A 55,054-nucleotide genomic window follows, 5' to 3' on the forward strand; every position below is an offset into this window, starting at 1 on the left:
GATATTTTGGTCTCCGCCCTTCAATCAGCCTTGCCCCGCCTAGAAGTCCATCAACACGCCAAGTGAAGGGCTGGGGTTTTCGCCGGGCGGTTTTTTTGTTGGGGTGATCGGTTTTTGTCGTGGCGGGGCCCGGCGTTATTGAGCTGCCTCCCGGCAGACAGCCAAGCCCTCGACGAATCTAGCGATCGGCCCCATCCCCGTAGAACTGCTCGATCAGCTCCTGAACCAGATAGCGGTGATGCGGCGACAGCGCTTCGATCTTCGACGCCAGCTCGATCGTCTCCGGCGTCAGCGGATACTTTTCGTCGCGCGGGAGGGGCTTGGGCGTCGTGCGGGCGGCCGCGCTCGGCGGCGGCCCGTAGTGCAGCCAATGGAGATCGACACGCAGCCAATCGGCCAGCGTGGCGAGCTTGTCGGCAGTTGGGATCGTGCGGCCGGTCAGCCACTTGTGCGCGGTCTGCGGGGAAATCGGGTTGTCCCCGTGATGGCGCAGATTGAAGTGCAAGGCAAGCTCAGTCCCGCCCGAGACTTTCTCGGGGCTGCGCAGCAGCGCGAACTTGAGGCGCTCGGAGAACGCCATTTTTTCTTCGACGGTTGGCATCACAAAATTGTGCAGTTCAGCCAGCGCCAAGGAGACAACCAATTAAGCTACATTTAGCTGATATAGGCATATTTTTAGCTGAGATACGCCGCGCAAGACGGTAATCTTCGATAGCCATCGAGGTAGCACAAGTGTCTACTTATCAAGCATATTCGACCGTTTATAGTCTCAACGTGGGCGGCCGATCTTAAGAACAATCTTATCTTATGCAAGATAAATAGCCCATCGCCCGGACGACCGTTTCGCCCCCGCACGGCACGTCGAAGCCGGGCAACCGGCGCGCTACAATGCGCTGCGTTTTCAGCAAGCTCGCAAGCCTTCGCCTGTCACCTTCGCCCACTGCAGTCTTTCTCCACCATGCTCGCTACCGACTCCGATCCGATCGTCGCCATTGCCACCGCCCCCGGACGGGGAGGCATCGGCGTCGTGCGGGTGTCGTTCGGCCGCGCCGGGGAGGCTGCTGCCCAATCGCTGATGCTGGCGCTATGCGGCCAGCCGCTCGCGCCGCGTCACGCGAGCTACGTGCCGTTCGTCGACGGCGGCGGCAACGCGCTCGACCGCGGCATCGCGCTGTACTTCCCGGCGCCGCACTCGTACACAGGCGAATACGTGCTCGAACTGCAGGGTCACGGCGGGCCGATCGTGATGCAGTTGCTCCTGCAACGCTGCGTCGACGCCGGGCGCCGCTTCGATCTGCGGCTCGCCGAGCCCGGCGAATTCACGCGTCGTGCGTTCCTGAACGACAAACTCGACCTGGCGCAAGCCGAAGCCGTCGCCGATCTGATCGAAGCCAGCACGGAGGCCGCCGCACGCTCGGCCGGACGTTCGCTCGAAGGCGCGTTTTCGCGCGATATCCATGCGCTCGTCGAAGACGTCATCACGCTGCGCATGCTCGTCGAAGCGACGCTCGACTTCCCCGAAGAAGAGATCGACTTTCTCGAAGCCGCCGACGCGCGCGGCAAGCTCACGCATATCCGCGGAAGGCTCGAACAGGTGCTCGGCGACGCGCGACAAGGGGCGTTGCTGCGCGAGGGGTTGTCGGTGGTGCTCGCGGGGCAGCCGAACGTCGGCAAATCGTCGCTGTTGAACGCGCTCGCGGGCGCCGAGCTGGCGATCGTCACGCCGATCGCCGGCACGACGCGCGACAAAGTCTCGCAAACCATCCAGATCGAGGGCATCCCCCTGCACGTGGTCGATACGGCGGGCCTGCGCGAAACGGAAGACGAGGTCGAGAAGATCGGCATCGCGCGCACATGGAGCGAGATCGAGCGCGCGGACGTGGTGCTGCATTTGCTCGACGCGCGCGTCGGCTCCACGACCGAGGACGGCGTGATCGCGGCGCGTTTTCCGTCTGGCGTGCCTGTCGTGCGCGTGCTGAACAAGACCGATTTGACGGATCTCGCGCCGACGGTCACGCGTCTTTCCGATGCGAGCGATGACGATGTCTGCGAAGTGCGCCTGTCGGCAAAAAAGGGCGAAGGAATCGAGTTGTTGCGCGAGCAGTTGCTGCGGATCGCCGGATGGCAGGCCGGTGCGGAAAGCGTCTATCTCGCGCGCGAGCGGCACCTGATTGCGCTGCGCGCTGCGCAGGATCACCTCGCGCTCGCGGCTCAGCACGCGAATCAGAACGCACAGGCGCTCGATTTGTTCGCCGAGGAATTACGGCTCGCTCAAGAGCAATTGAATTCGATTACCGGGGAATTCACGTCGGACGATTTGCTCGGGGTGATTTTCAGCCGGTTTTGTATTGGCAAGTAATCTGTTGTCCAGGGTTGTCCACTGATGTCCGGGAATCTCCCGCAAACCCTTGCCAGAATTGGATTTTACTGCTGCTGCTGACCAAGAATGCCTCTTGACTGCCATCTCCTGATGGTACACATTTAGGTACACACGGACGTTGTATCCCAGCTGGTGTGTACCAACATGCCCAAAACTGTCGTCCCGCTGAATGACACTCGCATCAAGGCGCTCAAGGCCAATGCGGCGCGTTACCGTATTTCGGACGGTGGCGGTCTCGTGCTTGAGATCATGACGTCGGGATCGAAGGTCTGGCGCTACCGGTACACGCTGCACGGCGAGCGGCAGCCGATGGTGACGATCGGGGATTATCCGTCGATCACCCTGCAGGAGGCCCGCGAGAAGGCCCGGAGGTATGCCGAGATCGTCGCCAAGGGTGTTTCCCCGGTGACGGATGCCAAGAAAGACCGCGGAGCCGTGAAGCGCTTCGATACGCTCAAGGAGTTCGGCGATGATTGGTACACAAGCCAAGTGCAGCCGATGTCGGCCGAATACGCGCGCACGATCAAGCGGGCACTGGAGAAGGATATCTATCCAGCGGTCGGTAACAAACCCCTGCCCGAAGTGACGCCGGGCGACGTGTTGATGATCTGCGATCGGATCAAGGCACGCGGTGCTCCCAAGATGGCGCTTTCGACCCGCAACGTCATCAAACGGCTGTTCGAATATGCGATCGCGCGCCAGTTTGCCACGACAAACCCGGCGCATGCCGTTGTTGCCCGTTTCGTCGCTACGCATGACAGTCGCACGCGCGTCCTTTCACCTGACGAGATTGGTACGGTGTTGCGTGCCGTCTATGCGTCGGACATCCGCCGCGCGCTGAAACTGGCGATCCACCTGCTGATCCTGACAATGGTTCGAAAGTCCGAGTTAGTCGAGGCGCGGTGGTCAGAGTTCGATCTGGACGTCGGCATCTGGCGCATCCCCGCCGACCGGATGAAGAAGGACAAGGAGCATTGGGTCTACCTGTCCGCGCAGGCCGTTACCATGTTCCGCGAGCTCCACGTGCAGATCGGCAACCACGAATACGTATTCCCATCAACGCGTGGTCTTGACAACAAGCCGATCGCGAAAAGCACGCTCAATCAGGCCGTGCGCTCGCTGAGCCTGGACGTTCAGCACTTCGTTCTGCATGACTTTCGTCGTACCGCGTCGACGCACCTGCACGAAATGGGCATGTCGTCTGATGCGATCGAGAAGGCGATTGCGCACTCGATTAAGGGCATCAAGGGTGTCTATAACCGCGCCGAATACGCCGAGGAGCGCCGGAAGATCCTGCAGCTTTGGGCTGATTTTGTGGAGACACAGGTCGAGGAGGAGCGGAAGGTCGTGATCGGTAACTTTGGAGCGACCGGGTAGCGATGTGGCGAAACGATGCGCTGGACAGCGAGTCACTACCAAACTTTTCGACCCAAAAGTTTAGTAAGCTAAACTTTTACTAATATTTCTTTAGCCCCCCCTAACCCTGTTAAACATTAGCGAGCCAAACCTTAGCTATGACGGATCGAACTGCCGGCACGTACGTCGAGGGTTCTCTGGCAGCGGAGCGCTATAAAGCCTTCGTACCCCACCCGCTGCCACCCGACCCCGCGGTCGCCATTGACTCCGAGATGTTCATGCTCCTCGAGAGCGCAAACCGTGCTCTCGGCAGGCTCGATGGCTTGGCGTCGCTGTTTCCAGACCCGGACTTGTTTATCTACTTCTACGTTCGGAAGGAGGCGCTGCTTTCGAGCCAGATTGAAGGTACGCAATCTTCATTGTCGGATCTGCTGCTGTTCGAGAACGAGGAAGTACCAGGCGTCCCGCTCGATGACGTCCAAGAGGTGTCGTGCTACGTGGCCGCGATGAATTATGGGCTGGAACGCCTCCGCGGAGGTTTTCCCATGTCGCTCCGACTGCTACGGGAAATACACGGGAAACTGCTGGACAACGGGCGAGGTGCTGAAAAGGATCCGGGCGAGTTCAGGCGGCACCAAAACTGGATTGGCGGAAGCCGGCCGAGTCTGGCAATGTTTGTGCCGCCTCCTCCCGACCGTCTCCAGCAATGTTTGGGCGAGTTCGAGCGTTTCCTGCACGAAGATCCACCGTCCGTACCGTTGTTAGTGAAGGCTGCCATGGCGCACGCTCAATTCGAAACGATCCATCCATTCTTGGACGGTAATGGTCGCTTGGGGCGATTGCTCATTGCTCTTCTGCTGTGTGCAGACGATGCGATGTCTCAGCCGATCCTCTATTTCAGCTTGTACTTCAAAGCCAATCGCGACGAGTACTACCAGCGACTCCAACTCGTACGGGAAAAGGCCGACTGGGAAGGTTGGATCAAGTTTTTCCTGCAGGGCGTCAAGGAAACATCCGAACAAGCTGCAGCGGCCGGCCGGCGCATACTCGCCATCTTCGACGAGGACCGAAAGCAGATCGATCAGTTGGGTCGCGCGAGCGGGTCTGCCATGCGCTTGTTTCAAACGCTTCAACGCAAGCCGATGCTGACGATCCCGAGTGCTGCCGACAAGCTGCAACTGTCCCAGCCTGCGGTTACGGCAGCATTCGCGAATCTCGTGCAACTGAATATTGCGAACGAGGTTACTGGGCGCCAGCGCGGCCGCGTGTTTGTGTATGAGAGATATCTCGCAGAACTCGCTCAGGGTACTGAACCGATTGCGAGATGATGCTCGTCGAGTGCGGACTCATCGTCGCGTAACGGTGAGCGGTGGGACTACTACGCCGCCCTTCCAATGCCGCTCTTAGATGATGTGTGATGGCGACTGTCGCTGGGCTGTTGCTTCTGGCGCCCAAAACCGGCGATTGCCTATCCTGCAATCATTCGTTTTTCGTGCCGTTTGCTAGACGTCAGCGAAATCGGTGCGTCACCAGAATCAATTGCGTGCGAATGCGCGCATACAGAATACGCAACGTTCGCAAATGATGTGTGCACGGTGCGCGTACCGAGTACGCGGAGCATGCCCCTCCTGTGCGTGACTTCTACCGCCTCAAGTCGAATGTAGCGCGATAGCGCAGAGTGATCCGTGCGCAGTCTGCTTGAATGGCAGTGAACCACGGTGCACAACCCTGAGCAGCCAAGGAAAAGAATTGCGCGAACCGCAGTTACAAGACGCTCTTGTATGCGATACCAGCACACGACCGCGTACGCGCTTCGGCGTGACGGGAGTGGATCGATCGGGCGCCGAAGCTCGAAGACCTGCCTCAGGCGGCGAAGCGCATTGCAGGAGCAGCAGGCGAACATGTCGAACGCGCTTTCGGCGCTCGGCATTTCGAGCCAGGCCGCCGCAATGACCTCAATCATCGCCGTGATGGTGACCGTGGTGACCACCCTCATACCCGCCGTAGTACCCCCCACCGTAGTAGCCGTCGTATGGCCAGACGACGCAACCGCTCAGAAGCATAGCAGCAGCGATAAGCAACAAAAGGGCTCTCATAGTGTTCATTCCGGTCAGGGCTGATTCGCCGCAAGAATACAGACAGCCTCCAGTGGCGACTGGAAGAAATCGTTTCACAACCTGCGAGGCAAGAGACGCGCGATGAATTGACGAACCGGACATCGTGCCGGCGCGTGGCGGCTGGTGGACAGCAATCAGCCACTCATACGGCTGCGCGTTCGGATCGCGCAGGAAGTGCTACGCGTGGGAGAGATTGACGACGCGCCGAAGGATCGCCAGGATGCGAACGTGCGCTCATACGCCCGAAGTCAGGAGGCTGTCGCATACGAACATGAAGGCCGCCTGAAGCGGCGCATGCGATACACATAGCGGAGGTAGTGATGCTCGTCGACGAACTGGAGGGTGCGCTGCTCGACTACTGGGTAGCGCGCGCAAGCGGCCTGTCCAACCCGAGGATCGAGGATGGCATGTGCTGGGTTGAGTACGCAGGCTGCGAAGGCGAGCCGTCTAGTGCAGTAGACGCGGCTTTTGCCCCATCGACGGATTGGGCTGACGCTGGTCCAATCCTCGAGCGTGAAGATTATTGCCTGCCTCGAGTCAACACAAATGTCGGCGCACTGCACCATGGCGGTTATGCAGCATCCACACCGGCTGGTTTTTGCTTCTATGGCAAAACCCCGCTGATCGCCGCCATGCGGACTTACGTTGCAGACAAGTTCGGCGAGGAAGTGCCTGACGAGGCGAGGGAGGGATGATGAACAGCGACAAATCGCCGTACACCGAGCCTGCTGATCTTGTGGTCGGAGAATTTTATTGGGTGATGCCGGCCTTGGTCCTGACACTGATGCGGAGTGGGAGGGCGAGAAACAGCCCGCTCGCTTCGCCGGGACGTCTGCGAGCGGGGAACTGTTATGGAATTGTCTCGGCATCATCGGCGAATCCGATTGGCCTATGCGCTGGATGGGCGAGCATCATCTGCTTCACTGGACGCATCGCCGGCATTGAGTTCGCGCGGCGCTTGTCACTCGCCCGACGACGCCCCGGACTGGACCGCGCGCGGCGTGCCGGCATGCACCGACGGCCGGACGACGAGCACGGGCACTTTGCTGTGTGTCAGAACCTTCTGCGTTTCGCTGCCGATCAATAGCGCGCGCACCCCTGCGCGACCGTGCGATGCCATGACGATGAGGTCGCAGTTACGTTCGGCGGCTACGCTAACGATGGCTTCGTAGGGATGGGCCTGGGTCGTCGCGATCGTTTCGCATTCGACGCCGGCCTCCGAGGCCGCTTTCGCGATTGCTCCGAGGTAGTCATCGGCATGCTGCTGGGCGATTTCCAGGAAGCGCTCCTCGGTATCCTCGAGCATTTCCGGGCTGTACACGAAGTGCCGATACTCCGGCATGACATGAAGCCCAGTCAGTTTGGCTTTGCACTCGCCGGCAAGCGTCACGGCCATCCGGATGGCAGCGTCGGACAGTGCCGATCCGTCGGTGGGCACCAGCAGATGCTTGAACATGAGCTTCCCCGCGCTTGCACGGCGCTCTTAGGCGCGGCGACGCGTCTGCGAGTCCGGCTTCGACGCGCCGGGCGCTGCAGCGACGTGCATAGAGGAATTTAAGTCCAGAGCGCACGAATTGCCAAGCCGACGGGACTGCGCGTGCCGTGGGCATGCGCTGCTCGGCTTGCTCGCGGACCGCCTGTGACCTAGATTTTTATTCGGGTGCGACAGCCGAGAGAGGGTGCCATGGATCTGCAAGTGGAACGTGTCGACGTCTGGGCTGCGACGATCCCGGACCAGCCGGGGAGCCTTGCCCAAGTGCTGAGCGTCCTGCGCGACGCCGGCGCCGATCTGAAATTCGTCGTCGCCCGGCGAACGCGGGAAGGCGCGGGCGAGGGGATCGTGTTCGTCGCGCCGTTGCAAGGCGACCGCGAAACCCGTGCGGCCGCCCAGGTGGGTTTCAACGTCACGCCGAGCCTTCGCGCTCTGCGAGTGACGGGCAAAGACCGCCCGGGCGTTCTCGCCGAGTTGACCCAGAAGCTTGCCGAAGGAGGGCTCAATCTCCGCGGCGCCACGGCCGCCGTACTCGGGACCGAGTTCGTTGCCTATATGGCACTCGACTCGCTAAGCGACGCCGATCGCGCTATGGAAATACTGCAGAAGGCCTGAATCGGGCCCTCGCTTTACCTGCCTGATTGTTGTGGATAACGGCGCGTCGCGACTATGGCGCAGCGAAGGCTGGTCCCCCGACAGGAGTCACACAACGGACTGAAAGCCAGTACTGTATTGGGTGCTGGCTCAGCACGCCACTCATGTACCCCACCATTTACCCCAACTCGTGAACACAAGGGAATGGGGACAAATCAACAGCTTCAGCAAGGCATCGCGCAGATCCAACAGAATGCGGTGAACGCGGGCCAGGGCACCGACTCGAGCATCGTCGCGCAGTGCTTTCGGAATTTCAGCAGCAAATCAAGACGCAGCTCGAATCGGCTCAGCTTCAACAGCAGCATGCGAACATGTCGAACGCGCTGAATGCGCTCAGCATGGCGAACTCGGCAGCGAGACGCGTCGAAATCCGCTTGATGGCCTCGCACCGATCGGCGCTGAACATTTAGCGGCGCCGACCGTCGAGGTCCATGTAATCGGTCAGGCCATAGCTTGCGGGGATCGTCGCAGCCTCGAGCTTCGGCAGATGCCGCACGACTTTATCGCGCACCTTAGCGCACTCGCCGCAGATTTCGACGTTGGCCATACCCGGGCCGCGTCACACACAAATTGGAAGGTGCGGTAACACACACTTCGCACCACAGAGCCGTCTCAATATTGAAAGTGGATAGCCTAGCGTTTATGGGATATCGGCTTTCGTGGGTTTTGGAAACGTCAGACCCGAAACCCCTTGTTGCCGTGAGGTGTGTAATGAAGCTAACAAAGATGTTTTCACGCTCGAGGGAGGCAGAGGCGAAGTCTGCCGAGGTGCCGAGGTATGCCGTCGGAGACTCGGAATTCTGCAAACAAGTCTATCTTCTACGGGAAATTAGATCTTTCCTTCTCTTTAATGGCATCGCATTTGATTCTTCAGTCTGTCGTACTTTGAAGATCCCGGACCTTTGCGCTTACTACTTTGACGTAAAGTCCAGACGCCCGGAGATGAAAGAATTTGAGGATCTCGATGCAGCATTAAATTATTCATTCTCGCTGCTTAATGAGTCAATGCGCAGGAAGTTCTTGCTAACACAGTTCCCACCGTGGGTCCTACTACTAGCGGTGGCTTGCTTAGGCGGATTGTTGCTCTCGCTAGATGCGTATGCTTCGGGCGGAACACCCTCTCCACTTTCTCGACTTCTCCATTTCCCATTAGATTCCAAAGTGACTGTGGAACCCTATGCTCTCTGGCTTACGTCCATGGGAGCTCTAGGTTCGATCGCCTTTATTTCCATGAATCTGCTGGCGGTGCAGAATGACATTACATTTGACATGACAAGCTCCAGAATGATCCTTGTTCGAATCATTATTGGCTGCACTTTTGGGTTAGTTCTGTCATTTCCGTTTGGGTACAAAGAATTTATATCTTTTGCGGATACGATTGCGTTGCATAAATTGGGCGACGCTAAAGATACCTCAACGACCACAGCCTTTCAACAAGCGCTGTTTCTGCTGCTTCCGTTCGTGCTAGGTTTCAGCACAAGTTTGGTGATACTTTTCATTAATCGCCTCATTCAAGGGATTCAAACGATTTTTGGCTGGCAGCACGTTTCAACCGAACGCGTTCCGCCTAAGCGGAAAAGTGTGGATGTCGGGGCGGCGGTCTCTCGCCCCTCTCAACTTACTAATTTTCGTCGTGATCCAGCGAGACGAGGGGGCCGATCGAGGCGGAACTAGTGCGGGCAAGTTGATGGCGGTCACGGAGGTTGACGCGCTTGAACGCCGGGCGTCGCGCGGCGCAGCGTAAAGGAGCGCGCCCAGCGTGCCGATATCGAGGGCGGGGCCACACAACGGGGACAGGCTCCCGTGCCGCGCACCAACGCCGTGGAGACGAAAAAGCTTCAACTCACCGTCGACGTGGCGACGGACTATCTCATTGGTGAAATTGCGCAATTGGGGTTGCATGGGACCTCGAAATCCGAGGTCGCGTGCTCCATCATCAGGATGTGGCTTTGGGACAATCAGGCGAAGTTGCGCGAGAACGGCATTAGCTTGCGCGGCAACGTCTCGACGGGACCATCGGATTCGTAAGGGACACTCGGTGGCGCGTTACAGGCACCTTTCGAAACCCCCCGCTAAGGAAGCGCTCGTTGACCTCCGGTTCGAGTCACCAGTGGCGCTGGACGCGATCGACCGCTTCGTGGATTCCGTTTCGGATTCCTACGGCAAAAAGATGGACCTGTGGGAGGCAGTTTTTGGCCTGGACGCGGACGGGCGAACTGCTACGCAGGCAGGTCCCAATGTGACTGGTCGCAGGCTTGAGTCAGCGCACGGGTTATACGTATTGCAATGCCGAACGTCAGGCTTCACATTGAGTAGGCTGTCACCATACGGTGAGTGGAAAGAGCTGAGGGAGGAGGCGAGGCGGCTGTGGGAGAGTTTTCGCGGAGTCGTTGAGCCAGTTACCGTCACGCGGATTGCCGTTCGCTACTCAACGAGCTCTCGTTACCGCTACCGTTTGGTGACTTCGAAGAGTATCTGACTTGCCCGCCAAGAGTCCCCCCGCCGTTGCCGCAGGCGGTGAGCGGATTTCTGACCAGGGTTATCGTTCCGGACGAAACTGCGAAATGCACCTCTGTTGTCACACAGGCCTTCGAGGGGCCACCGTCCGAAAGTCCATCCGGTTCGTCGATCATGGTGATTCTCGACATCGACGTCTTCCGTGTGACCCGGATAGACGACCTCGCAGCGGACGACATTTGGTCCGGGCTTGATGTTTTAAGAGATCAAAAAAATCGGATGTTCTTTGAGCACCTGACCGAAAAAACCGTGGAGATGTACGAATGAGCACACCCGCATTCGGCCGCTGCAACGGCTACCTCTCTGGCTCCGGCTCTCCACCAGCTGGTGAAGTCGGACGCAAGTTGATTCGGCAAGCGTTCAACGCCGTTGACGACCTGAAGGCGGGCGGGGCCGCGCGTACCTCTTGGGTGTTCAATGACCTGCAAGCGCTGGCGCAAGAGCACGAACTCAATTTTCGGCAAGCCAAGGTGATGGTGGTGGCGCAGCGTTTTTTGTTGGCACTCCCGGGAACGGTGCCCGCGCCGGAGTTGTCCATCGACGGTGACGGCGAAGCGTCATTCGACTGGCGGGGGCCGCGTGGGGAGCTGCTGACAATTGCACTGCGCGAGGACGGCAGGCTTTCTTATGCCTCGCGCATGTCACCGTTTGATAAAGACCACGGCACGAAGCGGTTTGTCGATGTGATTCCTAAAAGCATTATCGACCTGGTTCATCAAGTCACCGCCGGCTAAGGAAATCGACTTTGTTACTGCCGATGGCAGCGCCGCCCGCTTCGTATTTAAAAAGCGGGACTTGTTTGCCGACGGCACACCAAAGCCCAAAGCCTTTGAGCCGGAATGGCACCCCACCCTGGCGCGGTATGAAACGTCCGTTTGCGGATTAAATGGTGTTTCTGAAGACCGTTTGTGGCATCTCGGCCGCACGGTTCGGGCCAGTGCAAATCTGACGGCGATAGCCGCACTTGAAATCCCAGTACCGCAAATCACCGCTGCAGATCTGCGGTGCGAGGCTGCGCCCGAGATTGATTACGACGGGCACGGTGTAATCCTTGGCTGGGCTGCGGATCGAGACGCGAAGGACGAGCGTCTGGCAGCGCAGCAGGAGCTCGTTGCGGCTGTCTCCCAAGTCAAACGGCCTGGATCGACTGACGCCTGACGCCCACCGGCCGGCCTGCCATCCCTCGGTTCTCAGCCATACGCTGTTTTTGGTACACAATTCGGTACACAAAATTCCTCGAAATCGTACCGCGCCTTATTCCACAATCCTTTGCTGGCAGTCGCTAGGTTCTGTATTGAAATAAGCAGGTCACGCTGCACAGGTTCCCGATTCGGTGCGTCCGTATATCGGGCGGCGGCGCGTATCTGCCGTGGGGACCCATGCAGAAGCGCGTCGCGCCGTTGTCCTTCGCGGCGTGCGCGGCGGCCGCCAGCACCGCGTCGACTTCCATCAGCTTCCCGGCCTTCAGGCCCGTCTCGTGATGCGCCGATTGCAAGCCGTAGCCGCAATCCTCCTCGCAGCCGCCCGTCTTGATCGACAACAGCGTCGACAACTGGATGGCGTTCGCGTCGAAATGCTCGCGACGGGCGGGAATTGAGTCATTTTCTCAAGCCTCGTCGATTTGAGGGATGCGCGCCTCACGCACAAACCATGTCCGCTTTGCGGAAGCCAGCAACATTCCATAAGCTGCACACGAAACGATGAACGTAACGGGCGCGGAGAATGACGCAATGGTCCCGGACATACTGTTCAATGCCAGCCCCGCGAATGCACCCGCAAACCATGCGATAAGGCCTCCCGGGTTGAATGCCGGCACATGTGAGTCACGACATTCAATCTCGCTGCCGACCAACTTCTCATAACGGGTCGAGACTATGTGCGCGAGTGCAACACCCACCCATGCAACAACGAAGATGCCCTGGTAGGCGAGCGCCTGCAACAGCTTTGAGAATACGTCGGCGAGCATCAGCACATAGACGACAACGCCTACGACAATCGCCCAGGCGAATTTCGGTGCGCGTATCCGGGCAATCTTTTCAAAGAATGCCTGCATGTTAATCGTCGCAAGGTAGTAGTTCGCGGTATTGATCCGCGACTGCGTGACCCAGACGAACAGAAGTCCACCAAGACCCATCAGTTTCAGCAGTGCAAAGACGACTGACACCTCCGACAGCGCACCAAGGTTCGGAATCGTGCTGACAAGATAGATCCCCGCGGCACCATTGAGCAGGAAGGTAACGAGATAAAACGGCATGCCGAAATTGAACCGGCCGTGGTAACCGGCGTCTTCCTTTCGGCCAAAGCGTGCGTAGTCGAACGTGAACATCATCAAGACCCACACACCCATGTAATAGACGAAGCATTGCCACCAGCCGTCCGCCGGCGCCGCGCCTGACGGGCCGAAATCGAGCCAGGCGGCGTTGTAGCCATACTCATAGGTCGCAAGGCCGACTGCCGCCAGGAGACCGAGCAGATAGAACGGCAGCAACACGCCGTTGAATTTGTCGAGCCAATGCTGCACGCTGCCGAACACTAGCGGAACGCTGTAGCAGACGACAATCAATGCAGCCCATTTATAGTCGAGTGCAGGCATCAAATGATGCGCTGCCACCGCTATGACCGATCCCTCGAACACCGCATAGTAGATTGCAGTTGCAAAGAAGATCAGCGTCGCCAGTGCCGCACCCACGCTGCCGAACAACACGCGCGAGAAGAGCGCAACGGAGAGTCCCGTTCGAATCGCGTAGCGGCTGATAACCGAATTGATCACGCCGTACGACACCACCGACAGGACCATGCCGATCAGCGCATTTCGTGCACCATAAGTCAGTGCGAGCGTCGCGCCGACGACGATATAAAACACTGCGCTGCATACCGCCCACCAGGCCATGGTGAGCGGGAATGCCGGCATTCTGGACGCTGCCGGTATGGCGACCGTCGATAGATCCAGGTCGTCGCTCGCGGATTGCTGTGTCATGTTGCTCATGATGATGCCCCTCAACGACATTTAGCCTGCGAAGGACGTCTGTGCCGCGGCGTGACTTACCCGCAGGGTTGCCTCGACGCCCGGCCGGCAACCGGTCCTGCATGGAAAAGGCGTGCCTGTCCCCGCCGCCCAGCCGACGGCAGCGCGGAAAAACAGGAAGGGAATGGAGGACGAGCGGAACGCCTCTTCGTGCCGGAGGTCGATTCCGCCAGCCGTGGATCAAAGCCGCAGCACTTCGCGCAGCATCGCAACGCGACGCTGCGCCTGGCGTCTCGCAGCAAGCGCCTCGTCCATCGTGACGGACACGAAGCGCGCCTGATGGTTGGGCTGCATCTGCCCGATCAGATCCATGTCGGCGCTGATGACCGTGCCGATCGTGGCGTAGCCGCCGCCGGATACCGCGTCGCGATGCAGGATGATCGGCTCGAGTCCGGCCGGTACCTGGATCGAGCCAATCGGATAACAGGCGTCGACGATATTCGACGGATCGGCACCCGCGCCGAAAGGCTGTTCACGCTCACGGAATTTCAGTGCGCGGCCCTGCCGGTAGCGGTAGCCGATGCGGTCGGCTTCGGGCGCGACCACCCACGTGTCCTCGAAGAAGGTCGCAGCGGATTCGTCGGTCAGCCGGTGGTGGTACAGCCCCGCCAGCACCCGCAGTTCGACTTCACGCGCAAGCGGCGTGCGCAGCGTAGCCGGCAGCGCCGTTCCCTCCCGGACTGGGCGCTGAGCCTGCCCGACCGGCAGGCGATCACCCTTCTGCAAGCGCCGCCCCTCGTAGCCGCCAATCGCGCCGAGCGTGTAGGTCGACCGGCTGCCGAGCACCAACGGCACATCGACTCCGCCCGCCACCGCCAGATAGGCGCGCGCGCCGCTCTTCACGTAGTCGAACGTGAGCGTGCTGCCTGCGTGAATACGGAGCGCAACATTGCATGCGTGTGCGACGCCGTCGATTTTCGGAGCCATCTCGGCGCCCGTGACCGCGATTAGTGCGTCCACATGGAACAGCAGCTGCGGGCCAAGTAGCGTGCACTCGAGCACCGCTGCGTCCTCCGCATTGCCGACCAGGAGGTTTGCCGCACGCAGCGAAAATTGATCGAGCGCCCCGGAAGGCGGGATACCGACGTGGTAATAGCCCTGCCGCCCGATGTCTTGCACCGAAGTGGCCAGACCCGGTTTCACGACCTCGATGACGTCAAGCGAATCAGTCGACATCCAGCACCTCGACCAGAGAACGGTTGTATGCGTGCGGATCGCGCAGGAACGCATCGAGCGAAAAGCGCACCGGCCGCACGCGCAGCGAAAAGGTCCCGGCCTCGACGGCAGCGATGGCCTCGTCGTAGGTTTCACGGCTGATCGGCTTGAACTTCACGATGTCTCCCGGCCGGAAAAAGACCATGAACTCGCGCAGATAGTCGAGCCGCTGCGCCGGATCGAAAATCGGCGCAGGCGTCACGCCGAACATCTGGTATCCGCCCGCACCGCGAACCGAATAGATGCAGCCGAAACAGCCGCCGTGGCCCACGGTGAGCTTCGGCGTATCGGTGCGCGGTCTCAGGTATTTGGGCACCTGCAGTTGCTTGTCGCGTTCGACCATCTGGAACATGAACGGCAGGCCCGCGACGAAACCCACCATCGACACGAACCACGGCGAACCCGCATGCGCCGCGATGAACTCGTCGACGTCGCGCTTGCCGTTGATCCGCGCGGCGTACTCGAGGTCGGTCGAAGCCGGATCCTGATGGCGCTCCCGAAAGCGCATGAGCGTTTCGTGCGTCCACGGATCGTTGTAAAGCACCGGCACCTCGACGATGCGTGTGTCGATGTCAAGCTCCGCTTCCCCGACATCGGCCTCGATGCCTTTGAGCAAAGCCAGCAGTTCGTCGGGCGCTATGACATCAGGATCGTAGCGAACCTGGTAGGACGCATTGGCCGGGCAGATTTCGCTGATGCCCGGCACGTTGCGGCGCTGCAGTTCGCGGGTGATCGCTGTGCCCTTGAAAAACGCCTCCAGCGACATCGCCTCGCTGATCTCGACGAAGATGAACTCATCGCCGCCGAACGTATATCGGACTGTCATACTGCCTCCCCGATTCCGGAGGCGCGTGCCGCGGCCTCGCCCGACGCGGCGGATGCGTCCGCCGCCGTGTCGGACTGCGCGCGCCACACCTCCATCCATGCTTCCAGATAGTTGGTGTGATAGCGCCCCGCACGCACGTCGTCGTCGGCAAGCAGCGCCAGATGCAACGGCGCTGTTGTCTTGACGCCGCCGATGTGCAGTTCGCGCAGCGCACGGACGAGCCGCCCGATCGCGGCCGGCCGGCTTTCGTCGTGCACGATCAGCTTGGCGAGCAGCGAATCGTAGAACGGCGGCACGCTGTAGCCCGGATAAAGCAGTGAATCGATGCGCACGCCCGGCCCGGCCGGCCACACCAGCTCGTCGATGCGGCCGGGGTTCGGGCGGAAGTCCTGCCTCGGGTCTTCCGCATTGATCCGGCATTCGAGGGCCACGCCGCGCAGCACGATGTCGTCCTGCGTGAAGCGCAACGGCTCGCCGTCCGCGATCCGCAGGGTCTCCCGCACCAGGTCGATGCCGGTGATCGCCTCGGTCACCGGATGTTCAACCTGGATGCGTGTGTTCATTTCGATGAAGTAGAACTCGCCGCGCACCTCGTCGAACAGATATTCCAGCGTGCCTGCACTGCGATATCCGACCTGCCGGGCAAGGCTCGTCGCGGAGGCGCACAATGCGGCGCGCACTTCGGGCGTCAGCGACGGCGACGGCGCTTCCTCGAAAATCTTCTGGCGCCGCCGCTGCAGCGAGCACTCCCGCTCGAACAAGTGGACGACGTCGTTGCCGTCGCCGAGCACCTGCACCTCGATGTGCCGCGCGCGCGCAATGAAGCGCTCCAGATAGACGCCGCCGTCGCCGAATGCCGCCTGCGCCTCGCGCTGCGCAAGCGGTAGTTCGGCATCGAGTTGCATCGCATCGTGCGCGACGCGGATGCCGCGTCCGCCACCGCCCGCAGCCGCCTTGATCATGACCGGATAGCCAATGCGCGCGGCCACGTCGCGCGCCTCTTCGAGCGACCTGACGACGCCGTCGCTGCCGGGCACGGTCGGCACGTTCGCGCGCTGCGCGGTCTCTCTCGCGCGCGCCTTGTCGCCCATGGTCGCGATCACCTGCGACGAGGGTCCGACGAAGATCAGGTCCGCTGCCTCGACCTGCGCCGCAAAGCCGGCATTCTCCGACAGGAAGCCATAGCCCGGATGAATCGCGTCGGCCCCACACTGTTGCGCGGCCGCCAAAATCGCGGCCGGGTTGAGATAGCTCTTCGCCGCGTGCGACGCGCCGATAGGCACCGCCTCGTCGGCCATGCGCGCGGCGAGGCTATCGCGATCCGCGTCGCTGACCACGGCCACTGCGCGCATCCCCAGCTCCTGTACGGCGCGAATCACGCGCACAGCGATCTCGCCACGGTTCGCGACCAGGACGGTCCGGATACGCGCGGGGCGGTAGAACGAAAGTGTGGAATCTCCCGTACCCATCGCGCTTACTCCTCGACCCGCAGCAGAACCTGCCCCGCATCCACCGGCTCGCCGTCTTCGACGAGAATCTCGGTCACGCGGCCCGCCACGCCGGCTTCAATCTCCGTGAACTGTTTCATCACCTCCACGAGCCCCACCACAGCGCCGCTCTGGACCACCGATTCGGCCTCGACGTAATAATCGGCATCGGGCGACGGACGCCGATAGAACGTTCCCGGCAGGGGGCTGACGATATCGTGTAATGCCATCTGTGCATGCTCCTCGAATCTGATGTCAGACCGCAACCGGCAACGGCGCCGCGATGCGGATGTCGTGCCGCGTCAGCGCGTTGCGGGTCGCACCGACCAGTTGCAAGGCTCCCGGCGTGTCGCTGTGGATGCAGACCGAATCGAAGTCGATGTCGATGTCGTCCCCGTCGACGGTCGACACCCGGCCGTCGACGCACGCGCGCAGCACCTTGTCGGCAACCTGCTGCGGATCGAGCCGAGCCACGCGGCGAGTAAAAACGATCGAGCCGGTGCGGTCGTAGTCGCGGTCGGCGTAGAACTCGCGGATCACCGGCTGGCCGAACTCGCGGGCCACCCGGCAGGTCACCGACGACTCCATGCAAAAGAGCAGCAACGTCGGATCGAGCCGCTGCAGCGTCTCGACGAGCAGCCGCGACAACCCCTCGTCGCGCGCGGCGTGCATGTAGAGCGCCCCGTGCGGCTTCACGTGCTGCACGCTCACGCCGTGAAGGCGCGCGAACTCGCGCAGCGCGCCGAGCTGATACAGGATGTCGTTGACGAGCGCTTGCGGCGCCTCCCCAATGTGGCGGCGCCCGAACCCGGCGAGATCGCGAAAGCCTGGATGCGCGCCGATACCGACGCCCGCTTCTTTCGCCATCTGGACCGTGCGCGCCATGATGTTCGGATCGCCGGCGTGAAAACCGGTGGCGATATTCGCCGAACTGATGAGCGGCATGATCTCGTCGTCGACACCGTCACCAATCTTCCATGGGCCGAACCCTTCCCCCATATCGGAATTCAGGTCGACGCTGCGTTTCTTCATACTCGATATCTCCCGGATCAGGGGCCGGCGCACTGAGGAACGCACGCTGCGACCGTATGGAAACACAGATTAGCCGGGCGATCCTCGTCAAAATAGTTCGATTTTTGGATGGCTTGATATCTGTTTTATCGATATTTCCGCCCGGCGGACGGGCGTGCCTTGCCGGCCTCCAGCAAGCCGGCTGCCGCGTCATCAGGCGGCAACGTGCATGCCCCGATCAACTGATAAGATAATTCGAATCCGAATATCGATTTTTTTGAGGTCGACATGGCGCTGACCCTCAGGCAGCTCAAGTACTTCGTCGCCACCGCCGAACTCGGACAGATCTCGCAGGCAGCGATCCAGTTGACGATCTCGCAATCCGCAGTCACCAGCGCGATCAAGGACCTGGAAGACAGCCTCGGCACCCAGCTCTTCATGCGCACCGCGACCGGTGTCACGCTGACCAACACGGGACGGCGCTTTCTCAATCAGGCATACACGATCCTCTCGTCGGTCGACGAGGCGATGCGTATCCCGAACCTCGAAAGCACGCTGACCGGCACGCTCGCCGTTGCCGCCACTTACACGGTGCTCGGCTACTTCCTGCCGCACCACATCCTGCGTCTGAACACGCTATACCCACGGCTGACGATCCAGTTGCACGAACTGAACCGCGAATCGATCGAGGAAGGCCTGATCGCCGGCCGCTACGACATGGCAGTCCTGCTCACGTCGAATGTGTCGAATCCCGAACTCGTGCTGGAGCCGGTGATTCATTCGGTCCGCCGTCTGTGGGTGGGGGCTCATCATCCGCTGCTGAAGCGGGAGAGCGTGACGATTGCCGACGTCGCGCCCGAACCGTTCGTCATGCTGACGGTCGATGAGGCCGCCTATACGGCGCTGCGCTATTGGAACGACACCCCGTACCGTCCCAACGTGATACTGCGAACGTCATCGGTCGAGGCCGTGCGCAGCATGGTGGCCAACGGCAGCGGCGTCGCGATTCTTTCGGACATGGTCTACCGGCCGTGGTCGCTCGAAGGACGGCGCATCGAGACCATCCTGTTGCGCGACCCGGTACCGCCAATGAGCGTAGGCCTCGCATGGCGCAAAAATCTCGAGTTGAGTCCGGCAATGCATGCGGTACGGGAGTATTTCCGTCACACCTTTATGGAGCCGAGGACTACCGGAGGAAGCATCTGAACGCGGCGCCACGTCTACGGCAGCTTTCTGTGCGCAACGGCCATTCACGCCGTAAAGTCGGACGGGAAGTCGTCGGCCGTTGCGGACAGTCGCGGAGGATACTCGGCCGGATCGGCTACCCGATGGCATGGCATCGGCTTTGACCTGTCTCACCCGAACTTCGCCCGGCGACTCGCGGGCGCAATTGCTAAACGCGTATAAATTGCCGGAAGCCGCCTTCACTCAGATGCCGCGAAAAACCCCAGGTATTCGAAGTCCGCAGTACGGTTCGCATGGACGAGGGAACCGAGCGCGCCAGCCGACACAAGGGTATCGACCATCGCTCGGCGGTTGGATATGAAACGCCACGTCGATGACAGCGTGGGCACGGCAGGTTCGCTGCTAGCCTGATGTAGCGCTGCCAGCAGATCGACGCGATCAGGTGAATAGGCGACAAAGCCTTCATTCCACATCGCAGCGCGATCGATATCCAGCAATGCACACACCTGCTGCTTGATGGGGACTTCGTTCGCGTCGGTATCGCGCGACTGCTTGATCAGCGGCAGGATGCTCGCGTCGACCAGCTTGCCGGTACGCAGCAGCGGCGGCAATCCAGGCGTCCACGCTTCAGGCGGACAGGCCTTGTGCATCGGCGTCAGCTCGACGAATGGACTGATTTCCGCCGGATAGATTCGGCACACCAGAGGCCTTTGCTCATAGATACCGCAGCGCATGTCGGGCTGGAGGTTCGGGCATGGGCCCGTGTACGCAGCCGCCAGAATGGCCACGACCCTCGTGGGCAACGATCCGCTCATCGCGGCAAAGGAGCGACGACGTCTATGCGCCGCCTGGAGGTCGTCCTCAGGTGGCTCCTCGGGCCACGGCGACGCGTCGCAGAGAATCTGCACGTCGTTGCCACGCTCCAGCCAGGCAACCGCCTCCGTCACGGTCAACGGCAAACGCAGATCGTGACAACACTTGCCGCACATCGTGCACTCAAAATCGATATCCATGCCTAATAGCCCTTGCGTCGCGCGACGCGTTCCGGTTGTCCAGTTTCATGCCCGGTAGCCACACGCGAGGGCGTCCGCCCTCCCATGTGGCTACCGTCAAGCCCAAGCAGCGGGGTTTAGTCGCTTGAAAGCGGCTGATCTTACAGGGAACTCGCTTTTTTTTTTGCGAATGCCAGTTGGCCTCGAGCCCCCCATCCCCCCGATCTCCATTCCCGAACAACGCGCACTCGCGATTTTATATCACGACATGATATAATCACGGTTGCCGACAGTACTGAAATAACGGGGGGACCCACCCCCTTCATAGGGAGTCTTCGATGCCGGCCATTGAATCAGTTCTGCATGAACGCCGGGTTTTCCCGCCGAGCGCCGCCGCAAGCGCCAATGCGGCAATCTTCGGTATGGATGCCTATCGCGCGCTGGTTGCCGAAGCCGAACGCGATTACGAGGGGTTCTGGGCGCGCCTTGCACGCGAAACGCTCGAATGGCGAAAACCGTTCTCCTCGGTGCTCGATGCCTCCGACGCGCCCTTCTACAAGTGGTTCGCCGACGGCGAGCTGAACGTCTCCTACAACTGCCTCGATCGCCAGGTCCAAAACGGCAACGCCGAGAAAACGGCGATCATCTTCGAGGCCGACGACGGCGCGGTCACGACCGTCACTTACCGGGAGCTGCTGCAACGCGTCTGCGAATTCGCCAACGCCCTGCGCTCGCGAGGGGTGAAGAAAGGCGAGCGGATCGTCATCTATATGCCGATGTCGATCGAAGGCATCGTCGCGATGCAGGCCTGCGCCCGCATCGGCGCGACGCACTCGGTCGTATTCGGCGGCTTCTCCGCGAAGTCGCTCAACGAACGCATTGCCGATGCCAGTGCCGTCGCGGTCATCACGGCCGACGAACAGATGCGCGGCGGAAGAGCCATACCGCTCAAGAACATCGCCGACGAAGCACTCGCAATGGGCGGCTGCGACACCGTGAAAGACGTGATCGTCTATCGGCGCAGCGGCGGCAAGGTCGCTTGGAACGAGGCACGCGACCTCTGGTGGCACGAGCTGACGGAGAACCAGCCCGGCACGTGCGAACCCGAATGGGTCGGCGCGGAACACCCGCTCTATATCCTCTATACGTCCGGCTCGACAGGCAAACCCAAGGGAGTCCAGCACAGCAGCGGCGGCTATCTGCTGTGGGCCGCGCTGACGATGAAATGGGTCTTCGACTTGAAGCCCAAAGATGTGTTCTGGTGCACCGCCGACATCGGCTGGGTGACGGGACACACCTACATCGCCTACGGACCGACCGCCGTGGGCGCCACGCAGATCATGTTCGAAGGCACGCCGACCTATCCGCATGCGGGCCGCTTCTGGGAAATGATCGGCCGGCACGGGGTGACGGTGTTCTACACCGCGCCGACCGCGATCCGCTCGCTGATCAAGCTGTCCGCGGCCGAACCGAGAGTCCAGCCGAAGCGCTTTGACCTGTCGAGCCTTCGCATCATCGGCACAGTAGGCGAGCCGATCAATCCGGAGGCCTGGATCTGGTACTACGAGAATGTCGGCGGCGGGCGCTGTCCGGTCGTCGATACCTGGTGGCAAACCGAAACGGGCGGCCAGATGATCTCGCCGCTGCCGGGCGCCACGCCGCTCGTGCCTGGTTCGTGCACGTTGCCGCTGCCGGGGATCATGGCGACGGTCGTCGACGATGCTGGCGCGGAAGTCCCGCCCGGCGAGGGCGGCATGCTGGTCGTCAAAAAGCCCTGGCCGGCCATGCTGCGCACCATCTGGGGCGACCCCGAACGCTTCAAGCGAACCTATTTCCCGGCCGAGCTCGGCGGCCAGGTCTACTTGGCCGGCGACGGCGCCGTGCGCGACAAGGACACGGGCTATTTCACGATCGTCGGGCGCATCGACGATGTGCTCAACGTCTCCGGCCACCGGCTCGGCACGATGGAAATCGAGTCTGCGCTGGTAGCGAATCCGGACGTGGCGGAGGCCGCGGCGGTCGGCCGGCCGGATGAAACGACGGGCGAAGCCGTGGTGGCGTTCGTCGTGCTCAAGAGGAAGCGGCCGGAAGGCGACGAGGCGACGCAAATCGCGGACGAACTGCGTGCCTGGGTGGCCAAGGAAATCGGGCCGTTCGCGAAGCCGAAGGAAATCCGCTTCGGCGAGAACCTTCCCAAGACGCGCTCAGGCAAGATCATGCGGCGCCTGTTGCGCTCGCTCGCAAAGGGCGAAGCGATCACGCAAGACGTGTCGACGCTGGAGAACGCCGCAATACTCGACCAGTTGGGCGAGTCGCGCTGATGGAGGTAGACATGAATGCTGCTGTTACAGAGGAAAAGAAGGTCGCTGACAAGGTAAGTGTGCGTTTTCCGAATCCGGCACCGCTTGGTTTGGCGGGCTTCGCCATGACGACATGGCTATTGAGCATGATCAACGCAGGCTGGTTTTCGGCGGATGCCATGGGCCCGGTGCTCGCCGTCGCGCTCGCATACGGCGGCACGGCCCAGGCCATCGCCGGCGTGATGGAATTGCCGCGCGGCAACACGTTCGGCGCCACCGCGTTCCTGAGCTTCGGCGCGTTCTGGTGGTCGTTTGCGCTGTTCGTGCTGTTTCTGCATGACAAGGTGCCCGCAGGGATGGTCGGCTGGTACCTGTTTGTCTGGGGAGTCTTTACGCTTTACATGTGGTTCGGGACGTTCCGGTCCCCGGTTGCGCTGCAGTTGATCTTTCTCGCGCTGTGGATCACGTTCTTCCTGCTCGCAATCGGCGAATGGACGGCAATGGGCTGGCTGCACAAGGCCGGCGGCTATACGGGCCTGATCACGGGCGTGATCGCTTTCTATTTATCCGCGGCCGATATCATCAACGAAGCCTATCGTCGGACTGTGCTGCCAGTCGGTGCGCCTAGCGCCCCCTAGCTCGACTCGATAAGGTTCGACGTTTGAGCGGGCCGGTTGGCGAAAGCCGACTGGCCTTTTTTTCCCTCGACGGACGATGGCCGCGAGCGACGAACCGTGCCACTGCGTCCGGGCCGAGCCGCCGCCGCTCACCCAGCGCTCGCCGCCGCTCCATTGTTCCGTTTCGGACAACAGTGAATTCGAATTCTAGGTATTCACCCTAATCGCCAGTCCTCCTAGACTATGGTCATCAGCTACACGCAACTGTGTTCGTAGCTCTGGACAAAACAATCTTCGGAGGTAGTCGTCATGAAATCGCTGATCAAAGCTGTCGCAGTTGCCCTCGTTCTCGCCGCACCGGTCGTTTCGTTCGCGCAGTCCAATGAGCCGGTCACCCGCGCGCAAGTTCGCGCCGATCTCGTTCAAGTGGAAAAGGCGGGCTACAACCCGCTCGATTGGATGCACTATCCGGAAAACATCCAGGCGGCTGAAGCCCGAGTGGCCGCGCAGAAAGGCGCGGCCGCCGATACGACGGGTTACGGCCCGGCCGTCACCGCCGCGTCGCAGACCGGTCAACGCGGCGAAGTGACCGTGAGCTCCTACTCGGCTCCGGTCGCCTACGTCGGCCGCTAACTCGCGATCGACGCGACGCTCGAACGACGATCAACCGAGCGTTCGTCGGTAGGAAGGCCGAAAAGAAACAGGCCCGCGCTCTCAGGAGTCGCGGGCCTGTTTCGTTGAATCCGACACAACTCCGGCCTTCGGCATTCGCCCGCTTTTTCCGGCCTGAACCGGCTGCGGACCGTCGTCCCTTCGGCGTCTTTCCGCCGCCGCGCCCGCCCCGCTAGCTAGTCCGGAAGCGCTGCGATCGCATTCAGCAGATCGCAAACGAGCGATTCCTCCGCCGCGAGAAACGCCGGCGAATCCGGCTCGAAGTCTTCGTGGCACGGTTTGCCCTGCGCCTTGCGGATGGCCCGTACGCTCGTCGCCACGGCGCGCGCTTTGCGGTACAGCGCGTGATCCCACGCCAGCAGAGGTTCGTTTTCGCTTTCCATACCGAGGTTGTCGGCAACCGCTGGCAAAGCTTTAGCGCATCTCCGCATTTTCGAGGCGCTCGCCTAACGCCCGGGCGCGCGGCGAATTGCGGCCGTCGACGCCCAAATTAAAAAAACGTTAACGCGGCCGAAGCGGGGAAGACAAGCGCGCTTTGTATTCTGATCAGACAGTCTCCATCGCCGTTTTTTACTACGCACTGCGATGGAGCCTGATCGACTGTAAGGCGGTATGACACATAACATGGAGGAAGACATCATGACGACCCGTCTCAAGCTTGCATTGCCGATTGCCTTGATGATGGCGAGCGCCGGCGCCGTTGCGGCTAGCCGGCTCACGCCGCAGGAGTGCAACGCATATCCGTTCACGCCGACGCACGGTGCGCTCACCCAAGACGACCTGGCACGCGAACTCGCCGAACTCGAATCGGTCGGCTATCGGCCGAGCCTCGACAACTACTCGCTCGATATCAGCGATGCCAGGGCGCGGCTGAAAGCAGAGTACGCCAGGGATTGCTTGCCGAAGGGGACCACCGCGAGCCTTTCGTCGAGCAACGGTTGAGACACGCGGCGCGTCTGCCGCCTTTTGCGTGCAGTCGCGAAAAGCGCGAGCCCGGCCGGAGCCGGGCAAATTGCGCGACGTATGTGTCCCCGATGGAAACGCCGTGCGCGATGCGCTCGTACCGCTGCCGATCGTTTCAGATTTGAAACTGAGGCCCGATCTGGACTACGCCCAAAACCCCGCTTATCCACATAATCCGTGCACAGAACTGTGGATAACCTCGGGAGCCATTTGCCAACTTATTGGAGCAAAAGCAACTTTTCGTCTTGCCTCGCGCGATACGACGATCGCCATCCAGGCTGGCGCTTTGGAGCAGGTCGCATGACGCGCCTCAGCTTTTCGATTCGGCCCCGAGCGTATCGAGCTCCGCTTTTTGCAGATCGCCGGGCGTCGTTGCGATCTGGAACTGGCACGTCGCATCGAGCTTGAGGAACCAGGACTCGGCGAGCGTAGGAATGTCGCTTGCGGTCGCGACCTCGACCACGGCGATCGCGCCTCTGGCGCCGTCCTGCTCGGTGAAATCGATCACCTCGGGCTGGCATTCCTCCATGATTTTTCCGATCACATCACCCACGGTCCCTTCGAGGATGAGCATGTTGATCAGTTGATTCGGAATCCTGATATTAAGAAACATACGCATGACGTGTCTCATTTTCGACTGCACATTGGTTTGCAGCGAGACGCTCTGGCGCTCGCTCGTCAAGCATAGGAGCGGCTCGCGCACGAAGAGGACAGACCGTAGAAATTGGTGCCGGCGGCGAGTGAATATTGCAGACCGGCGCGTCGCATTGGATTGCGCAGCGCGCGGCTGGACGCGCAGAGAGCCCCGAATTCACGGCCTCCAGCGCATCCCTCGCAATCGGTACGCGCCTTGCTTCTTTCCCCTTATCGGTACGGCTCAAGCAAAAAGGGGAACCGTCATGGTAGGACTCAAGCGAATCGGAATGTTCGCCGCAATCGCGATGCTGGTGCTGTTCGGCGGCTGCACGCTTGGCGGCGCTGCAGCCGGCGGCGTCATCGGAAATGAAGTGACGCACCACAGCACGGTGGGCACGGTCGGCGGCGCGGTTGCGGGTGGTGTGGTGGGTTACGAGCTGGGCAAATAGCAGCTCGCGTCGTCATGCATCGAATCTATCTATAGCGCTGGATCAAGCCGATGCGGCGTGACGAAAGCGCATCAATGACCTTGGCGAATTGCGCAATGCTTCAGCGTTTCGACCGCGTGAAGTCGTATAGCCGATGCCCGTGCAGGCTGTCGACGATGCGGCTGCGTAGTCGCTCCCGACGGTAGTGCCCGGCAATGAAAATGGACGCCAATACCAAGACCGAGATTCCTATCGCCATACCAACCAATGTCTCGTCCATGGTTGCTCCCTCGTTACGTCATGCCATGCGCATGAGAATACTTCGTTCGGGCGCATCCTGATAGGGTTAACGAGCGCCAATCTTTGCTGTCACGCTTTAGCAGCCGCACGTTTTTCGACGGCGCAGCGTTGCATGGGACAAAAAAAGAAGCCCGCGCGCGGCGGGCTAATCGGTCCTCCCCACATGCGCTGACCGAGGGCCGGTTCGCGCACGGAGACATCGTGCGCGGATCTCGTCGAAGCGAATGTGCGACGAGCGACCAAGCGTCGAACATTCGTCTATATGAAAACCCGCTGTCGAGCCGTGCGCGGTTTTCGCGCGCAACGCTCGCCGGTTTTGTCGCACCAACCCCGCCTCTTCCGCCATCGATCCGTCGGCATCCGCCAGATCTGAGTCATCCCCGTGCGTCCATTCTCAGCAAGCGGAAATTTGATTTAGTTTTGGCGGGAATAGTGGGCATGCTTGGCGCCATCGAAAGACGACGGACACACGCCGATGCAGATCACGCCGATGGCGCCGTCGACGCGCGCCATCGGCCGCGAAGCGCAATTCATCGACGCCACCTGCCGTACCGCTCACAAGATTTCCGAGCGGCTTCAATCCCACTAACTAACGAGGAGTCCACCCTATGAAGCTGCAGCGTTTGTTCGCCGTTTCGAACCGATGGTGATGCGCCTTCGCGCTTCAAGATAAATCCGGGCAGCCGGTATCGCCGAATACAACCCGGATTTCGATCAGGACAAACGGACCGCGCGCGCCGCGGCTCGCCTATCGTCTGCTGTAACGCTGCGAGCGACTGCGGTCGATCCAGGGCCTCAGTGCCGGTGCAGCAGACTGCGTAACGGATGACGCCAATCGATTCGCCGCGCATCCTCGCTTTGCGCTTGCTGTCGGTGTTCCTGCCACAGCTCGTCCGAAAACAGGAACGCGACGATCAATAAGGGCAGGACAAGAAACGCGCCAAGTATCAGGTGCTCGATCACGATGGCCTCCGCATCGCCGGACTACAAAAACGTCGTTACATTTTAGCCTCGCTCCGGCGCCGATAGTTTGCGATTCCGGTATGGGCGCGTGGGCCCGACCTCACTTCTCTTTATGCCCCGATTACGTGCAAGCGCCGGGCCTGCGGCAATCCACCACGCGCGCGCCCGCACTCCCGCGTGCCTCCTGATTCGCCGCCACGCGCGCCGCGGCCGCACCGACGTCTCAAAAAGAACTCGTACCGGTTTGACCTGACTAAACGATGCTTGCTGAATATTGATGCATCGCTTTTTAACGGAGGTCGATTCGTTTCAAACTCAGCGTCTAGGGGCCCGTTCACGCCAATAACAGGCCCTCGACAAATCGGAAACTCAACGCCAAAGGAAAATGAAAATGGTCGTCGAACGAAACCACGCGCTGACAATTCGGCCGCTCGAGCGCCACGATTTGCGCTTTGTCCACGAACTGAACAACGACGCGAAAATCATGCGTTACTGGTTCGAGGAACCCTATGAAACCTTCTCGGAGCTATCGCAGCTTTACGACCAGCACGTGCACGATCAGCGCGAGCGGCGCTTTGTCGTGATCGACGGCGCCGGCGAAGCGGTCGGGCTCGTCGAGTTGATCGAGCTCGACTACATCCACCGGCGCGGAGAATTCCAAATCATCATCGCGCCCAGCGCGCAGGGACGCGGCTACGCGACGATCGCGACGCGCCTCGCCATCGACTACGCGTTCTCGGTGCTGAATCTGCGCAAGATCTACCTGATCGTCGACAAGTCAAACGGGGCGGCGATTCACGTCTACGAGAAATGCGGCTTCACCCACGAAGCTGAGTTGATCGAGGAGTTCTTCGGCAATGGCGCGTATCACAACGCGCTGCGCATGTGCATGTTCCAGACGGACTTCTTCGCGCGCCGCGCGGAAGCCGCCGGACGCTGACTACGCCGCAGCCTTCTTCCACGCCGCCGCAAACACCGCCGCGCAAATCAGCAGCGTGCCGCCCCCGCGGTTCACCGCGCGCTGCACGCCAGTGCTGCGAATCGCGCGCCGCGCGCTCGACGCGAGCAGCGCATAGCCGAAGGCGTTGAGCGTCGCGAGCACGATGAACGTTGCCTCGAAAATCACGATTTGCGGCCAGACGGCGACATGCGTGTCGATGAACTGTGGCACGAACGCGACGAAGAAAATGATGCTCTTGGGGTTCAACGTCGTCACCGCGTAGGCGTGCGCGAAGATACGGCGCGTGCGCGTCTCGGAGATATCCGCCGCGCCCGGGTCGCCGACGGGCGCGCGCCAGAGCTTGATACCCAGATAGATCAGATAGACGGCGCCGACCCACTTGAGCGCGGTGAACCAGACAGCCGACGCCGCGAGAACCACGCCAAGACCGAGCATCGACGCGGTCATCGCCGTCAGGTCGCCGAGCGCGACGCCCGCGGTGGTTGCGAACGCGTAGCGGCGGCCGTGGCCGAGCGCGTAGGAAACGACGAGCAGCACCGTCGGACCGGGAATGGCAACGAGGATCGCCGATGCAATCGCAAACGGCAGCCAGTGGGTGAGCGTCATGGAGAGTCTCCAAGGGATAGCCGGATTTATCCATGAATCGCCGAACGACGCAACGCGATTTTTCTTGCGCGCTTTCGGCATTGTGTGAACCGGCGGACGGCTCAATCGCTTCCCGGCGATATTCGTACGCATAAATCGCCCTCAGAGCGACATGCTTCATAGTCTAAATAGTCTCAATAGTCTCAATAAGGCGCGCAAGGCGAAAATCGATGCGGGAGCAGGCATTCTTTTTATTCTGTATTGAGCCCCATATTTCGCGGACGGCGACGGGTGCCGGAAGTGACTTTATGTGCGGCGCGTCAAAATCGCTTTTCGAATTATTTAGCAGCTTAATTGTGTTGCCGAGTGTTTTCCCTAACGGCTCGGAAAGCCTTATCTGGCGCGCCATTCAGGTCGATTTCTTGAATTCGGCGTGAAGTCGATCCGCGGAATTCGACGGCTCGGAGGCTCAGGCTGACCCGCGCAGTGGGTGCGACAATTCGCCACTATTGCGAGCGCACACAAGATGTGCTTGTTGTTCCGCCAGCTTGATCTAGCATGTGAGATGCGGGTTTTCTATTGCCTTTAAATACATAGCTAACCTGAGTAAAACCCGCATGGAGGCAGACCATGATGAAGCGCGCAGGGATTCTTTTCTCACTCGTCGGTTTGTTTGCGGCCGCCTCGGTGGCGCAAGCACAAGACACGGTCATCAAGCCGGCGCAGACCTTCCAGTTCAGGCCGAATTCCTACGGGTGCTTGTCCAAAGACAAACTCGATTCCGCCTACCAGCATGGTCAAGCCGGCGAGCAGCAGCAAATGCAGGAGTACTTCTCCGGCTATGAGTGCCTCTCGACGCCCGAACATTCGGATTTCCGCGTCGTGCGCGTGGTTGGCCACGATGTCGAATTCGTGAACGCGGGCAACGGGGACACCCAAGGCCTCTGGACGAACGATCGCTTCATCAAGCAGTGATCTGACGCCGCCTCGCGCGGCTCAATCGCGGCTTACTAGTGCACCGGCGGCGCGATGCCGGCGGTGCTCATGCCCGTCTCGATACGAACGGCTTGGCTTGCGTCAGGCCGTTTTCTGTTTTTCGGCCCCGCTTGCGCGTCGCTGCTGTCCCGGCGCGCGACGCTCGTCGATACGGCTGCGCTGCCACTGAGTTCTGAACGAGCCCTCCCGCAGCCGCACTTTCCGTATACCGCTGCCGTTCGCAGGCGCCATACCGTTCGGTTCAATTTCCCGCGCCGAATTCGTTCATTCGGTATCATCACGCGCCAGCCCTAATCGTTGGCGCAACGCGCCGCACCGGCACGCGGCGTGCTTCATCCAACACCCGGCCCCTATTCTCATGACTCGCGCGCGAGCGGGTCGCATCTGGTGCTGCATGGCTCTCAAATCGACGATCTACAAAGCGGAACTGCAAATTGCCGACATGGATCGGCACTACTACGGCGATCACGCGCTGACGATCGCGCGCCATCCGTCGGAAACCGACGAGCGGATGATGGTGCGCGTCGCGGCGTTCGCGCTCTTCGCGCACGAGCGGCTCGAGTTCTGCAAGGGACTATCGGATACCGACGAGCCCGATCTTTGGCAAAAGGATCTGACCGGCGCGATCGAGACGTGGATCGAGGTCGGCCAGCCCGACGAGCGGCGCATTTCGAAAGCGAGCGGCCGCTCGAACGAAGTCGTCGTGATCGCGTACGGCGGCAACACGTCGGATATCTGGTGGCAGGGCGTGCGCAGCAAGGTCGAGCGGTTGTCGAATGTGACGGTGTGGTCGCTCGGCGAAGGCATCGCCGAAGCGCTCGGCGGTCTTGCGCAACGCACGATGCGCCTGCAGATGACGGTGCAGGACGGCGCGGCGTGGCTCGGCAGCGCTGACGCCGATCCCGTTGCAATCGAGTGGACCGTGTTGAAGGCGCCGGCGCAAACGTGATGCCCCAGACCCAGAAAGCGCGCGGGTAACGCACATCGGCACATCGGCACATCGGCAGGCGCGGCGGCAAACCTGCGCCGCACCTCCGGCCGCTGGTGCTAGGTCGCGTGCGCCGCCTCCGGCGGCCCTTTCAGCTCGACCATGTTGTGCTCCGGATCGAACAGATAGAGCGACGGGCCGTAGCCGTCCGCACCGTAGCGCCTGCCCAATTCGCCTAATTCGACGCCGTGCCCGGCGAGATGGGCGCGCAGCGCGTCGGCGTCGAACGGATCGACACGCAGACAAAGGTGATCCATGTTGCGGCCCGCGCCGGGCACGCCGCTATCGGGACGATCGATCGGCCCGCCGGTCGCGAGCAAATCGATCAGCGAACGGCCGGCGCGAAGTTGAATCAGCCCGATGTCGCGCTGTTCTTTTTCGACCTTGCAGCCGAGCACGCTGCAATAGAAGTGCGTCATCGCTTCGAGATCGGCGACGCGAATCACGACGTGATCGATCTCGCGAATGGTGAACTTCATGATGTCTCCTTCGTCCGGATGGACAGCGGGGTCAGATCGAACTTGCGGGAAAGTCCGCCTGATGAGACCCGGGATTGCTCTTGAAGTTTACTGCCGGCGTGTAACGTTCCGATGCACGTCTAAGGAGGCGAGACCGGCGCATCGATCAAGAGCACAGGACGCACAGACGAAAAAAAAGCCCGTTCACGAGGAACGGGCTGAATCCATATCAGGAGGAGACATGGAGGAGACAGGAACCACTATACACAACGGGATGGTGCGACGCAATAAAATTTGCGTTAAAAATTGCTAAATGGGCAAACTGCCGCGTTTTAGCACGTTGTATCCTCGTCACGAAGGGGTCACAAAGTGCGCCAAATGCGTGCGCCGAATGACAGCGCAAGAACCGGGGCGTAGTGTTGCGGGACAAGGCCTACAGTCACATCGTCTACTTGTGACCAGAGGACGAGAGGGACGAGATGAAAACCGCTTATTCGACCGATACCGAACGCTGGAGCGCTGTCGCCACGCGCGACGTGCAAGCCGACGGCGAATTCTTCTACGCCGTGAAGACGACGGGCGTGTTCTGCCGGCCGTCGTGCGCATCGCGCCAGCCGCGGCGCGAAAACGTCGATTTCTTCGCTACTGCGGACGACGCGCGCGCCGCCGGCTATCGCGACTGTAAGCGCTGCCAGCCCGGCGGCCTGCCGCGCGAGCTGGCAATCGTGAACCGCGCGTGCGCGGCGCTCGACGCCGATCCACAGCAGCACCTTACGCTCGCGCAGTTGAGCGATGCCGTCCACGTGAGCCCATTCCATCTGCAGCGCCTTTTCAAGCGCGTCGTTGGCGTGTCGCCGCGGCAGTACCAGGCGGCACGGCGCGGCGCGGCATTGCGCGACGCCTTGCAACGGGGCGACGGCGTCACGCGCGCCGCCGTTGACGCAGGCTACAACTCGGCGTCGCGGCTCTACGACACCGCGGCGAGCGAGCTTGGCATGGCGCCGTCGACCTACCGGCGCAAGGGCGCCGGCCTGCGCGTGTACTACGCGAGCGCGCCGACGACGCTCGGTTGCGTGCTGGTCGCCGCGACCGGCAAGGGGATCTGCAAGATCGCGTTCGGCGACGAAGCGGGCGCGCTGACCGACGAGCTGCGAAGCACGTTCGCCAACGCCGACCTGATCGAGGACCACGCGCGCATCGCACCGTTCATCGCGCAAATCGGGGCGTATCTGCAAGGTACGCGGCAATCGTTCGACCTGCCGCTCGATATCGCGTCGACGGCGTTCCGGCAGCGGGTTTGGGATGCGCTGCAGCGCATCCCGTACGGACAGACGCGCAGCTATACGCAAATCGCCGAGGCGCTCGGCGCGCCGAACGCGGTGCGGGCCGTGGCGAGCGCGTGCGCGTCGAATCCGGTCGCGCTGGCAATTCCGTGCCATCGCGTCGTGCAAAAGGGGGGGGCGCTGGCGGGCTATCGCTGGGGGCTGCCGCGCAAGGCTGCGCTGCTCGAGGCCGAAGCGCAGCATGTGCACGCGGCGATCGTGCGCGAAGACCTGGATGACGCCGCTTGAGCGCCGCCGCCAGGCACACCCCTGCGGACGCCGCCGCAGCCGCCACGCTCGAGCTGCCGTTCAAGGCGCCGTATGACTGGCCGCGCGTCCTGCGCTTTTTCGCGGGGCGCGCGAGCCCCGGCGTCGAGGCCGTCGAAGACGGCGCCTATCGCCGCGCGATCGAATGGCAGGGCGCGGCGGGCACGCTGACGGTGAGGCGCCACGCGCGCAAGCACTGTCTCGTCGCGTCGATCGAGGGCTCCGCGAGCCAGCACGCCAACACGCTCGCGCCGCATCTCGCCAAGATGTTCGATCTCGGCGCGAACCCCGCGGAGATCGGCGGACATCTCGCGCGCGATCCGTGGCTCAAGCCGCTCGTCGAGGCCGTGCCCGGCCTGCGGGTACCCGGCGCGTGGTCGGGTTTCGAGCTGGTGGTGCGCGCGATCGTCGGCCAGCAGGTGAGCGTGAAAGCCGCGACGACGATCGTCGGGCGGCTCGTCACGCGTGCAGGCAAGCGCATCGACGATCATCCGCACGGGGGCACCGCTTGGCGTTTTCCGACGCCCGCCGCGCTCGCGAGCGCCGATCTCGAGAAGATCGGCATGCCCGGCAAGCGCGTCGCCGCGTTGCAGGGATTCGCGCAAGCGGTCGCATCGGGCGCGGTGCCGCTCGACGCGGCGAGCGCGCCGCCCGCCGATCTGACTGCGTTGCGCGCGGCGTTGCTGGCGTTGCCGGGCATCGGCCCGTGGACCGTCGAATACGTCGCAATGCGCGCCTGGCGCGACGCCGACGCCTGGCCGTACGCCGACCTCGTCCTGATGCAATCGCTCGTCGCGCGCGATGCGACGCTTTCGCGGCCCGCCGCGCAGCGTGCGCGCACGCAGGCGTGGCGTCCGTGGCGCGCGTACGCGGCAATGCACTTCTGGAACGAAGTGGCGGACCGTTCGAGCGGCGCGCGCGGCGCGTGACCGGCACTTGCCCGGATCACCGCGAAAGCCCCCGCGAAAATCGCCGAACTTCCGGCAAACCCCTGCTGGCGTTGGCTTCAAGCGAGCCTGCCGGGTAAATGTTAAAGTGCCCGCTACCCAAAAATTTCGGCCGGGCACCTGCTTTAGCGCATGGCGCCCGTCTGCGTCCGGTTCGCATCGATGTCCAATACCAAACCACCCCACCATAGCCCTGCGCTGTCTCACCGGTTGTCCGTGCTGACTTCCGGCGCGGCGCGCGACGTGCTGGCGCAGGGCCGGCGCGGCATCGAAAAGGAGAGTCTGCGGGTGACGCGCGACGGCGCGCTCGCGATAACGCCACATCCGCGCGCGCTCGGCTCCGCGCTCACGCATCCGTCGTTGACGACCGACTATTCGGAAGCGCTCATCGAGCTGATCACGCCGGCCGAACACGATCCCGCGACGACGCTCGAGCAGCTCGACGAGCTGCATCGCTTCGTCTATGCCCAGCTCGGCGACGAATCGTTGTGGAACCTGTCGATGCCGGGCCGGTTGCCGGAGGACGACGACATCCCGATCGCGCAATACGGCACGTCGAACATCGGCAGGCTCAAGACGGTCTACCGGCACGGCCTTGCGCTGCGCTACGGCCGCACGATGCAATGCATTGCGGGCATCCACTACAACTACTCGCTCGCCGACGAAGTGTGGCGCCTGCTGCAAACGGATCAGCACTCGACCGCCAGCGCGGTTGATTTTCAGTCCGAACGATATCTGGCGCTGATCCGCAACTTCCGCCGCACGAGTTGGCTCTTGATGTATCTATTCGGCGCTTCGCCGGCGCTCGATCGCCATTTCTTGCGAGGCAAGCCGCACAAGCTCGAAACGTTCGACGCCGACACGCTCTATCGTCCGTATGCGACGAGCCTGCGGATGAGCGATCTCGGCTACTCGAACACGACGGCGCAAGCTGCGCTGCAGCCGAACTACGACACGCTGCCGGGCTATCTCGACGCGCTCGCGAAGGCGGTGAGCCAGCCGTATCCCCCGTACGAAGCAATCGGCACGCACCGCAACGGCGAATGGGTGCAGATCAACACGAACGTGCTGCAGATCGAAAACGAGTTCTACTCAACGATCCGGCCGAAGCGCGTCACGTATCCCGGCGAACGGCCGCTGCATGCGCTTGCCGCGCGCGGCGTGCAGTACGTCGAAGTGCGCTGCCTCGACATCGATCCGTTCGAGCCTTGCGGCATCGCGATCGATACCGCACGTTCTCTCGATGCCTACCTGCTCGTCTGCGCGCTCGACGACAGCCCGCTCCTGCCGCCCGACGCCTGCGCCGAAGCGAACGCGAATTTCGGCCGCGTCACGCTCGAAGGCCGCAAGCCGGGCCTCGAACTGACGCGCGAGGGGCAAACCGTGGCGATGCAGGATTGGGCGGCCGAACTGATGTCGAAAATCGATCTCGCCGCACAAGCGCTCGACGCGCTGCGCGGCGACAATGTCCACGCGCGCGCCGTCGCGGCGCAACGCGAAAAGCTCGCCGACGCGTCGCAGACGCCGTCGGCCCGCGTGCTGCAAACGATGCGCGGCAATCAGCAAAGCTTCCTCGCGTTCGGCCAGGCGCAAAGCGAAGCGCACGCGGCGTACTTCCGCGCCCGCCCGCTGCCTGCGGACGCTGCCCGCGAAGCCGCCGCGCTCGCCGCGCATTCGCTCGACGAGCAAGCACAGCTCGAGCGCAGCGAAGTCGGCTCGTTCGACGCGTTCGTCGCCGCCTACCGTGCATACACGCTGAACCGCGTCAGCGTTTGAGGCGCTGACTGATCACAGGGCATCGAAGCGCAAGCAGGGCCGCGCTTCGAGGTCCTGCTCTCCCGGCGAATCTGGCCATTTGGCCACACCAGTCAGCAGCCCTCACGAGCGCGCGCGAAACGCGTCTCGCCGCAGACGGTCCAACCTTGTGTCATCGAATCAGCGCGGCGCAAATATCGCGCCCGCGCTCACTCGATTTGTCGGCGATTCGCCGGACAAAAGGAGGGAGTCCCGATGAAACGAGTGCTTTCGATCGCGCTGCTGGCGTGGCTCGCGGGGTGTGCGTCGAGCGGCCAGGTCAGCCCGGATACGATGCAGACCGCTACCGAGCCGCTCACATGCCAAGCGCCATCGGAATGCGCCGTGTGGTGGCAGCGGGCGCGGGCATGGGTCGCGAATCATGCGAACTACGCGCTGCAGACCTCCACCGATTCGCTGATCCAGACGGCGGGACCGGCCGGCGGCAGCCGGTCGCTCGCCTACGAAATCACGCTGACGCCGAATCACGACGGCACCGCGACGATCGGCTTCGCCGCGCATTGCGACAGCATGTTCGGCTGCGATCCGAATCCTTGGCAGGCGGGCGCCGACTTCAAGCTCTATGTGAGAGCGGGATCGAGCGCGCCGGCCGCCGCGCCTGCGAACAAGCCAGGCGCACCCGGCAGCTTCGCGCCGCCGCAATTGCGCAGCGGCCTGTCCGCTAGTGCCCCAGCGCCGGGCCGGCGCCCTTGCGCGGCTTCGTGACCCAGACGAGCAGCGCGAGCGCGACGAACCCGATGCACGAAATCCTGAAGAAATCGTTGGTCGCCATCATGTAGCCCTGGGTCGTCACGATCTGGTTGAGCTGGGCCGTGAGACTATCGCCGGCAAGGCCGAAATTCGCGAGCGCGCCGCTGAAGTCGTTGGTGTTCGGCGAATAGGCGCTCACCGATTCGGCCAGCACGGCGTGGTGATAGATCGCATCGTTTTCCCAATACGTCGTGCTGGCCGCGGTGCCGATCGCGCCCGACAGCGTCCGCAGAAAATTCGACAAGCCCGACGCGCTCGCGAGCCTGTCGTCGGAGATGCTCGACAGCGTGATCGTCGTCATCGGCACGAAAAAGCACGCGACGCCGATGCCCTGCACGAGCCGCGGCAGGATCACGTGATTGAACGGCACGTCGAGCGTGAACGTCGAGTTCCAGTACGACACGACCGCGAACACGACGAACGCGAAGCTCGCCACCATCCGCAAATCGAGGCGATGCATGTTGCGTCCGATCATCGGCGACAGCACGAGCGCGAGCAGCCCGATGGGCGCCGTCGCGAGGCCGGCGAGCCCGGCCGTGTAGCCCATCACGGTCTGCAGCCACAGCGGAAAGATCACGACCGAGCCGAAGAACGCCATGAAGCCGAACGAGATGATCATCGCGCCGAGCGCGAAGTTGCGATCCTTGAACAGCGACAAGTCGACGACCGGCTCCTTCTCGGTCGCCTCCCACGCGAGCATGAACGCGAGCGACACGGCCGCGATGATCGCGAGCGCCAAGATGAAGTTCGAGTTGAACCAGTCGCGGTCCTTGCCGAGGTCGAGCATCATCTGCAGGCACGACACGCCGATGACTAGCAACGCGAGACCGATTGCGTCGATGCGCTGCCTGGTGGTCTTCGTCTCGCGGCCGCGCAGCAGGAAGAACGCGCAAACGGCCGAAAATACGCCGATCGGCAGGTTGATGTAGAAGATCCACGGCCAAGTGTAGTTGTCGGTGATCCAGCCGCCCATGACGGGCCCGAAGATCGGCGCGACGATCACCGTCATCGCCCATAGGCCGAGCGCGAGGCCGCGTTTTGCCGGCGGGTAGCTGCGCATCAAGATCGTTTGCGAAAGCGGCACCATCGGCCCGGAAACCAGCCCTTGGAGCAGCCGGAACGCGATCAGCGATTCGAAGTTCTGCGCGAACCCGCATAGCGCCGATGCGATCGTGAAAAGCAGAACCGACAGCGTGAAGAGCCGCACCTCGCCCACGCGGCGCGCGAGCCAGCCGGTCAGCGGCACGGCAATGGCCGAGGCCACCGAGTACGACGAGATCACCCAAGTGCCCTGGCTCGACGCGACCCCGAGACTGCCTGAGATCGTCGGCACCGCGACGTTCGCGATCGACGTGTCGAGCACTTCCATGAACGTGCCGAGCGCGAGTCCGACCGTCAGGAGCGCGAGCGCGCCACCCGAGAGCGACGCGGGGCCGGCCTCCGCGCCCGCCGATGCGCCGGGAGTTGCGGTGCTTGTCATCCGTTACCTCCGTGCGTGCCAAGAAGCCCTTGTCCATGCACATATTTCGTGAGCCGAATGGGCTCTATTTTCATGTCGCCGCATTATCTGCTCTGACAGCTAAGTGCCTAGCAGCGATCTATCGTTCAGACAATACTGCGGCACTTGCAGCTCGTATATCGAGCGAATCGCCTACGCGCCGCCGCCGTTGCGCCGCGCGCGCCCTGCATCTACTTCAGCTTCTGCCTGAGTTCTTCCGCATCCGGTCCATCCGGTCCATCCGGTCCATCAGCACGTTGCGCGCCTTGGTCAGGTAGTAGCCGCGGCTCGATTCGAGTCGGATCTCATCGGGATCGTCGAGGTCGTCACTCATGGGACTGAAAACTGGCGGCCGTGAAGACCGCGGGAAGATTACCTGCCTAGACAGGCAAATCGTGGCCCGACGTGCTGTTTAACAACACTACGCATACCAGCGTGCGAAGTATCTTGAGATTTAATTGCATAGTCAATATTATTCTATGCAACCAGTTACGCGCGACATAGCGCCGCAGAGACAATGCGCTAACCGCCTCACCGCGCGGCAGCCCACGCCGACGCACAAAAGGATTTCCCATGCAGTACTTGAAGAACGCCCTGAGCAGCCTAGGCCGCCACCTCCACGATTCGGCACTCCACGCCTTCCAAGGCCCGCACCGTTGGTGGAAACTCGCGTTCTTCGCGGCGATGTTCGTGCTGCCCGGCGGATCGGTCTTGATTGCGCTCGTCGCGTGGTTCGATCATCGGCGCCATCAGCAAAGCCAGGCGACGGCCCGCCAGCCGCGCGTCGCTGCGCGCGGCCCCTACACCCAAGCCCCGCTTCGGCCGTAACGCCTCGTAACCGGCCTCCCGCGCCCGTAACCGATCCGTAACACACGGCGCGGGGCAGGCACATTACCCTCTAGCTTTCGCTAGTCTTCGGGCGCGCGGCGCCACGCGCGCCGTAAGTTACCATTCGGGCTCGCCGTCCCTTGCTGCCCCAACCGCGTCCGCGCAGGCGCCGGAAAACCCCGCGGCAGCCATCGTCGCCCATCCGCGTGCTCGTCAAGCGCATATCGGGCGACAGCCGAATCGACAGGAATCCATTGCATGCAGTGTCATCGAATCCCGCAGTCGCGCGCGGGCATCCCACGTGTTCTGACCATCGCCGTCGCGGCGGCAGCGGCCATTGCGTTCGCAGGCTGCGCGGTCGGCCCCAACTATCAGCGTCCGGCGGCGGCTGTGCCTGCGGCGTACAAGGAAACGCCCGAGGGCTGGAAGGTCGCGCAGCCGTCCGATCAAACCGACCGCGGCAACTGGTGGACGATTTATAACGATGCGCAACTGAACGCGCTGATCGACAAGCTCAACACCGCGAACCAGACCGTCGCGCAATTCGCGGCGGCTTACCGGCAGGCGCGCGCGCTCGTCTCCGAGGCGCGCGCGGCGTACTTCCCGACGGTAGGCCTCTCGGCGGGCGGCACGCGCTCCGGCCAGCCGTCGAGGTTCCAGGGCAGCACGCAGGTCGGCAGCGGCAGCAGCACGTCGTCCATCACCAACAACTACAACATCTCGCTCGATGCTTCGTGGGAGCCGGACCTGTGGGGCAAGGTCAGCCGTCAGGTCGGCGCGCAAAAGGCCGGGCAGCAAAGCGCCGCCGCCGATCTCGCGAACGCGCGCCTGTCCGCTCAGGCGACGCTCGCGCAAACGTATTTCTCGCTGCGCGCGCTCGATTCGCAGCAAAAGCTCCTCGACGACACCGTCGCCTCCTACGAGCAGGCGCTGAAGCTCACCCAGAACCGGTACGCGGTCGGCGTTGCCGCGCGCTCGGACGTGATCACCGCGCAAACGCAACTCCAATCGGCGCAGGCCGCGGCGATCGACAACGGCGTCGCGCGCGCGCAGGACGAGCACGCGATCGCGGTGCTGGTCGGCGAGCCGGCGTCGACCTTCTCGATTCCGCCGTCGCCGCTCGACGCCGTGCCGCCCGACGTGCCGATGCAGCTCCCGTCCGCGCTGCTCGAGCGCCGGCCCGACATCGCGTCGGCCGAGCGCAAGGCCGCCGAGGCGAACGAGCAGATCGGCGTGGCGATCGCGGCGTTCTTCCCGACGCTGACGCTCTCCGCGCAAGGCGGCTTCGAAAGCTCCGCGTGGTCGCAACTGCTGACGCTGCCGTCGCGCTTCTGGACCGTCGGGCCGCAGCTTGCCGCCACGCTCTTCGACGCCGGCTTGCGCAGCGCGCAGACCGAAGCCGCGCGCGCTGCCTACGATCAGCAAGTGGCCGCCTACCGGCAGACGGTGCTCGCCGCATTCCAGGACGTCGAGGACAACCTCGCGTCGCAGCGCATTCTCGCGAACGAGGTCGTCGTGCAGAAGCAGGCGGTCGATTCGGCGCGCCAGGCGCTCGCGATCACGACAAACGAGTACAAAGCGGGCACGGTTGCTTATGTGAGCGTGCTGACCGCGCAGACCACCGCGTTTGCGGCCGAACAGAAGCTCGTCACGATTGCGGGCCAGCGGATGGTGTCGTCGGTGGGAGTCGTGAAGGCGCTCGGCGGAGGCTGGGACGTCGCGCAGGTGGATCGCGAGACGGGCGGCGTGGCCGCGCCGCCGCCGGTTGCGCAGAAGTAGAAGCCGAGGCATGGCAAACGGCCGTCATTGCGACGGCCGTTACGCTTGAGGCACGGCAAGCTCACGGCCTTAGTGGACAAAAGTCAGCGCAACGGTGCCCATGCCGGACGGCCGCCCGAGCAGATTGAGCAGGCCGGCGAGATTGTCGCGCTGATCGGGCGCGGCGCTCGCCTCGCCCTGAAACTGTGTCATCCCGCCCGCCATCGAGCCGTGGCCTTTCAATTGCAACGGACCTTTGAGCGTCGACAGATCGAGCGTCGACGATTCCCCCTCGGCCTGAAACACGACCCGATACGACCCGAGCGGCTTCACGCGCGAGACGCGCGATGCCATGTCGGTGAGCGTCACGATCAGTTGACCGAACGGCTTGTGCTCGAGGAGCCGCCAGTCGGTCCATGTGAGGCGGACGCCGCCTTGCAAGTCGAGCGTGTTGAACGGCGCCCCGAGTCCGGCCAAGAGCGCGGCCGGCACCGCGAGACTGCCTCCCGAAAGCGTCGCGCCGTTGGCTGTCGCATCGAGTGTCACCGGGTCCGGCATCGCGTCCGACTGCTCCATCCGCATCTGCAAGCGGCCCGTCAGAAGCGGCCAAAACGCGGTGTGCCATTCGATGCGGCCCGGCAGCAGCGTCGCCGTGCTCGAATCGGAGCCGGCCGCGAGCATCAGCGCGGCCGAGCCATGCCAGAGCGAGCCGGACGGCTCGATCAGATTCACGTGGCCTTGCGTCTCTTGCGCGAACCGCGGCGTGATCCACGCGGCGGGCAGCATCGCGATCAGCGTGATTCCGCACGACGCGACGGCGACCGCCAGCCAGGGCGCGAAGGCCCGCAGGCGCCACATCCATAACTTCATCGGCGATCCTTATCGACGGGCGCTCATCGGGCCGGGCCGGAGCCGGCGGCCGGCTGGAGCGACGCGGTCAGGTCCACCTGCCCGTCGGTCTTCAGCGCCGAGATGTGCGCTTCGGATACCTGCACTTTGTATTGCTTGCGCACGTCGTCGAGCCACATCGTCCAGGTCGGGAACGACGCGTTCTTCAGCTGAATCTCGACCGCGTTGCCGGCCATTCCCACCTGTGTCGGATTCAGGCCATGCTCGGTCAGCGACGCGGCGAGTGCGCCTTTCAGCGCGACGCCCGTCGGCGCCACGCCCTGCGCCGCAATGGCGAGCGTGCGCGCTTCGTTGGCCTGCGCGGTCATCATCGCGACCTTGCGCTGCATCTCCGGCAGCGTCTCGCGCAAGTGCGCGCGCCCGGCCTGCGCGGGCGCCCACAGCACCGAGTAGGCGATCGCGACGGCCAGCACCGTGCCGCCCCAGGTGACGAGCGTCTTTTCGCGCGCGCTGCGCGCATCCCAAAACGTCGCCCAGCCTTCCGCAAATGCTGTTTTCATGGTGCGTTCCTGATCATCCATTTGCCGGTGCTGCTGTCGATTTCGCCCGAGAGGCCGTTGCGCGCGAGACGCTGGTTGAAATCGGGATCGACCTTGATTTCAGGCTTGAACGTGACGTCGAGCCGCCGGTCGTGATAGTCGAGCGCCGCCACGCCGTTGACGGGCACCGGCCCGAGCGAATGCGCGAGGCCCGCGGCGAGCGACAGGAAATCGCTCGGCGACAATTCGCCCGCCGCGACGCGCAGCTGATCGAGCTGGCGCGACATTTGATCGGGCGCGTCGAGCACGACCGTCGTCTTCGGAAAGGCGTTGAGCAAGAGCTCGGTCATCTGCGTGTTGAGCGCGTCGCGCTGCCGCGCGAGCATCAGCCACTGGACGTTCATTGCGACCACCGCGACCACGAGCGATGCGACCGCAAGCGTCACCGGCAGGCGCAGCCGCCGCAGCGTCGCGCGATCGAGCCGCCACGGCCGCGCTTCGAACTCGAACTGGCACAGATCGAGGCGGCAGTCGAGCGCACGGCGCGCGAGCGTCTCGAACGGCAGCGGCGCGGCGCCGGGCAAGCCCGCGCGCGACTGCGACGCTTGCGCCACCGATGCGAGACGCGGCTCGCTGCCGGGCATGTCGGCGAGTTCGTAGAGCGTGACGGGCGCGTCGCCGGCCAGTGCGGCAAGCGTCGCCCCGACCGCCGACGCGGGCACCGCCAGCCCCTCGCCGTGCGCGCCGCGCGCGAGCGCAAGCTCGACGCGCGGCTCCTGCGCTTCGATCGACGGACCCGGCGCGCCGGAGGTATCCGACGCTTCGGCAAAGAGCGCCGCCGTGTGCTCGACGACGGTGCCGAGCACGGCGGCGACGATCGGCACCACCGCATGCGCGGCGGCGGCGTCCGGCGCAGCAGCAGACGCCGCCTCGACGGCATCCCCGCCCGGCGCGCCGTCGACCGGCGCCGGCACCGGCACCGGCAAGCAGCGCGTGACCGGGACCGCGCGCAGATTGCGGTGCCCGGCCGCGCCGAACGCCTCGACGATGAACCGGAACCAGCCGCGATCGATCACCGCCAGCACGCGCTCGCCGCCGGCGAGCGACTGCGGATCGATCGCGATATGGCAGGTCTGCGGGTCCTGGATCAACTGATCCTCGACGACGTTCGGCAGCGCCTGCCGCAAGCGCGGCCCCTTCAGCGGCGGCACGGCGGTGCGCAGCATCAGCACGTCGCGCGCGGCCACGATCAGCACCGTCGACGACGCGCGCGGCAAGAGCGCCAGCGCCGCGCGTCCGGCGCGCTGCGTGCGGCCGCCCTTGTCGAGAAGCAGAAACGCCGTCTCCGGCAGTTGCCATTCCTGCGACGGCACCGCCGGATCACGCGGCGGCAAGAAGACGATCAAGGTGCTCAAAGTGCACTCTCTCCTGGTCTGGGGGCGTTCGCGTTCAAATTCATAACTGGTCGCTCACGCGCACGATGCGGGTGGTATGGGTCAGCGCGTCGCGATACACGAGCGTCGTGCGGTCCAGTTCCGCGCGCTCGTGCTGCACGCGTCCGTGGACCAGAAAATAGCTCGTCGTCACGTCCATGAGGCTCGTATCGACCGCCGCCGTCTGCGTGCCCGCGGCCTGCAGCGCGAGCTGCACGTCGGCGATGTTGCGGAAGAACACGGTCTCGCGCCGCGCGACGAGCGCCTGCGCGTTCGACAGGCTCATGCCCGGCACCACGGCCGCGATCACCTCGGCGCTCGCCGTGTTCATGTTGACCGCGGTTTGCGTCGGCAACACGGTCACGAACGGGCGCAGCCGCGCGACCATCTCCGGCGTGAAGCCCGGCACGTTCAACAGCGAATCGACGCTCGTCATTTGCAGCGGCGCGACGTTGGCGTTGTCGTCGGTGTCGGAAAGACCCGGCTTGTCCGTGAAGTTGTTGCCGCCGACCGAGCCGGCAAGTTGCGGCACCGCGACGCCGGACGCCCCGCCCGCCACGCCGTTGTTCGCCATCTGAAAACGCGTCGCCGACTGCTGCAGGCCCGCGCGCATTTGCACCGCGACGTTCTTCGCCAGCTCGCCGTTCAGGCCCAAAAGCGCGAGCAGCCGCTGGAACGCCTGGACCTGCTCGACGTCCAGTTGCAGCGCGCCCGGTGCGGGAACCGAAACGAGATTGCGCAGATTGAACTTCGCCTGCGCGTCTTCGATCGAGCCCGACAAATACGTCTGCGCGCCTTGCTGCGCGCGGACTTCGCCGATCTGGCCGAGAAAGTCCGACAGCCGCGTTTTCGCGATCGGCACCGCCCAGACGCCGCCCAGATACGTGATCCCCGCCGAGGTGTCCGCTTCCGAACGCAGAATCAGGCGCGTCCAGTCGAGCGCGCCGCGCGCGACCCATTGCGCCTGCGCGACGAGCCGCTGATTCTCGATGCGCCGGATCTGCACCTGCTGACGCCACAGAATGCCCGACACCAGAATCGCCGACAGCGCGACCACCAACAGAGCGGTGACGATCGCGGCGCCAGTGTGTTGCGATGGTTGGGATCGACGTGCGCTCATCGTCATTCCCCGATCAGAAACACACGCGTGATCGGCGCGTGCAGCGAAGTCGCGCCGATGCTCACTTCGAGCCCCGTCACCGAACGCGGCAGCGGCGCAGTGCCGAGTTGCGGCACCTTGAGATTGTTGTCGTTGCGGCGGATCTCGGCTACGACGTCGCTCATCTGCGTCGTCCAGCCGAGCTTCGGCACATAGAGGCGCGCCGAAATCGAGCCGACGCCGCCGATCAGCGGCACCGCGCTCCAGTCGCCGGTGCCGCCCCGCAGCGCGCTCCGCAGTTCGCCGACATTGCCGAGCGGCGGCGACGCGTAGCGCGTCACCTGGCCGTCGGCGACGCCGTAGCGGACGACTTGCAGGCGCGGCGGGTCGCCGGCCACGCCGAAATTGCGCACGATCTGCAGCGTCGCGCCGCCGATTGAGACGGCCGGCTGGCCGACTTCGTCGTCGGTCGCGGCCTGGCGCGTATCGACGCGCATCTGGTCGAACAGTTGCGCGAACACGCGCTCGTCTTCCATCGCGGCCGAAATGGTCTGCCGGCCGCGGATGATCTGGTCGAGCCCGCGCCACGACAGCACCGCGATCACCGCGAGAATGGCGATCGCGACCATCAGCTCGATCAGCGTGAAGCCGCCGATCGTGCGCCGCAGGGGGTGGCGCCGAGCGTAGCGGTCAGAGCGCACGGTTGGTTTCATTCGGGAGCACCGTGACCAGTTGCGCGAGATTGCCGCCGCGTCCCGGCGTCGTCACCGACACCTCGACGCGCCGGAATACGGGGTTCGGCGTCGAGCTCACGCGCTCCGTGCAGATCAGCTGCAGGTTGCCTTGCGAGCAATCGAACGTCTGCGTGCCGATCTCCGGCCACGTGTGCGCGAGGTGCAGTTGGGCAAGCGTGTTGTCCGCGCTCCAGCCGGCAAGGAGCCGCTGATGCAGTTCCGATTCGCTCGCGGCAAGCGCGCCGACCGCGCGCAGCGAGGCCGCCAGCGCCACTGCGATGATCGCGAGCGCGACGAGCACTTCGATCATCGTGAAGCCGCGGGTACGGCCATCCGGCGCCGCCGCGCGCTGCATGCCATTCGTGCGCTTCGTGCGATTGGCCGGACGAACGAGCGGGGCGGGGGCAGCGAACGCAGTGAGCGCGGGGGTCCCATTCATTCAGCGCACCTCGTAGCGGCCGTTGCCGGTACCGACGATCGTCGCGCGGCCGGCGGCGGAGTAGAGCGTGACCGTCAGCGGGGCATCGATGCTCTCGACGCCGAACACGACGCGGTTCGGGCGCAAGTCCGAGCCGGGGTAGTCGATCGATACGTCGGTCACGCCGCCTTCCCAGCCGCGCGGGCCGAGCAAGTCGTCGCGCAGCGGGCGCCAGCCGTCTTCGGTGCGGATGTCGAAGCGATAGCCGCCGTTGACCGGCTGCCACGCGATCGGCCGCGCGCGCACTTGCGCTTCGTCGCCGGCGGACTCGAAGAGCAGGGCGAGACGCTGCGCCTGTTCGTTCAAATCCGTGCGCGGATTGCGCGAGATCGTGACCGCTGCAAGCGAGATCAGAAGCCCCGCGATCACCAGGACCACGAGCATTTCGAGCAGCGTGAAGCCAGGGGCCGGCCATCCAGGGGCTGGCCGGCCGGCGGCGCGGATTCGCGAGGGTGTGCGCATGATCGGGTGCGAGCCTGCCGGACGCGACGAAGCCTAAACGCGCCGGGCGCAGCCTATTGCCACGACCCGATATCGGAGTCGTTGCCCTCGCCTCCGGGCTTGCCGTCGGCGCCGTAGCTGAACACGTCGATTTCGCCGTGCACGCCGGGGTTCAGGTACTGATACGGGTTGCCCCACGGATCGTTCGGCAGGCGTTCCAGGTAGCCGCCGTCTTTCCAGTTGTTCGGGATCGGGTCCGTCGTCGGCTTTTCGATCAGCGAGCGCAGTCCTTGCTCCTGCGTCGGATAGCGGCCGTTGTCGAGCCGGTACAGCTTGAGCGCCTGCATGACGGTGCCGATGTCCTGCTTGGCCGCGACGCGCCGTGCTTCGTCGGGACGGCTCATGATCTTCGGCACGATCAGCGCGGCGAGAATGCCGAGAATCGCGATCACCACCATGATCTCGATCAGCGTGAAGCCGCGTTGACGGCGTTCGCGCAGTGCGACGGCTTCCTTACGGCGATGGGTCCACATTTGCATTTCTGACTACCTCTTTCCAAGATGAATGCCGGTCGCGCCCACTAGCCTGGTCAATAGGCGTTCGACCCGGCTCGTTGCGCTTTTGAGCGTCGTTGTCTCCGGCGGCGCCGGCGCCCGGGCCGCTCATTGTAATGTCACGCAGTTGAAGGGTTTCGACCCATCGCAATATTCACATTAGCCCGTAAAATGGCGCACATGAACGCTCTCCAAATCCGCCTTCTGTCCCTGGCGCTGTTTGCGGTCTTCTGCGCGACGGTCACCTATTGGGCCATCACGCTCACCTCGCATCCGGCCCCGCCGCTGCAAGCCGCCTCGGTGCGCGCGCCGGTCGCCGCCGAGGACGCCGCGACGATCTTCGGCGGGCAGCTCACGCACGACGTGAACCGCAGCATCAAGCTGTTCGGCATCCTCGCGCTCAGCGAAGGCGCCTCGGCCATCGTCAGCGCCGGCGACGAGCCGCCGCGCGCCGTGTCGCTCGGCAGCTCGATCATGCAGGGCGTGAAGCTCGACGAGGTCAAGTCCCGCTCGATCATCGTCGAGCGCAATGGCGCGCGCTCCGAAATCTTCCTGCCCGCGAACCCCATCGGTCCGACGATCTACGTGCGCTGAGCTTGCTGCGTTCGGCCTCCCCGCAAGCATAGGCGGCGGTGAATACGCCGCCGCTCGCAACGTACTCCCCGTCTACTGCACCATATTGTTCAACTCGATGATCGGCAGCATCACCGCCAGCACGATCACGAGCACCACCCCGCCCATCGCCAGAATCAAGAGCGGCTCCAGAAGGCTCGTCAGGAACATCGTCCGGCGTTCGAGCTCGCGCGCTTCGCCGTCGGCGGCGCGGTCGAGCATCGTCGTCACGTCGCCGGTCGCTTCGCCCGAGCGGATCAGGTGCACGAGCACCGGCGGAAACGTCCTCGTATTGCCGAGCGCGCGCGACAGCGACGTGCCCTCGCGCACGCGTACGATCGCGTCGTCGATATTGCCGCGCATCGCGCGGTTGCTGAGCGTTTCGCCAGCCGCCTGCAGCGCGCGCAGGATCGGCACGCCGGCCGCGGTCATGATGGCGAGCGTGCTCGCGAAACGCACCGTGTTGTAGCCGCGCACAAGCTTGCCCGCGAGCGGCGCGGTGAGGAGCCACCGGTCGAACGCAAGGCGCGGCCCGGGCTGCTTGAGAACCCCGCGCACCGCGTAGACCACCACGGCGACGGCGATCAGGATCGCCCACCACCAGTGCCGCACGAAATCCGAGAGCGCCATCATCAGCACCGTGAGAAGCGGCAGCTTCTGCTTCGTGCTCGCGAACACGTCGACCACCTGCGGCACGACGTAGCTCAACAGAAAGGTCACGATGCCGAACGCGATGATCGTGACGATCGCCGGATAAGTGAACGCCAGGACGATCTTCTGCTTGAGTGCGTTGCGCTGCTCGATGTAGTCGGCCAAGCGCGACAACACGAGGCCGAGCTTGCCGGTATGTTCGCCGGCAGCGACGAGCGCACGGTAGATGTCGGGAAAGTCCTTCGGATGCTGCGCGAGCGCGTTGGCGAGCGAGTGGCCGCCGAGCACTTCGGCGCGGACCGCGGCCATCAGCTCCCGGATGTAGTCGCGTTCGGCCTGATCGGTGAGCACCGCGAGCGCTTCGTCGAGCGGGAGCCCCGCCACGAGCAGGCTCGCGAGCTGCCGCGTGAGAATCGCCTGCTCGCGCTGCGACAGCTTGCGGCCGAGCGACAGGCGCTGGCTGCGCTCGCCGCGCGTGCGCGTGGCGGCCGGCTCGACGACGAGCGGCGTCAGGCCCTGCGTACGCAATTGGCCGCGCGCGGCGCGCGCGGTGTCGGCGTCGAGGACGCCCTTCTGCGCCTTCCCTGCGGCGTCGATCGCTTCGAAACGGAATGCCGGCATAGCGTCACGCTCCGCCTGTCACGCGTATCACTTCCTCGAGCGAGGTGAGACCGGATGCGAGCCAGCGCTCGCCGTCCTCGCGCAACGTGCGCATGCCTTGCGCGCGGCCCGCGGCGAGAATCTCGGCGTCCGCTCCATTGCGGTGAATCATCGTGCGGATCGTATCGTCGATCAGCAGCAGCTCGTAGACGCCGCGCCGCCCCGCATAGCCCGATTGCCCGCACTTGTCGCAACCGACCGGATGCCAGTGCGTACGCCCTTCCTCTACGCGCTCTTGCTTGCACACCGGGCACAGGCGCCGCACCAGCCGCTGCGCGAGCACGCCGAGCAGCGACGACGCGAGCAGATACGGCTCGACGCCCATGTCGGTGAGGCGCGTGACCGCGGACGCCGCGTCGTTCGTGTGCAGCGTCGCGAGTACGAGGTGTCCGGTGAGCGACGCCTGCACGGCGATCTGCGCGGTCTCCAGATCGCGGATTTCACCGATCATGATGATGTCCGGGTCCTGCCGCAGGATCGAGCGCAGGGCGCGGGCGAAGGTCATCCCGATCCGCTCGTTGACCTGCGTCTGGCCGATGCCGGCGAGGTCGTATTCGATCGGGTCTTCGACCGTCATGATGTTGGTCGTCGCCGTTTCGAGCCGCGACATCGACGCGTAGAGCGTCGTCGTCTTGCCCGAGCCGGTCGGCCCGGTGACGAGCACGATGCCGTGCGGGCGTGAAATGAGCTTGTCGAATTTCGCGAGGGTATCGGGCGCCATGCCGAGCGCTTCGAGGTTCAGGCGCTGCGAATCCTTTTCGAGCAGACGCAATACCGCGCGCTCGCCATGCCCGGTCGGCAGCGTCGAGACCCGCACGTCGACGGGCCGCCCACCCACGCGCAGCGTGATGCGGCCGTCCTGCGGCAGGCGTTTCTCGGCGATGTCGAGCTGCGCCATGATCTTGATCCGGGAGATCAGCGCGCCGTGCAGCGCCTTCTTCGGCCGCACGACGTCGCGCAGCGTGCCGTCGACGCGAAAGCGCACCACCGACGCGTTCTCGAACGGCTCGATATGGATATCCGACGCCTGCTCGCGCGCCGCCTGCGTGAGAAGCGCGTTGATCATGCGGATGATCGGGGCGTCGTCTTCGGATTCGAGCAGGTCTTCGACTTCCGGGATGTCCTGCATGAGACGCGACAGGTCGACTTCGCCTTCCACTTCGCCGACCACTTGCGCGGCGCTGCCGTCGCTGCGCGCGTACGCTTGATTGATCGCTTGCGATAGATCGGCGGCGGGCAGCCGCACCACCGTCAACGCGCCGAAATTGCGCGCGACTTCGGCGAGCGCCGCATCGCTCGTGCGTTCGCTGATCCAGACTTCGAGCCCGTCCGCATGCTGATGCGCGACGAGGATCTGGCCAGTCTTCGCAAAGCCGTAGGGAACGAGCCGGGCAGCCAGCGGCGAAGGTGCTTGGCGCTCGGCGTGCTCCGCCGCAACCGCGGGCGGAATCGCCGCGGCACCGGCTCGCGCCGCTGCGGACGGCGCAGAAGCTGGAGGCGGCGTGGACGGCGTGCTCACGGCTGCGCTCCTGGCGACGCGGTGGAAGGCGCGACGGGCGCAGGGTTGGCCTGGACGGCACCGTTCGCCGCCGGTGCGGGAGCAGGCGGCGGCGCCGTCTGCTGACGACGCATCTTGTCGAGATCGAACAGGTTCATCGCGGGCGAGCCGCCCTGGCTGGGGCCGATCGGCATCGGCGGAACCACCGGATCGTCGTTGTCCTTGATCAGGTTGTTGTCCGACTTGTACGCACCCTGCACGCCCTGGATGTAGTCGTAGCGGTTCGACGTCACGGCCTGCGCGGTATTGCGATCGTTGATGATCACGGGGCGCAGGAACACCATCAGGTTGGTCTTGCTGCGGGTCTTCTGTTCCGAGCGGAACAACTGGCCGATCCACGGGATGTCGCCCAGCAGCGGCACCTTGCTGTCGCTGACCTGGTAGTTGTCCTGCATCAGGCCACCCAGCACGATGATCTCGCCGTTATCGGCGAGCACCGTCGACTGGATCGAACGCTTCGTGAACTCCGGGCCGGCCGGATTGGTCGTCACGTTGGTCGTGCCGCTCACGATCGCCGAGTCTTCCGTGAAGAGCTGCAGCTTGAGAATCCCGCCGTCGGTGATTTGCGGTTTGATGTGCAGCGTCAGACCGACATCGACGCGGTCGAACGTATTGAACGCCGTGCCCGGGGTGCCGCTCGTGAGGCTCGAATACGAACCCGTCTGGATCGGCACGTTCGTGCCGACGACGATCTTCGCTTCCTCGTTGTCGAGGGTAATGAGGTTAGGCGTCGACAGCACGTTCGCGTCCGCGGTTTGCGACAGCGCCTGCAGCAGCGCGCCGAGCCCCTGCACACCGAAAATGTTGTGCACCCACCCGATGTTGAGCCCCTGCTGGAGACCCTGGGTGGCGAGCGCCGCGGGGAAACCGCCGGTCGCCGTTGCGGCCGCCGCCGTCAGATTGACGATGCTGTTGCCGGAGCCCGTCGCCAGGTTGGTGCCGGCAAGGACCGCGCCGTTCGCGACCTGCCACTGAATGCCGAGGTTGGCGTTCGTGTTCGAGTTCAGCTCGACGATCAGCGCCTCGATATAGACCTGCGCGCGCCGCGCGTCGAGCTGATCGATCACGGCACGCAAGTTCCGGTACACAGGATCGGACGCAGTGATGACCAGCGAGTTGGTCGCCGGGTCGGCCTGGATCATCCCGCCGGCCGGGTTTTCCTCGGCGCCGCCACCGCCACCGCCACCGCCGCCGCCGCTCGAGCCTCTGCTCTCGCCGAAAAGGCCGCCGCCGCTACCGCCCGAGCCGCCGCCCAACGGATTGCCGTAGCCCGACGAACCGCCCATCGAAGACGGCAGCGGCGGCGTGCCGGCCGTTCCGATCGACGACGAGCTGCTGGCCGACGTGTTGTTCTGGTTGAACGAACTGGCGCTGTTCGATTCGCTCGACGAAGTCTCGCCGCCCTTGCCCATCATGCCGCGCAGCGTCTTTGCGAGCTGCACCGCATCGGCATTGCGCAGTGGCACGACGTGCATGTTGCCGGGCTCGGCGGTCGGCGCGTCGAGCTTTTGGGCAAGCGACTTCGCCGCGGCAAGGCGCGAGACGTTCGTCGCGCGGAGCATCAGCGAATTGGTGCGCGCATCGGGCGTCACGGAAACCTTGAGCGTCGCATCGGTGCTGCCGATCGTGCCCGGGTCGAGCAGCTTCGAGAGTTGCTGCGCCATATCGATCGCATTGGCGTTCTTGAGCGGCACGACGGCGACCTGCTGGCCGGCCGCGCTGTCGACGCCCGCGATGATCGACGCGATGCGCCGCACGTTGTCCGCGTAATCGGTGACGACGAGCGTGTTGTTCGCCGGATAGGCCGCGATCGTATTGTTCGGCGAAATGAGCGGCCGCAGCACCGGCAGCAGATTGTTGGCCGACTCGTTATGCAGCTCGAAGACCTGCGTGATGATCTGGTCGCCGCGCGCCTGCGGGTTGTTGCCGACGTAGGTCGGCACGCCTTGCAGCTTCGCATCGGCTTCGGGCACGACCTTCAGCACACCGTGGTCCTGCACGAGCGAGAAGCCCTGCATGCGCAACGCCGACTGCAGCGTTTTCAGCGCCTGCTCTTCCGGCACCGGATTTTCCGAGACGAGGTTGAGCTGCCCCTTGACGCGCGGGTCGACGATGATCGTTTTGCCCGTCGCGGCTCCGATCGCTTTCGCCACCTGATCAATATCGGCGTTGACGAAATTGAGCGTTACTTGCGCGTGTGCGCTGCCTGCGGTTACGAGTCCAGCAACCAGCAGCGCCGAGGCGATGCGACGCAATGCCATACGATTTCTAGTCATGGAAAGTGAGGTCGATGCCGGGAGCGGCCACGCCCGGCCGTCTTGCACAGCGGGCGCGTTCGCGGCGGCGGAAAGCCCGCAAAGCCGCGCGCGTCTTGGAAGGTCCGGTAAGCAGGACACGCGTCCGCCAAGCCTGAAAACGGAACATTAGCAGCTTTTCATGTCTGAATTGTCACAATGTATGGAGGTCGGCTTCGCTTTACCAAAAAAATTTCGCGCCGGTGTAAGTTCTCGAAAGTTCTTATACCGGCAGTACACATTGAAGCAACTACTGCAGCTTGTCCGCAGATAGCTGGCTTATGTCCGTTAGCCAACTTTGCCGGGTCGGCGACAGCCGGTATCATACGGGCACCCAAGTTGACAAAAGTATTTGCAAGATGGGGTTTTCCCGATATTGCAAGCGTGCCAGTGACAGATCCGCGTTTATATAGATTGGATCGAATCGATTATCCGGCATCTGTTATTTAGCTAACTCCACCGATGAAAACATCCTTCCTGATTCTTTCCGCAGCACTCGGCGCTTGCCTCGCAAGCTCGCCGGCGCGCGCGGACTGCTTCGACGAAGCAGCCAAGTATCAGAAAGTGAACCCGCTGATCCTGCGCGCGATCGCCTGGCAGGAATCTCATAACCGGCCCGAAGCGTTGCACAAGAATGCCAACGGCTCGACCGACTACGGCCTCATGCAGATCAACTCCGTTCATCTGCCCACGCTCGCGCAGTACGGCATCTCGAGCGGCACGCTGATGGAGCCGTGCAAGAACGTCTACATCGCCGCCTGGCACCTGCGCGAGAAGATGAACAAGTACGGCAACACGTGGCAGGCGGTCGGCGCCTACCATTCCGAGACGCCTTCGCTGCGCGACAAGTACGCTCGCCAGATCGCCGGCATTCTCACGCAGTGGAAGCTGCTGCAGGCGCAGCGCTGACGCCCGGCTTGCCTCGGGCGCCGCGCGGTTGGCTGCAAACGGCTCTTGCCCTCCAGATCGAACGAACCGCCGACGTTTGATGCACAATGCGGGCATCATGCGCCCGGCCGGCGGCCCATCTGTTTTGACACGCCGCGCCGCTCCTACCATTTCATTTGTCTACTGCGATGAATCAGCCGCCACTGCCCGTCACCGTGCTGTCCGGTTTTCTCGGCGCGGGCAAAACCACGCTCCTGAACCATATCCTCGCGAATCGCGCAGGCCTGCGGGTCGCGGTGATCGTCAACGACCTCGCCGCGATCAATATCGACGCGACGCTCGTGCGCGATACGGCATCGCTCTCGCACATCGAGGAGCAGCTTGTCGAGATGTCGAACGGCTGCATCTGCTGCACACTGCGCGACGACCTGCTGACCGAAATCCGGCGCCTCGCCGACGAGCAGCGTTTCGACGCCATCCTGATCGAATCGACCGGCATCGCCGAACCGATGCCGATCGCCGAAACCTTCACGTTCGTCGACGACGACGGCGTGTCGCTCTCCGATGTCGCGCGCCTCGACACGATGGTGACGGTCGTCGATGCGTTCAACTTCTTGCGCGACTACGCATGCGCCGATGCGCTCGCCGAACGCGGCCTCGCCGCGACCGAGGAGGACGACCGCACGCTCGTCGAACTCCTGATCGAGCAGATCGAGTTCTGCGACGTGCTCGTCGTGAACAAAGCCGATCTCGTCGGCGCCGACGAACTCGCGCGCCTGCAGCGGATCCTCGCGCGCATCAATCCGCGCGCGGCGCAAGTCGTGAGCCGCTTCGGCGAAGTGCCGCTCGACGCCGTGCTGGATACGAAGCGTTTCGACTTCGACGAGGCGTCGAACGCGCCGGGCTGGCTGCAGTCGCTCGAGCACGAACACGATCACAGCGGTGAAGCCGACGAATACGGCATCGGCAATTTCGTTTATCGCGCGCGCCGGCCGTTTCATCCTGAGCGTTTGTGGGCGCTGTTGCACGAGGAATGGCAAGGCGTGCTGCGCAGCAAAGGCTTCTTCTGGCTTTCGACGCGCAACGACGTCGCCGGCTCGCTGTCGCAGGCGGGCGGCGCTTGCCGGCACGGTCCGGCAGGCTACTGGTGGGCGGCTCAAGACAAGAGCGAATGGCCGCAGGACGATGAGCTTGCTGCAGAAATCGCCGCCGACTGGCACGGCGAGCCTGATGACGCGACGATCGGCGACCGCCGCCAGGAGCTGGTGATGATCGGCATCGGACTTGATGCGGCGGCCTGGCGCGCGAAGCTCGACGCGTGCCTCTTGACCGACGACGAGTTCGCCCAAGGTCCGCATGCGTGGTCGCACTTCCCCGACCCCTTCCCCGCCTGGGATCTCGATGCTCACGACGACGAAACCGGCGATGCCGAAATCGTGCATCGACACTGACGGCTCGCATAAGCAAGCCGATATGCGCTAAGTCCAACTGAATAAAAGGCGAAAAAAAACCCGCCATGGGCGGGTGTCAACAAATCAGGCAGCTGAACGCTTAGCGCTTGTTGACTGCGTCCTTGAACGCCTTGCCGGCCGTGAACTTGACGGTCTTCGCCGCCGGGATCTTGATGGTCTCCCCGGTCTTCGGGTTGCGGCCGGTACGTGCTGCGCGCTTGCCGGAGCCGAAGCTGCCGAAGCCAATCAGTTGAACCGCGTCGCCCTTCGATACTGCCTTCTTGATGACTTCGAGCAGCGTGTCGAGCGTTTCGCCGGTTTGAGCCTTGCTGGCGCCCGTCTGAGCCGCGACGGCGTCGATCAGTTCCTGTTTGTTCATTAGGGTTCCTTTCTCAGGTTAAGGTGATACGAACAGCGCGAACGCGCCGATTATACGTGCGCGGGCTTTGCCGTCGAGCCCTAGCGGCCAAGCGCGTCAACTACCGCCGCGCTCGGCGTCATCAC

General features: G+C 63.3%; 60 protein-coding genes and 2 pseudogenes. 31 read left to right on the forward strand and 31 right to left on the reverse strand.

Annotated features, from left to right (window positions below):
- Positions 1–178: 178 nt before the first annotated feature.
- Complete coding sequence (locus J3489_RS16715) at positions 179–601, reverse strand: helix-turn-helix domain-containing protein (protein WP_206999806.1); 423 nt, start codon at positions 599–601, stop codon at positions 179–181.
- Positions 602–958: 357 nt separating this feature from the next.
- On the opposite strand from J3489_RS16715, the gene mnmE reads away from it, so the two are divergent.
- The 5 genes from mnmE (at position 959) to J3489_RS16740 (ending at position 6,548) form a co-directional block, all read left to right on the forward strand.
- Positions 959–2,359 (forward strand): tRNA uridine-5-carboxymethylaminomethyl(34) synthesis GTPase MnmE, encoded by a 1,401-nt coding sequence (mnmE, locus tag J3489_RS16720; RefSeq protein ID WP_206999808.1) that lies wholly within the window; start codon positions 959–961, stop codon positions 2,357–2,359.
- Positions 2,360–2,524: 165 nt separating this feature from the next.
- A complete protein-coding gene (locus tag J3489_RS16725) occupies positions 2,525–3,757 on the forward strand; it encodes a tyrosine-type recombinase/integrase (RefSeq protein ID WP_206999810.1) in 1,233 nt (410 codons plus the stop codon).
- A gap of 257 nt (positions 3,758–4,014) precedes the next feature.
- Complete coding sequence (locus J3489_RS16730) at positions 4,015–5,064, forward strand: Fic family protein (RefSeq protein WP_242540077.1); 1,050 nt, start codon at positions 4,015–4,017, stop codon at positions 5,062–5,064.
- Between the two features lie 573 nt (positions 5,065–5,637).
- The gene (locus J3489_RS16735; RefSeq protein ID WP_206999813.1) at positions 5,638–5,856 is read left to right on the forward strand and encodes a hypothetical protein; all 219 of its coding nucleotides are present in this window, start codon (positions 5,638–5,640) and stop codon (positions 5,854–5,856) included.
- A 317-nt stretch (positions 5,857–6,173) separates the two neighbouring features.
- On the forward strand, positions 6,174–6,548 hold the full coding sequence (locus J3489_RS16740) for a phage protein NinX family protein (protein WP_206999814.1): 375 nt from the start codon (positions 6,174–6,176) through the stop codon (positions 6,546–6,548).
- A 266-nt stretch (positions 6,549–6,814) separates the two neighbouring features.
- On the opposite strand, the gene J3489_RS16745 is transcribed toward J3489_RS16740, so the two are convergent.
- Positions 6,815–7,309, reverse strand: a complete 495-nt coding sequence (locus J3489_RS16745) for a universal stress protein (RefSeq protein WP_206999815.1) — start codon at positions 7,307–7,309, stop codon at positions 6,815–6,817.
- Positions 7,310–7,537: 228 nt separating this feature from the next.
- Here J3489_RS16745 and J3489_RS16750 point away from each other — a divergent pair, with 228 nt between their 5' ends.
- Complete coding sequence (locus J3489_RS16750; RefSeq protein ID WP_206999816.1) at positions 7,538–7,960, forward strand: ACT domain-containing protein; 423 nt, start codon at positions 7,538–7,540, stop codon at positions 7,958–7,960.
- Between the two features lie 445 nt (positions 7,961–8,405).
- On the opposite strand, the gene J3489_RS16755 is transcribed toward J3489_RS16750, so the two are convergent.
- Complete coding sequence (locus J3489_RS16755; protein WP_206999817.1) at positions 8,406–8,546, reverse strand: hypothetical protein; 141 nt, start codon at positions 8,544–8,546, stop codon at positions 8,406–8,408.
- 395 nt (positions 8,547–8,941) lie between these two features.
- On the opposite strand from J3489_RS16755, the gene J3489_RS16760 reads away from it, so the two are divergent.
- The 6 genes from J3489_RS16760 (at position 8,942) to J3489_RS16785 (ending at position 11,674) form a co-directional block, all read left to right on the forward strand.
- On the forward strand, positions 8,942–9,673 hold the full coding sequence (locus tag J3489_RS16760; RefSeq protein ID WP_206999818.1) for a hypothetical protein: 732 nt from the start codon (positions 8,942–8,944) through the stop codon (positions 9,671–9,673).
- Between the two features lie 129 nt (positions 9,674–9,802).
- Positions 9,803–10,027, forward strand: coding sequence for a hypothetical protein (locus J3489_RS16765; protein ID WP_206999819.1), 225 nt, complete (start codon positions 9,803–9,805; stop codon positions 10,025–10,027).
- A 10-nt stretch (positions 10,028–10,037) separates the two neighbouring features.
- A complete protein-coding gene (locus tag J3489_RS38840) occupies positions 10,038–10,478 on the forward strand; it encodes a TIGR04255 family protein (protein WP_206999820.1) in 441 nt (146 codons plus the stop codon).
- A 26-nt stretch (positions 10,479–10,504) separates the two neighbouring features.
- Entirely contained in the window at positions 10,505–10,783 is a 279-nt protein-coding gene (locus J3489_RS16775) for a hypothetical protein (protein ID WP_206999822.1), read from the forward strand.
- Positions 10,780–11,250 carry a hypothetical protein gene (locus J3489_RS16780; RefSeq protein WP_206999823.1) on the forward strand — a complete coding sequence of 157 codons (471 nt, stop codon included), beginning with the start codon at positions 10,780–10,782 and terminating at the stop codon, positions 11,248–11,250. Before J3489_RS16775 ends, J3489_RS16780 begins: the two co-directional genes overlap by 4 nt.
- 61 nt (positions 11,251–11,311) lie before the next feature.
- Entirely contained in the window at positions 11,312–11,674 is a 363-nt protein-coding gene (locus J3489_RS16785; protein ID WP_206999825.1) for a hypothetical protein, read from the forward strand.
- A 217-nt stretch (positions 11,675–11,891) separates the two neighbouring features.
- On the opposite strand, the pseudogene J3489_RS16790 reads toward J3489_RS16785, so the two are convergent.
- The 7 genes and pseudogenes from J3489_RS16790 to J3489_RS16820 form a co-directional block, all read right to left on the reverse strand.
- Positions 11,892–12,098, reverse strand: a pseudogene (locus tag J3489_RS16790) (biotin synthase BioB); the annotation flags it as partial.
- Between the two features lie 24 nt (positions 12,099–12,122).
- Entirely contained in the window at positions 12,123–13,502 is a 1,380-nt protein-coding gene (locus tag J3489_RS16795) for a purine-cytosine permease family protein (RefSeq protein WP_206999827.1), read from the reverse strand.
- 219 nt (positions 13,503–13,721) lie between these two features.
- On the reverse strand, positions 13,722–14,717 hold the full coding sequence (locus tag J3489_RS16800) for a 5-oxoprolinase subunit C family protein (RefSeq protein WP_206999829.1): 996 nt from the start codon (positions 14,715–14,717) through the stop codon (positions 13,722–13,724).
- Positions 14,707–15,582, reverse strand: coding sequence for a 5-oxoprolinase subunit B family protein (locus J3489_RS16805; protein WP_206999831.1), 876 nt, complete (start codon positions 15,580–15,582; stop codon positions 14,707–14,709). The genes J3489_RS16800 and J3489_RS16805 overlap by 11 nt, the downstream gene beginning before the upstream one ends.
- Positions 15,579–17,051: an acetyl-CoA carboxylase biotin carboxylase subunit gene (locus J3489_RS16810; RefSeq protein WP_206999833.1), complete on the reverse strand. Its 1,473-nt coding sequence runs from the start codon at positions 17,049–17,051 to the stop codon at positions 15,579–15,581. Before J3489_RS16810 ends, J3489_RS16805 begins: the two co-directional genes overlap by 4 nt.
- A gap of 5 nt (positions 17,052–17,056) precedes the next feature.
- Entirely contained in the window at positions 17,057–17,299 is a 243-nt protein-coding gene (locus J3489_RS16815; protein WP_206999835.1) for an acetyl-CoA carboxylase, read from the reverse strand.
- Between the two features lie 25 nt (positions 17,300–17,324).
- Positions 17,325–18,101, reverse strand: coding sequence for a 5-oxoprolinase subunit PxpA (locus J3489_RS16820; RefSeq protein ID WP_206999837.1), 777 nt, complete (start codon positions 18,099–18,101; stop codon positions 17,325–17,327).
- Positions 18,102–18,368: 267 nt separating this feature from the next.
- On the opposite strand from J3489_RS16820, the gene J3489_RS16825 reads away from it, so the two are divergent.
- The gene (locus J3489_RS16825; RefSeq protein ID WP_206999839.1) at positions 18,369–19,286 is read left to right on the forward strand and encodes a LysR family transcriptional regulator; all 918 of its coding nucleotides are present in this window, start codon (positions 18,369–18,371) and stop codon (positions 19,284–19,286) included.
- Between the two features lie 218 nt (positions 19,287–19,504).
- On the opposite strand, the gene J3489_RS16830 is transcribed toward J3489_RS16825, so the two are convergent.
- The gene (locus J3489_RS16830) at positions 19,505–20,278 is read right to left on the reverse strand and encodes a YkgJ family cysteine cluster protein (protein WP_206999841.1); all 774 of its coding nucleotides are present in this window, start codon (positions 20,276–20,278) and stop codon (positions 19,505–19,507) included.
- 317 nt (positions 20,279–20,595) lie between these two features.
- Here J3489_RS16830 and acs point away from each other — a divergent pair, with 317 nt between their 5' ends.
- The 3 genes from acs to J3489_RS16845 all read left to right on the forward strand — a co-directional run bounded on the left by acs (position 20,596) and on the right by J3489_RS16845 (position 23,807).
- On the forward strand, positions 20,596–22,578 hold the full coding sequence (acs, locus tag J3489_RS16835) for an acetate--CoA ligase (protein ID WP_206999843.1): 1,983 nt from the start codon (positions 20,596–20,598) through the stop codon (positions 22,576–22,578).
- Positions 22,579–22,589: 11 nt separating this feature from the next.
- Positions 22,590–23,195, forward strand: coding sequence for an acetate uptake transporter (locus J3489_RS16840; RefSeq protein WP_206999845.1), 606 nt, complete (start codon positions 22,590–22,592; stop codon positions 23,193–23,195).
- A gap of 288 nt (positions 23,196–23,483) precedes the next feature.
- Positions 23,484–23,807, forward strand: a complete 324-nt coding sequence (locus J3489_RS16845) for a DUF4148 domain-containing protein (protein ID WP_206999847.1) — start codon at positions 23,484–23,486, stop codon at positions 23,805–23,807.
- A 215-nt stretch (positions 23,808–24,022) separates the two neighbouring features.
- Here J3489_RS16845 and J3489_RS16850 read toward each other — a convergent pair whose 3' ends face one another.
- On the reverse strand, positions 24,023–24,229 hold the full coding sequence (locus J3489_RS16850) for a hypothetical protein (protein ID WP_206999849.1): 207 nt from the start codon (positions 24,227–24,229) through the stop codon (positions 24,023–24,025).
- Positions 24,230–24,485: 256 nt separating this feature from the next.
- Here J3489_RS16850 and J3489_RS16855 point away from each other — a divergent pair, with 256 nt between their 5' ends.
- On the forward strand, positions 24,486–24,788 hold the full coding sequence (locus J3489_RS16855) for a DUF4148 domain-containing protein (RefSeq protein ID WP_206999851.1): 303 nt from the start codon (positions 24,486–24,488) through the stop codon (positions 24,786–24,788).
- Between the two features lie 103 nt (positions 24,789–24,891).
- On the forward strand, positions 24,892–25,113 hold the full coding sequence (locus J3489_RS16860) for a hypothetical protein (RefSeq protein ID WP_206999852.1): 222 nt from the start codon (positions 24,892–24,894) through the stop codon (positions 25,111–25,113).
- Between the two features lie 6 nt (positions 25,114–25,119).
- Here the strand turns inward: J3489_RS16860 and J3489_RS16865 are convergent, their stop codons facing one another.
- Entirely contained in the window at positions 25,120–25,491 is a 372-nt protein-coding gene (locus J3489_RS16865) for a panthothenate synthetase (RefSeq protein WP_309491381.1), read from the reverse strand.
- A 241-nt stretch (positions 25,492–25,732) separates the two neighbouring features.
- Between J3489_RS16865 and J3489_RS16870 the strand changes: the two genes are divergently transcribed.
- Entirely contained in the window at positions 25,733–25,894 is a 162-nt protein-coding gene (locus tag J3489_RS16870) for a glycine zipper 2TM domain-containing protein (protein ID WP_207000180.1), read from the forward strand.
- Between the two features lie 100 nt (positions 25,895–25,994).
- On the opposite strand, the gene J3489_RS16875 is transcribed toward J3489_RS16870, so the two are convergent.
- Positions 25,995–26,153: a hypothetical protein gene (locus tag J3489_RS16875; protein ID WP_206999854.1), complete on the reverse strand. Its 159-nt coding sequence runs from the start codon at positions 26,151–26,153 to the stop codon at positions 25,995–25,997.
- A gap of 815 nt (positions 26,154–26,968) precedes the next feature.
- Positions 26,969–27,136 carry a hypothetical protein gene (locus tag J3489_RS16885; RefSeq protein WP_175425668.1) on the reverse strand — a complete coding sequence of 56 codons (168 nt, stop codon included), beginning with the start codon at positions 27,134–27,136 and terminating at the stop codon, positions 26,969–26,971.
- A 391-nt stretch (positions 27,137–27,527) separates the two neighbouring features.
- Here J3489_RS16885 and speG point away from each other — a divergent pair, with 391 nt between their 5' ends.
- Positions 27,528–28,076, forward strand: a complete 549-nt coding sequence (gene speG / locus J3489_RS16890; protein WP_206999856.1) for a spermidine N1-acetyltransferase — start codon at positions 27,528–27,530, stop codon at positions 28,074–28,076.
- Here speG and J3489_RS16895 read toward each other — a convergent pair whose 3' ends face one another.
- Complete coding sequence (locus J3489_RS16895) at positions 28,077–28,703, reverse strand: LysE family translocator (RefSeq protein WP_206999858.1); 627 nt, start codon at positions 28,701–28,703, stop codon at positions 28,077–28,079. It lies immediately after the preceding gene.
- 609 nt (positions 28,704–29,312) lie between these two features.
- Between J3489_RS16895 and sap1 the strand changes: the two genes are divergently transcribed.
- Together sap1 and J3489_RS16905 are read left to right on the forward strand one after the other, a co-directional pair.
- On the forward strand, positions 29,313–29,657 hold the full coding sequence (gene sap1, locus J3489_RS16900; RefSeq protein ID WP_206999860.1) for a surface attachment protein Sap1: 345 nt from the start codon (positions 29,313–29,315) through the stop codon (positions 29,655–29,657).
- A gap of 415 nt (positions 29,658–30,072) precedes the next feature.
- Positions 30,073–30,627 (forward strand): YaeQ family protein, encoded by a 555-nt coding sequence (locus tag J3489_RS16905; protein WP_206999862.1) that lies wholly within the window; start codon positions 30,073–30,075, stop codon positions 30,625–30,627.
- Between the two features lie 98 nt (positions 30,628–30,725).
- Here J3489_RS16905 and J3489_RS16910 read toward each other — a convergent pair whose 3' ends face one another.
- The gene (locus J3489_RS16910; RefSeq protein WP_206999864.1) at positions 30,726–31,145 is read right to left on the reverse strand and encodes a VOC family protein; all 420 of its coding nucleotides are present in this window, start codon (positions 31,143–31,145) and stop codon (positions 30,726–30,728) included.
- A 458-nt stretch (positions 31,146–31,603) separates the two neighbouring features.
- Here J3489_RS16910 and ada point away from each other — a divergent pair, with 458 nt between their 5' ends.
- The 4 genes from ada to J3489_RS16930 all read left to right on the forward strand — a co-directional run bounded on the left by ada (position 31,604) and on the right by J3489_RS16930 (position 36,180).
- On the forward strand, positions 31,604–32,695 hold the full coding sequence (ada, locus tag J3489_RS16915) for a bifunctional DNA-binding transcriptional regulator/O6-methylguanine-DNA methyltransferase Ada (protein ID WP_206999865.1): 1,092 nt from the start codon (positions 31,604–31,606) through the stop codon (positions 32,693–32,695).
- Positions 32,692–33,642, forward strand: a complete 951-nt coding sequence (locus J3489_RS16920; protein ID WP_206999867.1) for a DNA-3-methyladenine glycosylase family protein — start codon at positions 32,692–32,694, stop codon at positions 33,640–33,642. The genes ada and J3489_RS16920 overlap by 4 nt, the downstream gene beginning before the upstream one ends.
- A gap of 180 nt (positions 33,643–33,822) precedes the next feature.
- Positions 33,823–35,436: a glutamate--cysteine ligase gene (gene gshA / locus J3489_RS16925; RefSeq protein WP_242540078.1), complete on the forward strand. Its 1,614-nt coding sequence runs from the start codon at positions 33,823–33,825 to the stop codon at positions 35,434–35,436.
- 234 nt (positions 35,437–35,670) lie between these two features.
- The gene (locus J3489_RS16930; RefSeq protein WP_206999871.1) at positions 35,671–36,180 is read left to right on the forward strand and encodes a hypothetical protein; all 510 of its coding nucleotides are present in this window, start codon (positions 35,671–35,673) and stop codon (positions 36,178–36,180) included.
- Here J3489_RS16930 and J3489_RS16935 read toward each other — a convergent pair.
- The gene (locus J3489_RS16935) at positions 36,137–37,705 is read right to left on the reverse strand and encodes a DHA2 family efflux MFS transporter permease subunit (protein ID WP_206999873.1); all 1,569 of its coding nucleotides are present in this window, start codon (positions 37,703–37,705) and stop codon (positions 36,137–36,139) included. The two genes, J3489_RS16930 and J3489_RS16935, sit on opposite strands and share 44 nt — an antisense overlap.
- A 250-nt stretch (positions 37,706–37,955) precedes the next feature.
- Positions 37,956–38,057 (reverse strand): annotated as a pseudogene (locus J3489_RS16940) (MarR family transcriptional regulator); the annotation flags it as partial.
- A gap of 239 nt (positions 38,058–38,296) precedes the next feature.
- On the opposite strand from J3489_RS16940, the gene J3489_RS16945 reads away from it, so the two are divergent.
- Both J3489_RS16945 and J3489_RS16950 read left to right on the forward strand, forming a co-directional pair.
- Positions 38,297–38,551 carry a hypothetical protein gene (locus J3489_RS16945; RefSeq protein ID WP_207000199.1) on the forward strand — a complete coding sequence of 85 codons (255 nt, stop codon included), beginning with the start codon at positions 38,297–38,299 and terminating at the stop codon, positions 38,549–38,551.
- Between the two features lie 258 nt (positions 38,552–38,809).
- A complete protein-coding gene (locus tag J3489_RS16950; protein ID WP_206999877.1) occupies positions 38,810–40,330 on the forward strand; it encodes an efflux transporter outer membrane subunit in 1,521 nt (506 codons plus the stop codon).
- Between the two features lie 69 nt (positions 40,331–40,399).
- On the opposite strand, the gene J3489_RS16955 is transcribed toward J3489_RS16950, so the two are convergent.
- From J3489_RS16955 to gspG, 8 genes are all read right to left on the reverse strand, one after another.
- Positions 40,400–41,179: a type II secretion system protein N gene (locus J3489_RS16955; RefSeq protein ID WP_206999878.1), complete on the reverse strand. Its 780-nt coding sequence runs from the start codon at positions 41,177–41,179 to the stop codon at positions 40,400–40,402.
- A 23-nt stretch (positions 41,180–41,202) separates the two neighbouring features.
- Positions 41,203–41,718: a type II secretion system protein M gene (locus J3489_RS16960; RefSeq protein WP_206999880.1), complete on the reverse strand. Its 516-nt coding sequence runs from the start codon at positions 41,716–41,718 to the stop codon at positions 41,203–41,205.
- Positions 41,715–43,112, reverse strand: a complete 1,398-nt coding sequence (gene gspL, locus J3489_RS16965) for a type II secretion system protein GspL (RefSeq protein ID WP_206999883.1) — start codon at positions 43,110–43,112, stop codon at positions 41,715–41,717. Before gspL ends, J3489_RS16960 begins: the two co-directional genes overlap by 4 nt.
- Positions 43,113–43,152: 40 nt before the next feature.
- Entirely contained in the window at positions 43,153–44,256 is a 1,104-nt protein-coding gene (gene gspK, locus J3489_RS16970) for a type II secretion system minor pseudopilin GspK (protein WP_206999885.1), read from the reverse strand.
- A complete protein-coding gene (locus J3489_RS16975; protein WP_206999887.1) occupies positions 44,253–44,942 on the reverse strand; it encodes a PulJ/GspJ family protein in 690 nt (229 codons plus the stop codon). Before J3489_RS16975 ends, gspK begins: the two co-directional genes overlap by 4 nt.
- On the reverse strand, positions 44,920–45,318 hold the full coding sequence (gspI, locus tag J3489_RS16980) for a type II secretion system minor pseudopilin GspI (RefSeq protein WP_207000181.1): 399 nt from the start codon (positions 45,316–45,318) through the stop codon (positions 44,920–44,922). Before gspI ends, J3489_RS16975 begins: the two co-directional genes overlap by 23 nt.
- A gap of 84 nt (positions 45,319–45,402) precedes the next feature.
- A complete protein-coding gene (locus J3489_RS16985; RefSeq protein ID WP_206999889.1) occupies positions 45,403–45,903 on the reverse strand; it encodes a GspH/FimT family pseudopilin in 501 nt (166 codons plus the stop codon).
- A 53-nt stretch (positions 45,904–45,956) separates the two neighbouring features.
- Complete coding sequence (gene gspG, locus J3489_RS16990; RefSeq protein WP_206999891.1) at positions 45,957–46,421, reverse strand: type II secretion system major pseudopilin GspG; 465 nt, start codon at positions 46,419–46,421, stop codon at positions 45,957–45,959.
- A 195-nt stretch (positions 46,422–46,616) separates the two neighbouring features.
- On the opposite strand from gspG, the gene J3489_RS16995 reads away from it, so the two are divergent.
- Entirely contained in the window at positions 46,617–47,030 is a 414-nt protein-coding gene (locus J3489_RS16995; RefSeq protein WP_206999893.1) for a type II secretion system protein N, read from the forward strand.
- Positions 47,031–47,102: 72 nt separating this feature from the next.
- On the opposite strand, the gene gspF is transcribed toward J3489_RS16995, so the two are convergent.
- From gspF to gspD, 3 genes are read right to left on the reverse strand one after another with little or no spacing between them, the layout of a single operon-like run.
- Positions 47,103–48,320: a type II secretion system inner membrane protein GspF gene (gspF, locus tag J3489_RS17000; protein WP_206999896.1), complete on the reverse strand. Its 1,218-nt coding sequence runs from the start codon at positions 48,318–48,320 to the stop codon at positions 47,103–47,105.
- 4 nt (positions 48,321–48,324) lie between these two features.
- A complete protein-coding gene (gene gspE / locus J3489_RS17005; RefSeq protein WP_206999898.1) occupies positions 48,325–49,878 on the reverse strand; it encodes a type II secretion system ATPase GspE in 1,554 nt (517 codons plus the stop codon).
- Positions 49,875–52,178 (reverse strand): type II secretion system secretin GspD, encoded by a 2,304-nt coding sequence (gene gspD / locus J3489_RS17010; RefSeq protein ID WP_206999900.1) that lies wholly within the window; start codon positions 52,176–52,178, stop codon positions 49,875–49,877. The genes gspE and gspD overlap by 4 nt, the downstream gene beginning before the upstream one ends.
- 495 nt (positions 52,179–52,673) lie before the next feature.
- Between gspD and J3489_RS17015 the strand changes: the two genes are divergently transcribed.
- Positions 52,674–53,120 carry a lytic transglycosylase domain-containing protein gene (locus J3489_RS17015; protein ID WP_206999902.1) on the forward strand — a complete coding sequence of 149 codons (447 nt, stop codon included), beginning with the start codon at positions 52,674–52,676 and terminating at the stop codon, positions 53,118–53,120.
- A gap of 167 nt (positions 53,121–53,287) precedes the next feature.
- Positions 53,288–54,550 (forward strand): zinc metallochaperone GTPase ZigA, encoded by a 1,263-nt coding sequence (zigA, locus tag J3489_RS17020; protein WP_206999904.1) that lies wholly within the window; start codon positions 53,288–53,290, stop codon positions 54,548–54,550.
- Positions 54,551–54,650: 100 nt separating this feature from the next.
- Here zigA and J3489_RS17025 read toward each other — a convergent pair whose 3' ends face one another.
- Positions 54,651–54,929: an HU family DNA-binding protein gene (locus J3489_RS17025; RefSeq protein WP_006401505.1), complete on the reverse strand. Its 279-nt coding sequence runs from the start codon at positions 54,927–54,929 to the stop codon at positions 54,651–54,653.
- Between the last annotated feature and the right edge of the window lie 125 nt (positions 54,930–55,054).

Source organism: Trinickia mobilis (assembly GCF_017315705.1).
In the GTDB taxonomy this organism is placed as follows: Bacteria; Pseudomonadota; Gammaproteobacteria; order Burkholderiales; family Burkholderiaceae; genus Trinickia_A; species Trinickia_A mobilis.

Excerpts from the sequence above, each read along its gene's own strand:
- speG (WP_206999856.1), top strand. The coding sequence starts at position 27,528 with ATGGTCGTCGAACGAAACCACGCGCTGACAATTCGGCCGCTCGAGCGC.
- J3489_RS16870 (WP_207000180.1), top strand. The coding sequence starts at position 25,733 with ATGTTCGCCGCAATCGCGATGCTGGTGCTGTTCGGCGGCTGCACGCTT.
- mnmE (WP_206999808.1), top strand. The coding sequence starts at position 959 with ATGCTCGCTACCGACTCCGATCCGATCGTCGCCATTGCCACCGCCCCC.
- J3489_RS16930 (WP_206999871.1), top strand. The coding sequence starts at position 35,671 with ATGAAACGAGTGCTTTCGATCGCGCTGCTGGCGTGGCTCGCGGGGTGT.
- gspG (WP_206999891.1), bottom strand. The coding sequence starts at position 46,421 with ATGCAAATGTGGACCCATCGCCGTAAGGAAGCCGTCGCACTGCGCGAA.
- gspI (WP_207000181.1), bottom strand. The coding sequence starts at position 45,318 with ATGCAGCGCGCGGCGGCGCCGGATGGCCGTACCCGCGGCTTCACGATG.
- J3489_RS16910 (WP_206999864.1), bottom strand. The coding sequence starts at position 31,145 with ATGAAGTTCACCATTCGCGAGATCGATCACGTCGTGATTCGCGTCGCC.
- gshA (WP_242540078.1), top strand. The coding sequence starts at position 33,823 with ATGTCCAATACCAAACCACCCCACCATAGCCCTGCGCTGTCTCACCGG.
- gspK (WP_206999885.1), bottom strand. The coding sequence starts at position 44,256 with ATGACGATGAGCGCACGTCGATCCCAACCATCGCAACACACTGGCGCC.
- zigA (WP_206999904.1), top strand. The coding sequence starts at position 53,288 with ATGAATCAGCCGCCACTGCCCGTCACCGTGCTGTCCGGTTTTCTCGGC.
- acs (WP_206999843.1), top strand. The coding sequence starts at position 20,596 with ATGCCGGCCATTGAATCAGTTCTGCATGAACGCCGGGTTTTCCCGCCG.
- gspD (WP_206999900.1), bottom strand. The coding sequence starts at position 52,178 with ATGGCATTGCGTCGCATCGCCTCGGCGCTGCTGGTTGCTGGACTCGTA.
- J3489_RS16805 (WP_206999831.1), bottom strand. The coding sequence starts at position 15,582 with ATGACAGTCCGATATACGTTCGGCGGCGATGAGTTCATCTTCGTCGAG.
- J3489_RS16985 (WP_206999889.1), bottom strand. The coding sequence starts at position 45,903 with ATGCGCACACCCTCGCGAATCCGCGCCGCCGGCCGGCCAGCCCCTGGA.
- J3489_RS16905 (WP_206999862.1), top strand. The coding sequence starts at position 30,073 with ATGGCTCTCAAATCGACGATCTACAAAGCGGAACTGCAAATTGCCGAC.
- J3489_RS16760 (WP_206999818.1), top strand. The coding sequence starts at position 8,942 with ATGAAAGAATTTGAGGATCTCGATGCAGCATTAAATTATTCATTCTCG.
- J3489_RS16800 (WP_206999829.1), bottom strand. The coding sequence starts at position 14,717 with ATGTCGACTGATTCGCTTGACGTCATCGAGGTCGTGAAACCGGGTCTG.
- J3489_RS16795 (WP_206999827.1), bottom strand. The coding sequence starts at position 13,502 with ATGAGCAACATGACACAGCAATCCGCGAGCGACGACCTGGATCTATCG.
- J3489_RS16735 (WP_206999813.1), top strand. The coding sequence starts at position 5,638 with ATGTCGAACGCGCTTTCGGCGCTCGGCATTTCGAGCCAGGCCGCCGCA.
- J3489_RS16740 (WP_206999814.1), top strand. The coding sequence starts at position 6,174 with ATGCTCGTCGACGAACTGGAGGGTGCGCTGCTCGACTACTGGGTAGCG.
- J3489_RS16850 (WP_206999849.1), bottom strand. The coding sequence starts at position 24,229 with ATGGAAAGCGAAAACGAACCTCTGCTGGCGTGGGATCACGCGCTGTAC.
- J3489_RS16960 (WP_206999880.1), bottom strand. The coding sequence starts at position 41,718 with ATGAAAACAGCATTTGCGGAAGGCTGGGCGACGTTTTGGGATGCGCGC.
- J3489_RS16955 (WP_206999878.1), bottom strand. The coding sequence starts at position 41,179 with ATGAAGTTATGGATGTGGCGCCTGCGGGCCTTCGCGCCCTGGCTGGCG.
- J3489_RS16845 (WP_206999847.1), top strand. The coding sequence starts at position 23,484 with ATGAAATCGCTGATCAAAGCTGTCGCAGTTGCCCTCGTTCTCGCCGCA.
- J3489_RS16715 (WP_206999806.1), bottom strand. The coding sequence starts at position 601 with ATGCCAACCGTCGAAGAAAAAATGGCGTTCTCCGAGCGCCTCAAGTTC.
- sap1 (WP_206999860.1), top strand. The coding sequence starts at position 29,313 with ATGATGAAGCGCGCAGGGATTCTTTTCTCACTCGTCGGTTTGTTTGCG.
- J3489_RS16875 (WP_206999854.1), bottom strand. The coding sequence starts at position 26,153 with ATGGACGAGACATTGGTTGGTATGGCGATAGGAATCTCGGTCTTGGTA.
- J3489_RS17015 (WP_206999902.1), top strand. The coding sequence starts at position 52,674 with ATGAAAACATCCTTCCTGATTCTTTCCGCAGCACTCGGCGCTTGCCTC.
- J3489_RS16995 (WP_206999893.1), top strand. The coding sequence starts at position 46,617 with ATGAACGCTCTCCAAATCCGCCTTCTGTCCCTGGCGCTGTTTGCGGTC.
- ada (WP_206999865.1), top strand. The coding sequence starts at position 31,604 with ATGAAAACCGCTTATTCGACCGATACCGAACGCTGGAGCGCTGTCGCC.
- J3489_RS16950 (WP_206999877.1), top strand. The coding sequence starts at position 38,810 with ATGCAGTGTCATCGAATCCCGCAGTCGCGCGCGGGCATCCCACGTGTT.
- J3489_RS16975 (WP_206999887.1), bottom strand. The coding sequence starts at position 44,942 with ATGAAACCAACCGTGCGCTCTGACCGCTACGCTCGGCGCCACCCCCTG.
- J3489_RS16745 (WP_206999815.1), bottom strand. The coding sequence starts at position 7,309 with ATGTTCAAGCATCTGCTGGTGCCCACCGACGGATCGGCACTGTCCGAC.
- J3489_RS17025 (WP_006401505.1), bottom strand. The coding sequence starts at position 54,929 with ATGAACAAACAGGAACTGATCGACGCCGTCGCGGCTCAGACGGGCGCC.
- J3489_RS16815 (WP_206999835.1), bottom strand. The coding sequence starts at position 17,299 with ATGGCATTACACGATATCGTCAGCCCCCTGCCGGGAACGTTCTATCGG.
- J3489_RS16830 (WP_206999841.1), bottom strand. The coding sequence starts at position 20,278 with ATGGATATCGATTTTGAGTGCACGATGTGCGGCAAGTGTTGTCACGAT.
- J3489_RS16725 (WP_206999810.1), top strand. The coding sequence starts at position 2,525 with ATGCCCAAAACTGTCGTCCCGCTGAATGACACTCGCATCAAGGCGCTC.
- J3489_RS16750 (WP_206999816.1), top strand. The coding sequence starts at position 7,538 with ATGGATCTGCAAGTGGAACGTGTCGACGTCTGGGCTGCGACGATCCCG.
- J3489_RS16730 (WP_242540077.1), top strand. The coding sequence starts at position 4,015 with ATGCTCCTCGAGAGCGCAAACCGTGCTCTCGGCAGGCTCGATGGCTTG.
- J3489_RS16755 (WP_206999817.1), bottom strand. The coding sequence starts at position 8,546 with ATGGCCAACGTCGAAATCTGCGGCGAGTGCGCTAAGGTGCGCGATAAA.
- J3489_RS16855 (WP_206999851.1), top strand. The coding sequence starts at position 24,486 with ATGACGACCCGTCTCAAGCTTGCATTGCCGATTGCCTTGATGATGGCG.
- J3489_RS16820 (WP_206999837.1), bottom strand. The coding sequence starts at position 18,101 with ATGAAGAAACGCAGCGTCGACCTGAATTCCGATATGGGGGAAGGGTTC.
- J3489_RS16810 (WP_206999833.1), bottom strand. The coding sequence starts at position 17,051 with ATGGGTACGGGAGATTCCACACTTTCGTTCTACCGCCCCGCGCGTATC.
- J3489_RS16780 (WP_206999823.1), top strand. The coding sequence starts at position 10,780 with ATGAGCACACCCGCATTCGGCCGCTGCAACGGCTACCTCTCTGGCTCC.
- J3489_RS16935 (WP_206999873.1), bottom strand. The coding sequence starts at position 37,705 with ATGACAAGCACCGCAACTCCCGGCGCATCGGCGGGCGCGGAGGCCGGC.
- J3489_RS16840 (WP_206999845.1), top strand. The coding sequence starts at position 22,590 with ATGAATGCTGCTGTTACAGAGGAAAAGAAGGTCGCTGACAAGGTAAGT.
- gspF (WP_206999896.1), bottom strand. The coding sequence starts at position 48,320 with ATGCCGGCATTCCGTTTCGAAGCGATCGACGCCGCAGGGAAGGCGCAG.
- J3489_RS16825 (WP_206999839.1), top strand. The coding sequence starts at position 18,369 with ATGGCGCTGACCCTCAGGCAGCTCAAGTACTTCGTCGCCACCGCCGAA.
- J3489_RS16945 (WP_207000199.1), top strand. The coding sequence starts at position 38,297 with ATGCAGTACTTGAAGAACGCCCTGAGCAGCCTAGGCCGCCACCTCCAC.
- J3489_RS16895 (WP_206999858.1), bottom strand. The coding sequence starts at position 28,703 with ATGACGCTCACCCACTGGCTGCCGTTTGCGATTGCATCGGCGATCCTC.